48 protein-coding genes and 7 pseudogenes (1 of these 55 running past the window's edge) are annotated in these 57,671 nt (G+C 45.7%); 12 read left to right on the plus strand and 43 right to left on the minus strand.

The features are described 5' to 3' along the window. Nucleotides 1-2,536: InlB B-repeat-containing protein (locus AB4Z29_RS05075; protein ID WP_441942020.1), on the minus strand; the 2,536-nt coding region annotated here is incomplete at its 3' end. A gap of 228 nt (nt 2,537-2,764) precedes the next feature. On the opposite strand from AB4Z29_RS05075, the pseudogene AB4Z29_RS05080 reads away from it, so the two are divergent. The 4 genes and pseudogenes from AB4Z29_RS05080 to AB4Z29_RS05095 form a co-directional block, all read left to right on the plus strand. After that, nucleotides 2,765-2,989: pseudogene (locus AB4Z29_RS05080) on the plus strand (response regulator); the annotation flags it as partial. Next, nucleotides 2,969-3,071 (plus strand): annotated as a pseudogene (locus AB4Z29_RS05085) (DNA-binding response regulator); the annotation flags it as partial. The pseudogenes AB4Z29_RS05080 and AB4Z29_RS05085, both read left to right, overlap by 21 nt. Before the next feature lie 68 nt (nt 3,072-3,139). Next, nucleotides 3,140-3,403: a helix-turn-helix domain-containing protein gene (locus AB4Z29_RS05090; RefSeq protein WP_376769720.1), complete on the plus strand. Its 264-nt coding sequence runs from the start codon at nt 3,140-3,142 to the stop codon at nt 3,401-3,403. After that, nucleotides 3,400-4,806, plus strand: a complete 1,407-nt coding sequence (locus AB4Z29_RS05095) for a HAMP domain-containing sensor histidine kinase (RefSeq protein ID WP_441942021.1) — start codon at nt 3,400-3,402, stop codon at nt 4,804-4,806. Before AB4Z29_RS05090 ends, AB4Z29_RS05095 begins: the two co-directional genes overlap by 4 nt. Nucleotides 4,807-5,504: 698 nt before the next feature. Here AB4Z29_RS05095 and AB4Z29_RS05100 read toward each other — a convergent pair. The 8 genes from AB4Z29_RS05100 to AB4Z29_RS05135 form a co-directional block, all read right to left on the minus strand. Further along, entirely contained in the window at nt 5,505-5,780 is a 276-nt protein-coding gene (locus AB4Z29_RS05100; protein ID WP_441942022.1) for an RHS repeat-associated core domain-containing protein, read from the minus strand. Between the two features lie 432 nt (nt 5,781-6,212). After that, on the minus strand, nt 6,213-7,145 hold the full coding sequence (locus AB4Z29_RS05105) for a hypothetical protein (RefSeq protein WP_441942023.1): 933 nt from the start codon (nt 7,143-7,145) through the stop codon (nt 6,213-6,215). A 299-nt stretch (nt 7,146-7,444) separates the two neighbouring features. Then, nucleotides 7,445-11,740 carry a family 43 glycosylhydrolase gene (locus AB4Z29_RS05110; RefSeq protein WP_441942024.1) on the minus strand — a complete coding sequence of 1,432 codons (4,296 nt, stop codon included), beginning with the start codon at nt 11,738-11,740 and terminating at the stop codon, nt 7,445-7,447. Between the two features lie 16 nt (nt 11,741-11,756). Then, nucleotides 11,757-12,623, minus strand: a complete 867-nt coding sequence (locus AB4Z29_RS05115; RefSeq protein ID WP_441942025.1) for a carbohydrate ABC transporter permease — start codon at nt 12,621-12,623, stop codon at nt 11,757-11,759. Nucleotides 12,624-12,639: 16 nt separating this feature from the next. Further along, nucleotides 12,640-13,539, minus strand: coding sequence for an ABC transporter permease (locus AB4Z29_RS05120; protein WP_441942026.1), 900 nt, complete (start codon nt 13,537-13,539; stop codon nt 12,640-12,642). A gap of 108 nt (nt 13,540-13,647) precedes the next feature. Continuing rightward, entirely contained in the window at nt 13,648-15,255 is a 1,608-nt protein-coding gene (locus tag AB4Z29_RS05125; RefSeq protein WP_441942027.1) for a hypothetical protein, read from the minus strand. Nucleotides 15,256-15,409: 154 nt separating this feature from the next. Next, the gene (locus tag AB4Z29_RS05130; RefSeq protein WP_441942028.1) at nt 15,410-16,603 is read right to left on the minus strand and encodes a DegT/DnrJ/EryC1/StrS family aminotransferase; all 1,194 of its coding nucleotides are present in this window, start codon (nt 16,601-16,603) and stop codon (nt 15,410-15,412) included. A 13-nt stretch (nt 16,604-16,616) separates the two neighbouring features. Continuing rightward, a complete protein-coding gene (locus tag AB4Z29_RS05135) occupies nt 16,617-17,909 on the minus strand; it encodes a neutral/alkaline non-lysosomal ceramidase N-terminal domain-containing protein (RefSeq protein ID WP_441942029.1) in 1,293 nt (430 codons plus the stop codon). Nucleotides 17,910-18,025: 116 nt separating this feature from the next. Here AB4Z29_RS05135 and AB4Z29_RS05140 point away from each other — a divergent pair, with 116 nt between their 5' ends. Then, nucleotides 18,026-18,940: an AraC family transcriptional regulator gene (locus AB4Z29_RS05140; protein WP_441942030.1), complete on the plus strand. Its 915-nt coding sequence runs from the start codon at nt 18,026-18,028 to the stop codon at nt 18,938-18,940. On the opposite strand, the gene AB4Z29_RS05145 is transcribed toward AB4Z29_RS05140, so the two are convergent. Then, on the minus strand, nt 18,937-19,893 hold the full coding sequence (locus AB4Z29_RS05145) for a Gfo/Idh/MocA family protein (RefSeq protein WP_441942031.1): 957 nt from the start codon (nt 19,891-19,893) through the stop codon (nt 18,937-18,939). The genes AB4Z29_RS05140 and AB4Z29_RS05145 overlap by 4 nt on opposite strands. Nucleotides 19,894-19,962: 69 nt before the next feature. Here AB4Z29_RS05145 and AB4Z29_RS05150 point away from each other — a divergent pair, with 69 nt between their 5' ends. Further along, nucleotides 19,963-20,178 carry a hypothetical protein gene (locus AB4Z29_RS05150; protein WP_441942032.1) on the plus strand — a complete coding sequence of 72 codons (216 nt, stop codon included), beginning with the start codon at nt 19,963-19,965 and terminating at the stop codon, nt 20,176-20,178. A 17-nt stretch (nt 20,179-20,195) separates the two neighbouring features. On the opposite strand, the gene AB4Z29_RS05155 is transcribed toward AB4Z29_RS05150, so the two are convergent. From AB4Z29_RS05155 to AB4Z29_RS05200, 10 genes and pseudogenes are all read right to left on the minus strand, one after another. After that, nucleotides 20,196-20,570 (minus strand): transposase, encoded by a 375-nt coding sequence (locus tag AB4Z29_RS05155; protein WP_441942033.1) that lies wholly within the window; start codon nt 20,568-20,570, stop codon nt 20,196-20,198. Between the two features lie 645 nt (nt 20,571-21,215). After that, nucleotides 21,216-21,521 (minus strand): annotated as a pseudogene (locus AB4Z29_RS05160) (DNA alkylation repair protein); the annotation flags it as partial. A gap of 113 nt (nt 21,522-21,634) precedes the next feature. After that, nucleotides 21,635-22,321: a DUF4386 domain-containing protein gene (locus AB4Z29_RS05165; RefSeq protein ID WP_441942034.1), complete on the minus strand. Its 687-nt coding sequence runs from the start codon at nt 22,319-22,321 to the stop codon at nt 21,635-21,637. A gap of 6 nt (nt 22,322-22,327) precedes the next feature. Next, the gene (locus AB4Z29_RS05170; protein ID WP_441942035.1) at nt 22,328-22,552 is read right to left on the minus strand and encodes a helix-turn-helix transcriptional regulator; all 225 of its coding nucleotides are present in this window, start codon (nt 22,550-22,552) and stop codon (nt 22,328-22,330) included. A 1-nt stretch (nt 22,553) separates the two neighbouring features. Then, complete coding sequence (locus AB4Z29_RS05175; RefSeq protein WP_441942036.1) at nt 22,554-23,000, minus strand: hypothetical protein; 447 nt, start codon at nt 22,998-23,000, stop codon at nt 22,554-22,556. A 434-nt stretch (nt 23,001-23,434) separates the two neighbouring features. After that, entirely contained in the window at nt 23,435-23,839 is a 405-nt protein-coding gene (locus tag AB4Z29_RS05180; protein WP_441942037.1) for a hypothetical protein, read from the minus strand. A gap of 46 nt (nt 23,840-23,885) precedes the next feature. Then, nucleotides 23,886-24,524: a polymorphic toxin-type HINT domain-containing protein gene (locus AB4Z29_RS05185; protein ID WP_441942038.1), complete on the minus strand. Its 639-nt coding sequence runs from the start codon at nt 24,522-24,524 to the stop codon at nt 23,886-23,888. A gap of 416 nt (nt 24,525-24,940) precedes the next feature. Then, complete coding sequence (locus AB4Z29_RS05190; protein ID WP_441942039.1) at nt 24,941-25,525, minus strand: hypothetical protein; 585 nt, start codon at nt 25,523-25,525, stop codon at nt 24,941-24,943. 14 nt (nt 25,526-25,539) lie between these two features. Then, nucleotides 25,540-25,938 (minus strand): hypothetical protein, encoded by a 399-nt coding sequence (locus AB4Z29_RS05195; RefSeq protein ID WP_441942040.1) that lies wholly within the window; start codon nt 25,936-25,938, stop codon nt 25,540-25,542. A 79-nt stretch (nt 25,939-26,017) separates the two neighbouring features. Beyond that, nucleotides 26,018-26,137 (minus strand): annotated as a pseudogene (locus tag AB4Z29_RS05200) (RHS repeat-associated core domain-containing protein); the annotation flags it as partial. A gap of 22 nt (nt 26,138-26,159) precedes the next feature. On the opposite strand from AB4Z29_RS05200, the gene AB4Z29_RS05205 reads away from it, so the two are divergent. The 3 genes and pseudogenes from AB4Z29_RS05205 to AB4Z29_RS05215 all read left to right on the plus strand — a co-directional run. Continuing rightward, the gene (locus AB4Z29_RS05205) at nt 26,160-26,399 is read left to right on the plus strand and encodes a hypothetical protein (protein ID WP_441942425.1); all 240 of its coding nucleotides are present in this window, start codon (nt 26,160-26,162) and stop codon (nt 26,397-26,399) included. A gap of 104 nt (nt 26,400-26,503) precedes the next feature. Beyond that, nucleotides 26,504-26,713 carry an IS3 family transposase gene (locus AB4Z29_RS05210; protein WP_441942041.1) on the plus strand — a complete coding sequence of 70 codons (210 nt, stop codon included), beginning with the start codon at nt 26,504-26,506 and terminating at the stop codon, nt 26,711-26,713. Nucleotides 26,714-26,771: 58 nt separating this feature from the next. After that, nucleotides 26,772-27,272 (plus strand): annotated as a pseudogene (locus tag AB4Z29_RS05215) (IS3 family transposase); the annotation flags it as partial. A 285-nt stretch (nt 27,273-27,557) separates the two neighbouring features. On the opposite strand, the gene AB4Z29_RS05220 reads toward AB4Z29_RS05215, so the two are convergent. Together AB4Z29_RS05220 and AB4Z29_RS05225 are read right to left on the minus strand one after the other, a co-directional pair. After that, nucleotides 27,558-27,860, minus strand: a complete 303-nt coding sequence (locus tag AB4Z29_RS05220) for a hypothetical protein (protein WP_441942042.1) — start codon at nt 27,858-27,860, stop codon at nt 27,558-27,560. A gap of 36 nt (nt 27,861-27,896) precedes the next feature. Beyond that, complete coding sequence (locus tag AB4Z29_RS05225; protein ID WP_441942043.1) at nt 27,897-28,175, minus strand: hypothetical protein; 279 nt, start codon at nt 28,173-28,175, stop codon at nt 27,897-27,899. A gap of 20 nt (nt 28,176-28,195) precedes the next feature. Here AB4Z29_RS05225 and AB4Z29_RS05230 point away from each other — a divergent pair, with 20 nt between their 5' ends. Then, nucleotides 28,196-28,780 carry a hypothetical protein gene (locus tag AB4Z29_RS05230; protein WP_441942044.1) on the plus strand — a complete coding sequence of 195 codons (585 nt, stop codon included), beginning with the start codon at nt 28,196-28,198 and terminating at the stop codon, nt 28,778-28,780. A 276-nt stretch (nt 28,781-29,056) separates the two neighbouring features. Here the strand turns inward: AB4Z29_RS05230 and AB4Z29_RS05235 are convergent, their stop codons facing one another. From AB4Z29_RS05235 to AB4Z29_RS05280, 10 genes are all read right to left on the minus strand, one after another. Continuing rightward, nucleotides 29,057-29,962 carry a glycoside hydrolase family 43 protein gene (locus AB4Z29_RS05235; RefSeq protein ID WP_441942045.1) on the minus strand — a complete coding sequence of 302 codons (906 nt, stop codon included), beginning with the start codon at nt 29,960-29,962 and terminating at the stop codon, nt 29,057-29,059. 17 nt (nt 29,963-29,979) lie between these two features. Then, nucleotides 29,980-31,155, minus strand: coding sequence for a Gfo/Idh/MocA family protein (locus AB4Z29_RS05240; protein ID WP_441942046.1), 1,176 nt, complete (start codon nt 31,153-31,155; stop codon nt 29,980-29,982). Between the two features lie 207 nt (nt 31,156-31,362). After that, nucleotides 31,363-32,349 carry a zinc-dependent alcohol dehydrogenase gene (locus AB4Z29_RS05245; RefSeq protein WP_441942047.1) on the minus strand — a complete coding sequence of 329 codons (987 nt, stop codon included), beginning with the start codon at nt 32,347-32,349 and terminating at the stop codon, nt 31,363-31,365. 73 nt (nt 32,350-32,422) lie between these two features. Then, nucleotides 32,423-33,898 (minus strand): response regulator transcription factor, encoded by a 1,476-nt coding sequence (locus tag AB4Z29_RS05250; RefSeq protein ID WP_441942048.1) that lies wholly within the window; start codon nt 33,896-33,898, stop codon nt 32,423-32,425. Further along, nucleotides 33,876-35,678 (minus strand): sensor histidine kinase, encoded by a 1,803-nt coding sequence (locus tag AB4Z29_RS05255; protein ID WP_441942049.1) that lies wholly within the window; start codon nt 35,676-35,678, stop codon nt 33,876-33,878. The genes AB4Z29_RS05250 and AB4Z29_RS05255 overlap by 23 nt, the downstream gene beginning before the upstream one ends. A gap of 289 nt (nt 35,679-35,967) precedes the next feature. After that, nucleotides 35,968-41,565: a sugar-binding protein gene (locus tag AB4Z29_RS05260; RefSeq protein WP_441942050.1), complete on the minus strand. Its 5,598-nt coding sequence runs from the start codon at nt 41,563-41,565 to the stop codon at nt 35,968-35,970. Nucleotides 41,566-41,637: 72 nt separating this feature from the next. Further along, nucleotides 41,638-42,657, minus strand: coding sequence for an SGNH/GDSL hydrolase family protein (locus AB4Z29_RS05265; protein ID WP_441942051.1), 1,020 nt, complete (start codon nt 42,655-42,657; stop codon nt 41,638-41,640). Between the two features lie 115 nt (nt 42,658-42,772). After that, nucleotides 42,773-44,326 carry an extracellular solute-binding protein gene (locus AB4Z29_RS05270; RefSeq protein ID WP_441942052.1) on the minus strand — a complete coding sequence of 518 codons (1,554 nt, stop codon included), beginning with the start codon at nt 44,324-44,326 and terminating at the stop codon, nt 42,773-42,775. A gap of 50 nt (nt 44,327-44,376) precedes the next feature. Continuing rightward, nucleotides 44,377-45,237, minus strand: a complete 861-nt coding sequence (locus AB4Z29_RS05275) for a carbohydrate ABC transporter permease (protein ID WP_441942053.1) — start codon at nt 45,235-45,237, stop codon at nt 44,377-44,379. Beyond that, a complete protein-coding gene (locus AB4Z29_RS05280; RefSeq protein WP_441942399.1) occupies nt 45,231-46,091 on the minus strand; it encodes an ABC transporter permease in 861 nt (286 codons plus the stop codon). Before AB4Z29_RS05280 ends, AB4Z29_RS05275 begins: the two co-directional genes overlap by 7 nt. A 350-nt stretch (nt 46,092-46,441) precedes the next feature. Here AB4Z29_RS05280 and AB4Z29_RS05285 point away from each other — a divergent pair, with 350 nt between their 5' ends. Next, nucleotides 46,442-47,467, plus strand: a complete 1,026-nt coding sequence (locus tag AB4Z29_RS05285; protein ID WP_441942054.1) for an SGNH/GDSL hydrolase family protein — start codon at nt 46,442-46,444, stop codon at nt 47,465-47,467. A gap of 82 nt (nt 47,468-47,549) precedes the next feature. On the opposite strand, the gene AB4Z29_RS05290 is transcribed toward AB4Z29_RS05285, so the two are convergent. Both AB4Z29_RS05290 and AB4Z29_RS05295 read right to left on the minus strand, forming a co-directional pair. Beyond that, nucleotides 47,550-49,016 carry a sialate O-acetylesterase gene (locus tag AB4Z29_RS05290; protein WP_441942055.1) on the minus strand — a complete coding sequence of 489 codons (1,467 nt, stop codon included), beginning with the start codon at nt 49,014-49,016 and terminating at the stop codon, nt 47,550-47,552. A gap of 157 nt (nt 49,017-49,173) precedes the next feature. After that, a pseudogene (locus tag AB4Z29_RS05295) lies at nt 49,174-49,729 on the minus strand (FAD-dependent oxidoreductase); the annotation flags it as partial. Nucleotides 49,730-49,961: 232 nt separating this feature from the next. On the opposite strand from AB4Z29_RS05295, the gene AB4Z29_RS05300 reads away from it, so the two are divergent. Next, nucleotides 49,962-50,237, plus strand: a complete 276-nt coding sequence (locus AB4Z29_RS05300) for a hypothetical protein (RefSeq protein ID WP_441942056.1) — start codon at nt 49,962-49,964, stop codon at nt 50,235-50,237. Here the strand turns inward: AB4Z29_RS05300 and AB4Z29_RS05305 are convergent. From AB4Z29_RS05305 to trpA, 9 genes and pseudogenes are all read right to left on the minus strand, one after another. Beyond that, nucleotides 50,232-50,495, minus strand: coding sequence for a hypothetical protein (locus AB4Z29_RS05305; RefSeq protein WP_441942057.1), 264 nt, complete (start codon nt 50,493-50,495; stop codon nt 50,232-50,234). The genes AB4Z29_RS05300 and AB4Z29_RS05305 overlap by 6 nt on opposite strands. 5 nt (nt 50,496-50,500) lie before the next feature. Further along, nucleotides 50,501-51,202 (minus strand): annotated as a pseudogene (locus AB4Z29_RS05310) (DNA-methyltransferase). 363 nt (nt 51,203-51,565) lie between these two features. After that, a complete protein-coding gene (locus AB4Z29_RS05315; protein ID WP_441942058.1) occupies nt 51,566-51,781 on the minus strand; it encodes a hypothetical protein in 216 nt (71 codons plus the stop codon). 135 nt (nt 51,782-51,916) lie between these two features. Continuing rightward, nucleotides 51,917-52,747, minus strand: a complete 831-nt coding sequence (locus AB4Z29_RS05320; protein ID WP_441942059.1) for a hypothetical protein — start codon at nt 52,745-52,747, stop codon at nt 51,917-51,919. After that, nucleotides 52,686-53,228: a hypothetical protein gene (locus AB4Z29_RS05325; protein ID WP_441942060.1), complete on the minus strand. Its 543-nt coding sequence runs from the start codon at nt 53,226-53,228 to the stop codon at nt 52,686-52,688. Before AB4Z29_RS05325 ends, AB4Z29_RS05320 begins: the two co-directional genes overlap by 62 nt. 354 nt (nt 53,229-53,582) lie before the next feature. After that, complete coding sequence (locus AB4Z29_RS05330; protein WP_441942061.1) at nt 53,583-53,879, minus strand: hypothetical protein; 297 nt, start codon at nt 53,877-53,879, stop codon at nt 53,583-53,585. 357 nt (nt 53,880-54,236) lie between these two features. Continuing rightward, nucleotides 54,237-55,328, minus strand: coding sequence for a prephenate dehydrogenase (locus AB4Z29_RS05335; protein WP_441942062.1), 1,092 nt, complete (start codon nt 55,326-55,328; stop codon nt 54,237-54,239). A gap of 4 nt (nt 55,329-55,332) precedes the next feature. Beyond that, entirely contained in the window at nt 55,333-56,430 is a 1,098-nt protein-coding gene (gene hisC, locus AB4Z29_RS05340; RefSeq protein WP_441942063.1) for a histidinol-phosphate transaminase, read from the minus strand. A 491-nt stretch (nt 56,431-56,921) separates the two neighbouring features. Next, a protein-coding gene (gene trpA, locus AB4Z29_RS05345) for a tryptophan synthase subunit alpha (protein ID WP_441942064.1) crosses the window boundary here: on the minus strand, nt 56,922-57,671 show its 3' portion. It continues 60 nt past the right edge of the window; 750 of the gene's 810 nt are visible here — the last part of the coding sequence; its start codon lies beyond the right edge, outside the window; it ends in the stop codon at nt 56,922-56,924.

Consider the following 57,671-nt stretch of genomic DNA (forward strand, 5'->3'; position numbering starts at 1 on the left):
ATTCCGTAGAGCCAGCCGCTTCCTTGTACCAGCCCTCGAAGGTAAAGCCAGCTCTCGTTGGATTCGCTGGAGCCGCGATCTTCGCTCCCGCGCTAATATCGGTCAAGTCCGCAACCACGCTGCCTCCCTGCGAATCGAATGTCACCGTGTACGTCGGATCCGGCGTCCACTTCGCGTACAGCGTCACGTTCGCCGTTACCGTATCCGTGCCGAACTGCCATTCCGTAGAGCCAGCCGCTTCCTTGTACCAGCCCTCGAAGGTGAAGCCGGCTTTCGTTGGATTCGCAGGAGCCGCGATCTTTGCTCCCGCGCTAATATCGGTCAAGCCCGCAACCACGCTGCCTCCCTGCGAATCGAACGCCACCGTGTACGTCGGATTCTGCGTCCACTTCGCGTACAGCGTCACGCTAGCTGTTACCGTATCCGTGCCGAATTGCCATTCCGTAGAGCCAGCCACTTCCTTGTACCAGCCCTCGAAGGTGAAGCCGGCTTTCGTTGGATTCGCAGGTGCCACGATCTTTGCTCCCGCGCTTATTTCGGTCAAGTCCGCAACCACGCTTCCTCCCTGCGAATCGAATGTCACCGTGTACGTCGGATCTGGCGTCCACTTCGCATACAGCGTCACGCTAGCTGTTACCGTATCCGTGCCGAATTGCCATTCCGTAGAGCCAGCCGCTTCCTTGTACCAGCCCTCGAAGGTGAAGCCGGCTTTCGTTGGATTCGCAGGTGCCGCGATCTTCGCTCCCGCGCTAATGTCGGTCAAGTCCGCAACCGTGCTACCTCCTAGCGAATCGAATGTCACCGTGTACAAGTCAGGAATGACCGCTTGCAAGACGAGCCCGCTAAGTCCCACAGCCACGAACGCGCCGCTACCGTAGCTGACGTCCGCCAACTGCTTCGATGTCGTGAGTGTCTGGGTCGTCCAACTCGTGCCATCCGTGGATTTCGCGATTTTATTCGGTGATCCTACGGCCACGAACTCGCCGTTGCCATAGGTAACGGCCATAGGATACCCACGGGCGCCCGTCGATGAGTTCGTCCAATCGATGCCATTCGAAGATGTCACCACGGCTCCGTCGGACACGCCCGCCATGAACTTTCCGTTACCGTATACGACGCTATAGATCCCGTCCGAAGTATTCGAAGTCCGGCTCGTCCAAGTCTCTAAATCGCCGGAAGTCAAGATCGTACCGCCGATGCCGACGGCCACGTACATGCCGTCGCCGTATGCGATGTCCCAAAGATTTTGCGAAGTGCCAGAAGTTCGACTCGCCCAGCTTACGCCGTCGTCGGAGGTCGCCAGCGCACCTGCAGCACCCACCATCACGAACTTGCCATTCACGAACGAAACGCCGTATTGCGAGCTACCGAACGTACGGCTTGTCCAACTCGCGCCGTCGCCTGATGTCAAGATGGATCCGTCGCTACCCACGGCCACGAACGTACCATTGCCGAAGCTCACGTCGTATAGCGATTGCCAAGTACCTGAAGTTCGGATCATCCAGTTTGCGCCGCCGCTTGAAGTCATAATCGTCCCGACATCGCCCACCGCCACATACGTACCCTTGCCATAAGTAATGGCATTAAGATCATGACTGGTTCCCACTGTTCGGACAACCCAACTCGTCCCATCGTTGGAAGTCAAGATCGTTCCCCCGTAGCCTACCGACAAGTATGTGCCATTTCCGAATACGATCCCATTCAAGATCGAAAGCGTGACCGCATCGCGTTTCTCCCACGCCACTCCGTCGACGGAGGCGTAGACGAGTCCGTTATGGCCCACTGCCACAAAATCACCGTTGCCGTAAGTGACGTCTTCCAGCGTTAGTCTATTATCCAAATGTTGCTTCGTCCAACTCGCGCCGTCGCCTGAAGTCACCATCGCGCCAGCAAACCCCACCGCAACATACGTGCCGTTACCGAAGGCAATGCCATAGAGATCCGGAATATTGCTGGGCGAGGCGTCACTCCAGGCTACTCCGTCAGAGGAAGTCAATATCGTCCCCGATTCCCCTACCGCCACAAATTTGGCCGAACCATACACGACGTCCGTCAGGTTCTCATCGGTACTCGAAGTACGATTCGACCAATTCTCTCCGTCAGCCGAAGTCAAGATCGTCCCAGCGTCTCCTACCGCCACGTACAAGCCGTTGCCGAAGCCGACACCCTCTAGAAATTCCGAGGTTCCCGACGAACGGGAAGTCCAGTTCAATCCATCGCCCGAAGAGACGATTACGCCTCTATCGCCAATCGCCACGTACTTTCCATTCCCATATACGACGCCATTGAAATAAGGAATTCCCGGGCCTGACCAACGATTCGTCCAGTTCGTTCCGTCGGCGGAGGTCAGCAGAGTACCGTTCCCCCCCACTGCCACGTATGTACCGTCGTTGTAAGCAACGCCTTGCAGATCCTCGGACGTCGGATAGGGACTCCGAATCGTCCAATCGTACGCGGCTGCCTGGTCCGCATAAGTCGGAATCATTCCTGTTAACAAGAGCAATGCCATGAATATCGTCACGTAGCGCTTGATCATCACTTCGAAAACACTCCTCTACCATTAATGTCGTCGTTAACTATAACAGGAAAATAGCGCAGTATTCTTAATGAAATCTTAATAGCGCCATCATTCGACCTTTTCCTAGCGCTCTTTTCCCGTTATGATGAGGAGAGTATTAGGGAAGCAATAGAATCGGAGTGTGGTCGTGACATGCATCAAATTCTCGTTGTCGATGATGAGCCGGACATTCGCACGCTAATCCGCATGCACTTGGAGAGAGCGGGCATGCGCGTGATCGAGGCTGCCTCGGGGCGACAAGCTATCGAAACGTTGCGGGAGCAGCCCATCGAATTAATGATATTAGACTTAATGATGGATGATGTGAACGGCTTTGAAGTTCTTCAATATGTGAGAGCTCGCGGAACCGACGTGATCATCATCGCATTAAGCGCTAGAAGAGAGGTACAGGACAAGATCGATACGTTAGGGTTGGGAGCGGACGACTACGTCACCAAGCCGTTCAGTCCGATGGAATTGCTTGCCCGCGCACAGGCGCAACTCCGAAGGCATCGTCCCGGCAGCACGTCGCACCCCTACGGGGTCATTCGGATGAATAAGCTGGCGCTCGACATCGATAATATGGTGCTGGCCAACGGATCGCAACGTCACGAATTGACGCAATACGAATGCGAGCTGCTGCAATTGTTCATGAAGAATCCGGATCGCGTGCTGACCAAGCGAGACATTTACCTGCATGTCTGGAAGCACGATCACGTGAATGACAACAACTTGAGCGTATTCATGAACCGGTTGCGCGCCTTGCTCGACGACGACTCCGATACCGCACCGCAGATTCATACGGTAAGAGGCATCGGTTATCGATTCTCAGGAGACGGCATATGAAAAGTCGCACGAAGCTCTGGCTTGTCATGCTGATCAGCGCTGCAAGCAGCCTGATTTTATTCTTGTTGTTGTCCTTCATTGTCACGAAGATATGGAATGATGGGTATAATCTGAATCAATTGGAGTCGATCGCGCACGAGACGCTGCTGACCGTCGAAAGGCATAGTCTTGACGGCGTTCGACCGATTCTGGATGCGGTTCATGACCGGCATCCGGCGATACGCTTGGAATGGGTCGCGTCGGACGGCTCGAGGATCTACGATACTACCGGCGGAACGGCCCGATACGACTTCGGACAGTTGGCCGGACGCTTCGTGAATATGCCGGACAACCTCTGGGCCGAGCATGAAACGGCCACTCTCGTATATTCCCTGGCCCGGAACGGACAATCCGAATATCTGTTGTTAAGCTTGCCTAGCGATGAGATGAAAACGGGGCAAGTCTACTTCTTTTCACGATCATTCAAGCTGTTGTACGCTCTCATCCTGCCAGTCCTGCTATCCGCCCTGGTCCCCTATTTCCTGTCGATCTGGTTCTTCTCCTCCATTAATCGTCGCATCGGCAAGCTGAACAAGGCCTTGGGCCAAGTCGGCTTAAGAAGCGACGTCCTGGTGCTAGAGGACAAGTCGAAGGACGAAGTCGGCCAGCTCACCCGTCATTACAACGAGATGGCTCGCCGGATTCAGCAACAGGCCGTTCAAATCGAGCAGTTCGATAAACGACGCCGACTGCTGCTGTCCAATTTGTCCCACGATTTGCGAACGCCGCTAACCATGATCCTGGGCTATGCCGAGACGATTCGCACGAATTCGTTCCATGACGACGGAGAGCTTCGCAAAAGCGCGAAAATCATATTGCAACGTTCCCGCTACATGGACAAACTGTTGGATCAGCTGCTGGACATCTCTCGGCAAGACTCAGGTGTGTTCGAGATTCATCCCACCCCGACCAACTTGTCCGAATTGATGCGAAAAATCGTGTCCGACTATCTGTTGCTGTTGGACGGGCAAAACTATGCGGTCGACATTGAGATCCCGGAGAAGGACGTCGAGTCGGATCTCGACGCTTCCCTCATGGAGCGCGCCGTTCGCAACTTGCTGGACAACGCTTTACGTTATGGCAGCGACGGGGAGTATCTAGGGATCGGACTCGTCCAAGAAGACGATTGCGTGCTTATCATCGTGAAGGATCGGGGGAGAGGCATCGACCACGCCGACCGCGACCGCGTCTTCGAACGATTCTTTCGCGCGAACGAAGGAAGGCAAGGCGAAGGTCTCGGCATCGGACTTTCCATCGTGAAAGAAGTCGTCGACCTGCATCAAGGCCACATCCGCTTGACCAGTACCCCGTATGGGGAAACCTCGTTCACGCTCCTACTGCCGCAGCGTCGATTGCAGGAATAATCGTCGAACGGCCAGACTCCTCCCAAAATAAGACAAGCCTCCGACCCAACTGGTTTTACCCCCGTAAAATAGACAGTGAGAAAGAGTATTCATTTATGCGGCGATCGCGATTCGGTATTCAACCGGAGTACGGTCGCCGAGTTTTTCTGGAAACGTTAGTGTTTTTAAAAGTCTATATATTCCGTATTTACAATTAGCCGACGGATGAAGCTTTAACAACCCGAAGCTAGGAAGCAACGAGCCAACGTAGTTTATAGATGTTTGTGCCTACGTATTCAGCTCTTTTCTTTAAGATAAGCTCAAAAAAAAGACCGAGAATAAAACGGAATTCAGGAATGGCACGGGAAGAAGTCCTGGTCATTAACTCTTGTTCCAACACGTTTTGTAACCACCGTAAAAGACAGTAGCGAAACCCCTGGATCTCTTTAGCATTCGCGAAGCATCACTCTATCGTTTCATTTCGTTTGCGATAAAGCCATCCTCCCGACTTACTTAGACAATTCAGTCGAACCATCATCTTGCTATTTTCCCAGATATGCCGAATCACTAATTAGTTTACTAAAGAAAAAAAGCTACCTAGAAAGGTAGCTTAGACTCAAAAAGAGTGCAAAAGTATAGCTAGGAGTGGAGAGTCCTGTCCTGAACCTGTAGGTTTTAAAAGTATATTTTCATACTAGCCCTCTAATTATCTATTCAATTTACACATACGTATCCTCATTAATAAACCGAGCCGTTGAAGGATCATACCACCGTGCTCTTAAATATTGAAGATTAACGCTATCATCCCAATATTCTCCTGAGTAACGGAAAGGATTATCCACAGATCCCGTTTCTTGTAATGGTTTACCCCAAATGTCGTAAACATATTGATTCTGCACGTTACCTTCCATATCACTCATTTCCACGACATCGCCGTGGCCATTCAGGAGATAAGAAGAACGGCTGCCATCGATACCAATAATCCGCTCGAGCAAACCAACACCATAGACGTAAGAGGCTTTTTCGAATGTATGGTGATGGGTCCGATTAGTGTTTAATTAGAACCAATAGGCAAGATTCACTTGATGTTACAGCCTGGCATGTTGCTCACCCTGTCTCAGACAGAACTTTTGTCGAAACGCTTCTGCACAAAGCTTTAGCCGTACGTAGGCATCCTAGCTACATGGGGGCTTGGACACTCCCATGGTCGGACTTTCACCAGCTAGAAGATGCGTGCCTCTGGGCACGCGCTAAAAAAAAGCAGGCCACTTTGCCTGCTCATCTATTACGTATTATTTCATTCCCTGTTCATGGAGTGAAGTTATCTAACAGGCATCCTATAAATGGTAAATAAGCTTTATTACTATTAAAAGACCCGGCATCTCCAGTCATCCTGGACAAGCCGGTTTCCTTTATTTACTATACTATTATGTCAGCGTTAGCTTAGTTACACGTCCATCGAAAATCCATTCAGCAACATAAACCGATCCCTTGGAATCTACACAAATACCATGTGGTGAACTGAATTTATTATCTGTGTAGTATGATTTAGGCAAATTCGGCCAGCCTTCTTGTTTGTAAGCCTGCTGATCTTCGCCTAAATGACAGATCAACCGATCATTTTTGTCGAAGATCGTAATTCGACTGTTTAAGTCTGGGAAGAAGAGATCGTCCCCATGATAATAGAAGCTGCAGGGCTGATCCATATCATTATCGATGACTCTTTTGAAATCGCCCTGTAAGGTAAAGACTTGAATACGATGATTGCCACGATCAGCTACATAAACCTCTTCTACACCACTGCGTATATCAATGGAAATACCATGTGGACAGTTCAATTGTCCCAATTCCGTACCTTTTCCACCCCAGGAACGGATATATTCCCCTGATGCCGTATATTGATGAATCCAGCTTTGACCATAGCCATCAGATACATAAATATCACCATTTGCCGAAACGGCTACATCTGTAGGGATATATTTAAGCTCCTCGTTATATAAATCAGGACGATCAGGTGTTCCCAATGTCAGCAAGTGCTTTCCGCTTAAATCCATTTTTACTACATTACCTCGAGAGGTGTCAGTAATAAAGAGGAATTCATTGTTTTGCTCCTTATGGAGATAAAATCCGTGTGCGCCACCCTCGAACTCTTCGCCCCAGGCCGCTAGAAATTCCCCTGTCTGATTAAATTTGAAAATGGAGGGTTTACCTGTATGAAAGACATAGACGTTATCCTGATGGTCTACGACAATCCCATGTGTATAGCCAAACTCTAAGTGACCAGGAAGCTTTATCCAGCCTGGAACAAGATCATAGCTTCGTGCCGTATTTCCTAATTGCGGAATTTTGTTTGCTATCATAATTAATTCCTCTTTTCTTTAGTAAAGTGATTGGTTATTGTTCTTTGTTTTCAAAGAATCGAGTAATTTTATACTTTCTACTCTAAAAGTCTATTCGTGATGGCATATTCTTTTATGATAAACTCCCAAGCTATATTAATCTTTGAATTAACCGGACATAATTTTGCACTATGCGGACATAATCCGCTTGTTCATACGTACTCCAGTTCGGAATTATGGCATCCTCTGCTGCAACACTAGAAGGCCAATCGGCCGACGATCAACCCGTCGGACAATTGGCCCTCATCAAAAAGCTCTTTTCACGGTTTAAGCATAACATCCAGATAGTCAATCTCCGCGTAATTAGCGCCTTTGGTAAACCTGATTTTATTATGTCCGGCCGTTAAAGTTTTCTCAATTGCAGTTGTCCCCCAGTTTCCCCAGCCGGAATACGAAATGTCAACTGATTGACTCGTTCCTCCATTGACAGTCACACTGTAGGTCGAGGTCGGATTGCCGGTCATTCCGTTAGCCGTTCTTGCCAACAGGATATAGGAACCTGCAGAAGCGACGGTAACATCAAATTCGATATAACTGTTCGCATTATCGATGTATCCAACCTTTTTGCGGCCTGAGGCCGTCTCGTCCTGAACTCTCTTTGCCCCGTTCGCAAGCTTCGCTTCCTCGGCTTCATACCGCTTCCTCTCGGGCTCTCCGGACGGTTTCCGGATCGGAAAGTTCGGCGAGACCGGAGCGCCGAGGTTAGGCGTGTTGTCGGCATTCCACGTAAAAGGCTGCGCCCTTACATGCCGTGTCCAACCTGCGCCTGAATATCTAGCAGTATGATAGATTAACCAATCCTCAGTGCCGTCAGGCGATTTGGTGAAGCTATTGTGCCCCGGTCCATAGATGCCGCTTCCACTGCTGAAAATCGACGTGTTCTTCTTCGTCCAGGAAGCTGCAGACAATAAGTTGGACGTGGTGCTTGCCGTCAACAGTCCCAAGTTGTAACTATCGCTCCAGCTGCCATTAGCCGAGTATACCAAATTCACCTTATTGCCTTTAACGATAGGCTGCGGAGCTTCATTTATATCAGGTATATCAGGACCACCCTGACTCATCTCCCAGCCATAAGTAGGCGATGCTATTAACGTCTTTGCGCTGGACAGCGTATACGGATTGCTCATCGATGCCACATAGAGGTTCTGACGTACCTGATACGGAGAATCCCATCCGGACCAGAACCAATACAATTGTCCTGCAAGATTCAACAYGGTGCCGTCGATGGCCCACAAATCCGTCGCGTCGGTTATTTTCCCTTTATCGGTAAAGGTTCCTTGGAACGGATCGGCGTTTGTATTTTCCAGTACAAACATGCGATGGTTGTAACCATCCGTATCACCGCATGTCGTGGCCGAATAATAAGCATACCAGGCATTGTTCAGAAAATGAATTTCCGGCGCCCAGATAGCCTGACAGTTAGCCGCATTGGGGTTGTCGGTCGGCGGGGCCCAGATGACCTTCTTCTCGCCGGACTCCATACCGGACATGGTCTTGGATCTCCAGATCGTCACATTGTTTCCCGTGGTCCGGGTGTAATAATAGTAACCGTCGGTATGTTTGTACATCCATGCGTCAGCGCCATCCTGAGAGATGACGTTATGGAAATCGGATCGGGCAAGCTGCGGCGAACGCACCTCGACCTCGGATAGTTCCACAAGGCCGCTCTGACCGCCTCCTGGAAATTTCAAACGCAAATACCTTCCCGAAGCGTTCAAGGTGTACGAGTACTTCGATGAATCGTAGCTCAGACCCTCGATAGGCACATTAGTCGCACTCAGTGCGCTAGTCCAAGCAACCTTGTCATTACTAACCTCAAAGGTGATGTTAGCCGGCACGGTATATGCGGTGCCATAAGGAAATTCCCGGAAGTATAAAGCCACATCCTGTATGGACGTTATTTTTCCCAAATCTACCTCCCACCAAGAGTTTACCGCTCCCGCGGCGGTTGAAGCCCATGCATTCTCCGCCGTTCTGCGGGAGTGCGTACCGTCGTTTGCCTTAGAGGCCGGATACATCGTCGAATACACCGATGAAGCCGTCGCTTTTCTCTTGAAGGCGGCATTTTGCGCCTGCCGCTGATGCTGAGGAAGACTGCGGTTGAAGATCCCAACCTCCGACAATTGCACCAGCGTATCCTGGCCGCCGTCCTCAAACAGCAATCGGACATATCTTCCTTTGCCGTTTACGGAATAGGAATACGTAGCGGACCCATAAGACTGACCCGTCGCAGGAACGTTAGCCGATCTTGCGATCAGTGTCGTCCAATTCGTATTATCGTCGCTTGTTTGAATAGTAATCGTCTTAGGCACCATATAGGCCGTATCTGAGATAAATTCCCTGAATTTTACCTCGATGGTTTTAAACTTTTCCTGCTGTCCCAAATCAACCTTCCACCAACTGTTCAGGTTCGTACCCGAGGTGCTTGACCACGCATTGTTCGGATTGGCGGTCCCATGACTATTCAAACCGTCGTTTGCCTTGCCTGCAGCGTAGGTACTATCAATTACAGAGGATGCGGAAGCCGTCTTTCCGATCGCTAGATTAACGGATGCTGCTGCCGATTTTTCTTGAGCGATTTCAACCTCCGAAAGCTCGATGATCGAGTTTTGCCCGCCTGTAGGAAACTTCAATTGTACGTATCTAGCCTCCCCCTGGAAAGGATAGAAGTACACTTCGGATGCATAGGTTGAACCTTCCAGCGGAACGTTCGTCGATTGACTTACGACCGTTGTCCAGTTGACGTTGTCGTTGCTTATTTGTACGGTTACCGAGTTCGGAACCATGTATGCTTTTTCTTCAAACTCACGATACTTGACTCGCACGCCTTCCATTTTCTGCTTTTTGCCTAGGTCCAGCTTCCACCAGGAATTAAGCGTAGCGCCGCTAGCGGTAGCCCAAGCATTCTCCACGGTGTCATTGCTGTTAATACCGTCCACGGCTTTAATGGCGGCATAGTCAGCGCTGTACTCCGATGACGAAGTAGCGGTTTTCTTAAATCCCGGATTGGATACGATCGTGTCCCAATATTTTTTGGCACGCGCAAACTCTGTCGCATCGTTCTTGTAGGCATCAGGATTCCACATCCAGTTTGCCATCGAAATGGCATAGATTTTGTGCGGAGTTGTCGGCCGGAAAATATTTTCCAAGACGCCTTCGGAAGTATTTCGCGGCATATCGTTCCATACGTAACTGCCCGGCAATGTTAAAGATTGAGCAGGCGGAACTAGTGTTTTCGTTTTAAACGGAACTCTTGAATCTGTAAAGTAATAGTTGTCTATCTCCCATTTCGGTACGTCCTTATCGTTAAAATTCAATCTAGTATCCGCCAGTTCGTAGTCATTGTGCCAATAGAATGGCAGTTTATAAGGATTGCTCGTAGAATTTCTCCAAGTGGATACGTGGGCAGGCGTTACCTCCGTCGAGAAGACATCATACCCTGTCCAAGTCGCTCCGATCTCCGGGTTCAGTCCGTCCGTAAAGGTATTCAAGTAAGTGCTGATATCCGATTCGCCAAGAAAATATTTCTCGGGTGTCGCCAGCAAATAGAACCCTTCCTGGCCTGACAAACTTTTTTGTACTTTATTGGCCAAATCCCGATGTTTCGCCGGATCCGGATAGGCCTGATCGTCAAAGGCCAGCATAATTTTGGAAGCGCCTTCATCTAGTGATAATTTAAATAAATCGAGCAGCTTACTATACTCCGCATCAGTCGGCAGCCCTCCCGAATAACCGGGATTGACCCCCTGCATAAATTGAATGATCCCTTTGTCCCTTTCATAATTGCTAAATTCCTTTACCGCATTCACGTAATCCGAAGAAGGATTTCTCCATCCAGTCTCTAACAGATGAGAGTAACATAAGTTGAACACGTTAATCTTCAGCAAAGGAAGCATATGCATCCAGTCTCTAGCGTCGGAATACGAAAATTCTCCTTCATTATTAGCATGAAATTTTGTGTAGATGTCCTTGATGATCCGCATATCCATATCCGGATAGTCGCGAACCGATACGACCCGCAGCCGGGTTAGGGAGCCGCTCGAATCAACCATTTGGGAAAGGCTCGTCGCACCGTAATAGGCTCCGATAGCCTCGTAACCGGTTACTAACACAATATGCCGATTGCCGACCAACGCCCGCTCGATTGCATACCCCTCCTTATGATCGGGAACATCAATGGAGTGGCTGCCGTTAATGGTATTGGTATTCGCCGTTCCGATGGCAATGACCACCGAATAGCCGGAATTGGATTGATCGTCGTAGAGTATCGGAATTTGCTGCCCGTTCTTGCGGGCAATGACTCTTTGCAGCAAATCTGCGCCCTCCTCCTCCGCCGGTGAAGCATCTCTTCCGATTACGATAGCCGCTTTATAGGAAGTACCGTCATGCAGCGTCAAAAACTCGTCCGTATAGCTAACCTGCTGAGGGGTTGGTACGATCTTGTCGATATCCGCAATCGCCGCACTGGCGCGCTCGAACGGGCCGATGAGAAATCCGGTTGTAGCAAGAGCTAGAACCATCACTATTTTTGTCAGATACACTAGATAACGTTTCATTTAATAACCTCCTCTATTATTCTTTAAGCGATCCCAGCATTGCGCCTTTGACAAAATATCTTTGCAGGAACGGGTAGACGACCAGAATTGGCACCGTGGCAAAAATAATAATGCCTGCGCTCATCATTTCCGGCGTAACAGGCATATTTAGTTCGAACTGTACCTCCCCCATGAAGTTGTTCAAACCTTTCTTAGCGACTAGGTTCTGCAATAGCACCTGCAAAGGATAGAGTGTCTTGTCCCTGATGAAAACAAGTGCGGAAAAGTAAGTGTTCCATTGATAAACGGCATGGAAGAGACCGATGGTGGCAATAACAGCCGTCGATAAGGGCAGCACGATACGGAAATAGATGCCCGCCTCGCTGCAGCCGTCCATCTTCGCCGCATCGAACAGCTCTCCGGAAACATTCCGGAAAAAGGTTCGCATGATGATCACATAAAAGGCGCTTGTTGCTCCAGGTATCATCAATGACCAAAGCGTATCGAGCATATGGAGAGATTTGACAAGCAGAAAGCCCGGTATAAGCGGTGCGGGTAAAATAAAAGTAAGTACAATGAGCCGCATGATCCACGTTCGACCTGGCATGGTCGTTCTAGAGAGCGCGAAAGCAATCATAGACGTGAGCGCCAGTGTAATTAGCGTGCCGACAATGGTAATGTAGACACTTACGCCCATCGCCCTCCACATTTCATCCATCGAAAATATTTTTTTGTAAACGGCAAACTGCAATCCTTTGGGCCTGAAATAGACAAGCTTAGCCTGCGCATAAAGCGGTGAACTTAGGGAAACCGACAGGATGTGAATTAACGGAGCCAACATGATTAAGCTTAGAGCTGTCAAAATAGTGACCAAAAAGGCTTGGAAAGCTATAGGTTTACGCACGATTCCACCTCCTAAGTTAGTAAAGGCTCTCTCCGGTTGTTTTACGACTGAGCGCATTCAGCCCGAATACAAGTACAATGCCTACCACGGCTTTAAATAAGGCAATTGCCGTCGTATAGCTGTACTGGCCGCCTACCAAACCGAAAGTATATACATACGTATCGAACACCTCTCCCACATCCCTAACTAGCGGATTCAGGAAGATCAGCACCTGCTCTACATTCGCATCCAAAATATGCCCAATCGAGAGAAGCAGCACGACAACCATCGTCGGCATCAATAAGGGCAGTGTAATGCTCCACATTTGTCTCCATCTGCCAGCTCCGTCAACCATGGCAGCTTCGTAGAAATTCGGATTAATTCCGGATAGTGCCGCCAGATAGAGTATGGTGCCCCATCCAACTTCTTTCCAAATCCCAGTGGATATCAGTACGGCTATGAATGTGTTTCCTTGCGTTATATAATCAACCTTTGCTAAACCTATTTGACTAGCTATCGTATTAATAATGCCTTCGTAAGAGAGTAGATTAATGAAGATCGATCCGACGATAACCCATGACAAGAAGTGAGGCATGTAGACAACGGTTTGTACGACTCTCTTGAACGCCATCGATTTCAGTTCATTCAGCAGCAACGCTAAAATGATCGGTGCAGGGAAGCCGAACAACAACGAATAGAAGCCGAGCTTCACTGAGTTTCGAAACACTTCATAAAAATCTTCAAACCCGAACATCCGCTCGAATTGAGCAAAACCCACCCACGGGCTGTGTAAAATTCCTTTGAAGATGTTATAGTCCTGAAAGGCAATAACATTGCCAAGTAGTGGAACGTATTTGAATAGTAAAAAATAGAGCAATCCGGGCAAAGCGAACAAGATGAGAACCCACTTGTCGCGTACAACCAATCGCCTATTCATAACATCACCTGCCGATCTTGTGGATGGCCAACCTATTTTTCCAGCTTTACTGATCTTTCGCGAACCGCGCTGCATGCATGAGGCATACAGCGCAATCCACAATTAACGTTATTTATGGAACGCATTATACCATTGCGTTGCTTCATCAATTGCTTTATCTCCGCCGCGTTTATTCCAGTCCGCAACAAATTTGTCAAAGGCATCGATCGGTTGACTTCCCGTCATAATCTTGGAGAACATCTCGACAAACATCGTTCCCCACGTCGATATTTCCGGGTTGTTCTGGAAGGTGACAAGCGGCGGCATATACAGGCTATCATGCGGCATTGCAATATCCGCCGAGAGTTTATAGCCAGCAATTATCTTTTCCGATTCCGGCAGCGTTTTTAATACCAGATCGTTGTTGAACCCGATCTCGCGGGGATTGATAGACAATTGGAACATTTGGAACGCATTTTTGTCTGCATTCACAGGAGCCGAAACATCATATTTGAGTTCTCCGCTTTCTTCGGTATAGTTGGAGCCTTCAATCCCATAAGCGAAGAACTTATCTGCTTCCGGGGCACTCCATGCCCAATCGAGATATTTGATGATTTCTTCGGGATTTTTTACCGTTTCTGGAATCACCCACACGAAATAAATGCCGTCGGACACGGGTCCTAAACCTCTTTCGCCTTTAGGTCCCGCCGGTGGAGCGACCATCGAGATCTTGACCTTGTCCGGCTCGTTGACGAATTTCTTAGGCGCATTGGCTGCACTGAAGTCAGGTGTGTATTGATAGACAGCGGCAGCAAAGCTTCCCGACTTGCCGTTATAGATATCCGCGCGGAAATCGGCCTCCTTCTTCGTGAACAAATCACGATTGACATATCCTTTCTCATATAGCATCCGATAAAATGCGATTGCTTCCTTCATCTTCGGGCTGATCATATCAGGAATCAGCTTGCCATCCTGCATGTGCCAAGTTCCGGGATCAACGCCGAACGAACCGAAGAACATCGAGCTCCAACCTACTCCTTCAAACATCGTATAGCCGTATTCGTCGTCTGGATCACCATTTCCGTTCACATCCTGAACCTTAACCTGCTCGAAATAGTTAAGCCACTCGTCAATCGTTTCCGGTTGCTTCAGGTTAAGTTTATCGAGCCAATCCTGGCGGATAAAACCGATTCTGTCGTTTGCCGTTCCGACAAGAACTGGAATGCCGTAAATTTTCCCGTCCTTTTGAACACGTGGACTGTTCCATGCGGTTTCGGGAATCCGTTTTTTGAGGTTTGGACCGTACTGATCAATTAAGGAACCTAATTCTTTGAAGATACCCTGTTCAACCGCATCCTTGTGAATGGTGGAATCGATACTAGGCGTCCGGACCAAATCAGCCAATTCCCCAGAAACAAAACGCAGAGAGAGCTGTTGATCGTAGTCGGAATGTCCAAGAAAATCAAAACTGAGATTATAACCCGATAACTTGTTTAACTCTTTGATATAAAGATCGTCTACTTTTACAGTTTTGGCATACTCTGCTTCTGCATGGGAAAGCAGTACCTTGATGGATTTATTGCCCGAATCGGGATTTTTGGTATCGCTTTCATTATTTCCTTCAGTGCTTTCTTTCCCTTCACTATTCGGACTGAGCTCGTTTCCTTTGTTCCCCTTACTAGTACACGCGGAAAGAATGAGTGCAAGTGCAATGACGATAACCCAAATTTTTTTCATTTAGTGATACCCCTCTCGTCTAGTAGTATTCATGATTTATGTTTGCAAGGCGGTCAACTGCCTGAGGTCGCGATCCTGCAAGGCATTTGGCCAATCCTCTGAAACTAGACCGTATACTGCGAAGCCAGCACTCATTAATAAATCTACTGCTCTATCAATAGGATTGGATTACTTTGTTGATACCATTCGCAATATCTTCCATGTCACTCTCGGATCCAAGAAGAACGTTCTGGTGTAGCCAGAGCAATTCAAGTTCGGATGCTCTTTCTGCCACCGGACAGCTATTAGTCCTAACTTCTCCAACCAGCTTGTGGATACGATCGATAATGGCGGAATTCTTGTTAAGTGGGACATAACCTGCCGTAACCGGTATCCCCTCTGCATTCAACTTGCGGATAAAATCTTCTTTAACAATTTTGTCTGTAATTACTCTATCCAGCTTGAACATATAAAGGTGGTTCGCATGTTTCGTAATCCTGCTATCATACTTCACGGGCTGGATTCCTTCTATTTGTTGCAAGAGTCCGTCCAGATTATTTGCGCTGCGCTGGCGAATTTCCATCTGTTCTTCCACTCTGCTCAACTGGGCAAGCGCTAGCGCAGCCTGCACCTCACTGAACCTGAAGTTCCAGCCAATGCGCTCGTGCTGATACCATTTACCGTTGCGAACACGACCACAGTTATGAATAGACCAGACATGATCGGCTAATTCCTCATCGTTGCTCACAATGACTCCGCCCTCACCGCTATTGAGATTTTTACTAGATTGGAGACTGAAAGTACCCAGATCACCTAGAGCGCCTACCCCCTGGTCTTCCCATTTGGCAGCTACCGCCTGCGCGGCATCTTCAATTAAAGCTAGTTTATATGTCTTCGCGATTTGCCGCAATCGTGTCATATTGGCCGGTGCACCGGCAATATGCACTGCGATAATCGCCTTGGTAGCTGGCGTGATCGCTTCTTCAACTTTGTCCGGATCGATCAGCATGGACTCATCTACATCCGCAAATACTGGAATAGCCCCAATCAATAATGCTGCCGTAGCGGTAGCAATGAACGTATAGGGGGGCATGATGATCTCATCGCCGGCATCTACACCTGCAGCCAGTAAAGCAATGCTTATGGCAATTGTGCCATTGTTGACTGTTACAGCGTATTTCGCATCCTGCAGACAGGCAAATTTTTCCTCGAATAATTTGATTTTATCTGGATCCACACCTCCCCAGTTCCCCGATCTAACAGCCTCCAACATAAGCTTTTCTTCCAGGTCTCCGAATATCGGCCACTTGGGAAATGGGTGCGTTCTTATCGGACTTCCACCATCTACTGCTAATCTTAACTTCTGCATGCTGGTACTCCTCCTAGTTTATTGGTTCGTCGATAATAGCCATAAGTTGTCTTTTTACTTCCGCTTCAACAGCCTGGTCGAAGGGACAAGGAAGGCCGAAATAAGTGACGGATTCAATCGGCTCATATCCGCCTTCCTGCAGTTGATTAGCGGTTGTAATATATCCAATCATTCCATTGCTGTAAGCCAGAGGGACTAAGCCCGGGGAAAAGCTTTTCATGAACAAACCGTATTCCACAACCATTTCGCCATTCATAGCTATAAATGTTAACCCTTCGGCTATTGTTAGCTTAGTAATTTCAAATCGGGCTTGCTTCCTGAGCTTGTCAGGTTGCTCCAAGAAGCTTTGAGCCCAATTGCGGACGTCGGCTGAAGTCGATTCATCCACGACTCGCTGCAGCTTTTCCTTCGAAGGTATTTCTGCATAAGGAAGCACTGTAATCGATCGCCTACTAGTCAACACACTGGGTTCAAGCCCTTTAAGCTCTCCAGCTAAGATCGCATCTACGTCGTCTACAAGCCTTTGTCCTACGATGGAAATGACATCCTGATTGCTTTCGGAAACTTTCGGCATAACGGGGTTAATGTCGCCGCTGCAGCCTTGAAGATAAGCGCATACCGTCAAGGATCCGTTACGCTGCTCCAGCCTTTCCATCGCGTAACCACAAAATTCAGAGGATACCGAATTGCGGTCCGTTAGTGTTGGATGACAGGCATAGTGGGTTAGCACACCCTTCTTCTTCCCTGCGAAAGTAGTAAAGACGTATACCCTTAGCTCAGGATCGGTCAATCCTTCGGGGTTCGGAGACAACACAATTTGGTCCCCTTCCTTCTTCCTGCGATTCACGCCGATTCTTGATGTGCCTTTTCCCATCTGTATCCTCACAGGCTCGGCATCGGCTACTGCTTCTTCCACACCCTGCATTACCGCTTGTTCCAAAAAAGCGAGGTAATTCGGATCAGGCACTCCTAGCCCAATTGTTCGCATAGAAACGGCCGGACCGGAGTGTGTATGGGTGGCATGTAGAATAATGGCGTCCACCGCGATTCCCCACTGACGCTCTATTCGCATGCGCAGTTGATCAGCCAGTTCTTCGGACCAGAACAGAATATCGGTAGACAAGAGCAGCGACTGCATCATTGAACCATCCGTAGAATGCTGTTGAAAATAAAACGTTCGCAAGTACAAGCGGCTATCGATAGTCTCGAAGTTTCGATTGCTCCGGCTGGCAAAACCAGCTAGCGGCAAAGCGAATGGCGGAGTGATATCGACTTTGGCTGTACCGACACTTAATTGAAGCTCCATAGAATCACTCCTTTTGATTTCTATGTTATAATACATTTCATTAAGAATTCGGTCATTTTTTTTATTTACTTGGTCAATAAAAGTAAAATAGCGAAAAAATCGGGGGGTATATCGTCATGGTTGTTTTTCCTGAATATGAAGATGTTCTGTCTTTATCTGGAGCCGTGAGCCGCAAGTTTTCGTGCGTAGTTACAACGCATACGCTCCATAAGCATTATGCATTGCACCACCATGATGTGCTCGAACTATCCCTCGTCGTTAGCGGAACCGGAACCGAATTCATAAACGGGAGTCCGCATAAACTTCAACCAGGAACAGTCACTTTTTTACGCCCCCATGATATGCATGAAATATTTTGTGATGATACTGGCGTAGAAGTGATTTGTTGCATGTTCGATATAAGCCTGCTGTTTGGATCCACAATGGAGGCGGAATTCGGCACGATCATTTTAGGAACGAATGACGGAGCCACATCCTATGTAGACCTCGATCCTCACTCTTACGCCGAAATGAGCGCTTGCCTTGAAAAAATGCGGTTAGAATACCAAGAAGACAAGCTGGCTAAAAATTCGTATATTCGCAGCAAACTAATCGAAGCCCTGATAATCTATTTCCGCGCTCATCAGAGAAGAAACAATCTCACACCGCCAAGCTCCAATTACCGCAATAAAAAGTTGATATGGAATGTCATTCAATACGTGAATACTCACTATATTAACGACTTATCCCTTGAAATACTCTCCAGCCAATTCGATACCAGCGTTTCCGCCATTAGTCTTGCGTTCAAGGAAGTAATGGGAACAACTTTCCTTCAATATTTGCACAGCCTTCGGATAAGGAGAGCTACCGGCCTGCTGCTGAACACAAGCATGTCTATTCTGGATGCCTCCTTGGAAGCAGGCTTTCAATCCTTTCGCACCTTCTCCAGGGTTTTCATGAAAATCGAAGGAGTATCTCCCCGCGAATACCGGCTAAAGTACTCAAGGGAGCCAGTAACCTCCTCCCCTCAGTTCGATGCTTCAAAGGGTTAGGATTCCATGCACACCACAATTCGATTTGCAATTCTAACGGCGGAACAAGCTTCTTCCGCCGTTATAGGAAGCGGACCGTTCATCTCAATTGCCTGAATAAAGCTTAACAACTGAGAATAATAGGGGTCTTCAAGTTCTGACTCTTCAGGTATAATCACACCTCGATTCCGTGAATTTTTATGAACCACCTTATTATCGCTCACAATATCCTCATTGAAGCCGTTTGAACGAAGAACTTTCTGTTCTCCCGTAATATCAAATCCGGCATGAAAGTCAGTCGCCCCCCAAACAGCCTCTAAGCTAACCTTAGTACCGTCAGCATAATAGAGCCATGCCAACGCTTGCTCCCCACTTTCGAGAGCTACAATTTCTGCTCTTATTTGAGTAATTTGATCTCCAAGAAGCCAAAGCACGTAATCGATATCATGAATCATAAGGTCAAACACAACGCCGCCGCTTTTTCGCTTATCCAGAAACCAGCTGTTCTCCGCCGGCATTAGGCTTGCTCTTGTTGTACGAACAGACTTGACCGCTCCAACTTCCCCTGAGTGCAGCCGCAGTCGAGCATCCTTATATTCCGGAAAAAATCTAACGACATGGGCGACACACAATTTAACACCTTTAGCTCGGCTTGTCTCTATTAATTCCCAGCAATCCTCCTCGGTTAATGTGAGCGGTTTCTCGCAGATCACATGTTTTCCAGCCTCTAGAGCCATCCGCACATATTCCTTATGCAAGTAAGTCGGCAAAGTCACGCAGATGATATCGATATCCGGCCTTGCGATCATTTCGCTGAAAGATTCATAGATTTTTGCCTGCGGTAATTCTGCTAATGCGGCTGCTTTCGCCCACTCGGGATGGCATACAGCCGCAACCCGAACCCCCTTTATCCTCATCAGACGATCGACGTATACTTTTCCCATCGCGCCGCACCCAATTAATCCAATGTTCATGCCTACCACCCTCCTCTTCTTTCTACTTCATTTTAATGAAATCTACAAAAAAGGATGGTCAATATTATTATGCAAGCAGACAATTCTAATAATTCAATGTTGCTTTTTAAAAAGACAGAAAAAAGAGAGCCCCATGGCCAATGTCATCAAGATAAGCTCAAAGACAAGGTCGAGAATAAAACGGTATTTGAAACGGCATGGAGAGAAGCACCATACCGTTTGTTTTTTTGGTGCAAACAAGGAAAAAAGCTTACAGCAAACAAAACGGATGGGATATCCGCTTAAAAAATGTGTGAACCGAATTATGTTACTCTGTAAACGAAGCTCACAGTTGATTTCGAACGGATATTTCGCGTATGCTTCTGGCTTGGGCGAATGGGTCGAACCGGTAAATTGTTTTTGCGAATCAGCGCTTCAACATCGGATGGGGGTTCATCACCTTGTAAGCGCAGGAAATGTATACATACGTTAACGGCAACCGTGAAGTTGACTTCGTAGAGGTGGCGTTTATTCATTTGGGAAATGATGATATGCGAGGTCATCATTTCAGCGAAATTGTACAGGATCATTCTTGCGAAAATCTCCTGAGTGATGGACTCTCGTCTCTTTTCCTGAAAATTCGTTAGACCGACGCTATATTTTAATGCCTGGAAAGAGGTTTCAATGCCCCATCGCATGTTATAAATAAATTTGATCCCGGTGGGAAATCAGACGCAATAAGATTCGTTATGACGGGTTTGTTTTTTGGTAAGTGTCAGATGAACGTCTTGATCAAACTCTCCGCCAGGGCAGACACAGTCCCGAAAGAATACCACTGGAATCCAAATCCTTTACCCGTATGACATAGTTTCACCCATTGCGCTTGATATTCGCGAAACTGTTGTAGCTTTCATACCCTCGATCGTCAATAACAATGGTTTTTCCTTGATCGTTGAACGGTCAACCTTCGTGGTTGAACAAGGGCGTCCACGTAAAGTCTATTACAGAGGTCATACGCTGCGGTCAAATGCAGAAGGTTAAAGCCTTTTGTGTTCGGTTGATCAGACGGCGGGATTTTATTTCTCTGCTGGACAAAAGCAGAAGTGTTGCGGTGTTTACGTCATAGCCCTGCGATTCCAAGAGTTCCTTATATAAACTGTTGCCCCCATGGCGATCAGGAGTTGCATAACCGTTTCAAAGGGCAGCATTTTCTTTCGAATAAAATCTTTTGCAGGGTTTTTACATAAGGTGCTGGAGTGGCTGCCATTTCTCGTATGAGGGATGTCAGCGTTTCTTTTAACGAATTTGATGCTCATTCATTGGCGTAAACCTATTATTACTTCATAATAGGAATGCTGCCCGTTAGCGCGTGCAGGGTTATTTTCCCAAGACTTTATCAATGCCATTGTTTTCTTGTCTTTGGTGAGCTGATTAGCCATTAACCAATCCAATAAGTTATTTCGCTCATCAAAAGTGTGAGTCTGCATATCCTTATCAAGTTTATTTAGCACTTCTTGTGAAAGAAGATTTTTATCCATAATTAAGATTGCTAATAGTCTCGGCAAAAACGCTTCGGCTGACCAAAGTTCCATAGCTAGTTCGTGATCTTTTTTAATGTCCTTCGCGATTTTCCTTAAGTCGCCTAGCATAGTTTTACTGTGTATCTATGATAGAATGTTTTCTGCTTTTGAAGAACGTTTTATTTCTGTATTTTATTCATATTGATTTGACACAACTCCTTTCTTAAAGCACTGTTTCATAGTTACCTGATTGCAGATACATTGAACCCTCTCGTAATGAGCCAAAACGCTAGGACCATTTCATAGGCGAAGACCGGAAGCGCCAAGATTCCCCCCCATACGGAAAGTTGATCAACGACTCCGAACATTTCTAACAAGGCTACTAGAAAAATCAGTACTGACCCTATCATACCCAACAAGGAGATAGACCTGGGTACAAGTTTGGACTTATAAAAGATATAGCTATACATCATCGTATTGATTCCTAGAAAGAAATTGGGTCCTAGCATAAATGTCCATTCATGCACTGCTAATAGCAAAGTACCCGAAACTTGATAAGAGCCAATATCCGGTGCTCCCGCGGCTATGTAGTCCTGGCTTAGGGATAACAACGACAATACGCTGATAATCCCGACCGTAATAACAACGGCCTCCATAAACCGGAAGCAAACGTGCCAAATAGCAATCGTTTTATTATAATTTATCAAAAATGGGAACATCACGGTTGCAGTGCCGACTGCTGAAACGACAAGAATTAACTCCATTAGCGCTCCCAGGACCACCTGGTTAGCGTGTGCAGAACCTTGAGTCAGGTATTCCGAATCGTTCAGAATCGGATTATATAATAAAGCACCTAATATAGCTGCAACGGTAGCAATAATAAACAGAACACCTGCGATTCTTGAAGCTGCCTTCGTTGAAAAATCCATTCCTCATCACCCCTCCGGATTTTCTCCATAAAAAAATATCTCTTCCAACGTTAAGTTAAACGCGTGAGCAATACGAAATGCCAGCTCCAGAGACGGGGAGTAGTTTCCCTTTTCAAGAGCTACGATCGTTTGTCTCGTTACACCCACCTTGTCGGCCAGCTGCTGCTGGGTCATTTCATTATGGTTGAATCGTAATTTTCTGATATGATTGCCAACAAGTGCTTTACCCATCTTAGACCCCTCTCCTGTAGTGATACAGTCTCGATAAAGAACCCGTCACGTCTGAAAGAAATCCAGAGACGATTAAGACGATAAACATCATCTTCAAGGGCTGGTGTATAACCAAGGAGCCCATAGCCAGAAGAAAACCAACGATAAATACAGCAAATGAATTCCGGAAGGCCAACAAATCAATGCGCTTATCCAGTTCATCCGCGAATGCAGGTTCCTTTTCACCTGTCGTAATTCGGAAGACGATGTTAAAAATAATGCTGATCACGATATGCGCTGCTATGGAAATCAACGTCAAGCCGAGGACGAAGGACCCCCAGTAATAAAGCATTTCCTTTGAATCCAGTACCCCTTCAGGATGCTGCGGGTACCTGTACAAGCAATAAGCTGCAAAAATGAGTAGGGAGCTGATTAACGATATAATGCTCTTCTTTTCTTGATATGTCATATTCGATACCACCTCGTAAAGTAAATTATTATATACACAATGTATAATAAACCATACAATAAGTCAATGTTATTATACAAAAAAATGCCGACCACCACCTTAATAGGACGTGTATAGGCTATATTAAGAGATGGGAGTGAAACCCTCCAAAGGCGGCGTGGAGAATGCGTGCAGTAATGGAATTATATGGAGCGACAATAATCCCCCCTTTATTCCCGTGCGCCTTCATATTGCCGAATTCTAACATGGCGTTCCCCTTCCATCTATTCGGGGCAAGGCCACTTATTACGTGCGTACAACCAAATTAGCAGAATTCATACGGGATTGATAAGGATTTAGTTAGTTTCAGTTTAGCCGCCCAATTCATTCGTCACTGGGTGAGTCATATGGTCAAAAAAAACACCTTGAAGGAGTTATCCCTCAAGGTATTTCCATTAACTATCGATTTGTTCTAGAATAACCTCGTCACAGAGAACAGACAACCATGCTGTAGAGTAATCAAGTGTAAATAATTCAATGTGCTTTAGCCTATCAATTCCGTACTGCTCTATTAATTGGCTCGTTCTATTGGCCTTAAATAGAACAATAGTGTAGCAACTTTCCGGATTTACTAACTCATTTGGTAATGGTAGCAAGTCCCTTTTAAATTGAAAATCAGCTTTTGCGCAATTTTTAAAAGTTAACTTTAGCAGTCTTGTCTCGGAACGTCCTTCTTGTAAATCCCAATAGTAGTCCACAACTAAAGCCAAATCGAGTAGCTGATTTTCCCATTTAATCTCTGTTACGATACTATCAGTAAAATCAAAATTCTCTAACACATCGTTGATATTTGTTGCCAACAGCATATTCTCACCTAATTTCCAAAATAAAAGTGGGTTGTGTCTCTTAATTCTTGTTTACTTGCATTACTAGGGAAAATACCACCGTCATTAAGATAGCCCCCACCTTTGTTTTGAACCCTAAAGTACGGTGTGCCTTCTCCCGGTTTAGCAGTATGCGAACCTTAGTACCAGTTTTCGAGTCGACAAATATTGTTGCATCCCTACTCTTTTTACCGCCTGCTTCTATTGTTTTAGTCCATCCTGCATCTTCAAGATTCTTAATCAGGTCATTTGCAGAATTATTTTTGGCTAGTTGATTAAATCCCTTACCTGTCCAAGTTAAACAGTTATAAACCCATATGCCAAGGTTAGAAACAAAGTATGAATGAAAGTCCTTAACTTGGAAGTTATAAACCTTTGCTTCACGCTGCTCTTTCACAATCCTATCTATTTCCAGTTTAGTACTGTCACTCGAAACAAGCAAGTCGCCAACTTTCAGGGCTTTAACTTCGGTCCATCCCTTGCCATCAAGCCAAAATGGATGCTCTGCCGTTGCTTCGATGACTTCTTCACCAATATAATTCGATTCAAATGAACATTTTTTTAAGCGGATCGTCCATCCGTTTGTTTGCTTTACCCATTTTTCAGTCTGCAACAAAAAACAAACGGCACAGGGCTTTTTCCCATGCCGTTTCAGATTCATTTTCTATTCACGATCTTGTCTCTAAGATTAACTTAATGACATTGCCCTAAGGGTGGCCTGCACTAAATAAGAGTGCAAAAGTATAGATAGGAGTGGAGAATCCTGTCCTGAACCTGTAGGTTTTGAAAGCATATTTTCATATTCGCCCTCTATTTATCTGTTCAACTTACTGTAGCCAATCCAGTTCCGCTCCTTCATGATGATAGGTTTATTCTACAAACCCTTATTTTTTCTGTCCAACTAAGTGTAGACGATCCATATACGTTAATATTATCAAAAATTATTTTAACCTATTTTTGATTTTTATAAAAAAAATGCACATAGATATTTCATCATACTTCAATAGCGATTGAATGAAAATTTTTAATTAAAAAGAAACCACATGGAGTTTTCAATCTCGCATGTGGTTAATGGTCTTATTCTACATATTTTCTCCAGATATTAAATAAATCAAAAAGATTATTTTTTGATGTTCCGTTAACTTCTGCAGAAGCATAATTATTAATAATTCTTATTGGATTGAGGGTCATATTTTTATTAAATCCAACTATTACCGGTCTATTTACATCTACAAAGCTCCGGGGTTTATAAACTATCCCCCATTGGAGTTGAACAAACATTTGGAGAAAAACTTTACTGAAGTAAAGCCCTATGTCCATGATTGTTGTTTCTGTTTCCTTACAGAATTTATACTCATTTACATTTATATCTATTTTGAGCCAATGAGGTAAATGTTCTTGTTCTTCTGCTAGCTCCTCAATTGTCTTTTTCACTTGTTTTATACGCGGTATAAACCAATTCCATAACTCATTTAAACTTTCTGGTGTAAAATCCAATTTTTTAATTGTTCTTCCATCTCTTCCTTCTTCAAATTGGTCAATTAAAATTTGTATTCTATTCTGTTGAATTCCTAAGAACCACTGAAAAAAGTTATCCGCTTCTCTTTTACTCATAGTCTCAAAAGGAATATGCTCGAATGGAGCTTCATAATTAAAGTACACTCATTAGCCCTCCATTATTTAAACATAATATTTATGCCATAACTTGTTAAGGCATCCAACACTCTTTGATCTGCACCTATAAGACCTGTACTAGGGCTTCTAAAAAACACCCAAGTAGCTCCATTTATATCTAGACTTTCCATTAACTCAGCGTCTTTTTTAATCTGTGTCATGACTCTACTTGAATATTTAACGTAACCCATTTTTGATTCATAAGCAATACCGTTAGATAGCTGATCTACATATCTTGCGCCTAGACTGGTATTAAAGTATTGATTTGGTTTTCCTCCCACCATATCTGCGAGCTTAAGCTCACCAAGGACACCTACTTGTGCATTTCTTGCAACCTTTGTTACGTTTGTAGCAGTCGATAAACTTCTTGGAGCTCTGATATTAAGGTGTAATGAAACCATGAGTCCAGAAATATGCTGCGTTTGTGCCGTCTTGTCTTGCTAAATTTACAAGTGTACCAACAACATGACCTTCACTCGCGTGACCAGAAGGATCGATATAAATCAAAGGATTATTCCCGACGTAAGTATACAGATTCATACTCAACGGATTAGAGGTTTCCCCTTCATACGTATCCTCATTTATAAACCGCCCCATTGAAGCAAATGGAATACGGTCTAAAGTGGTCAAGAAATACAAAGCAACAACGAATGTCAAATACAATCTGCTTGTTTCCGATAATCTTTTAAATCAAAACTTTGTAACCCTGAAACCATGTGAGAAATGGTTGACTGATATTACGTATATTCCAACCGATGAAGGCTGTCTCTACCTCGCGGGAGTTATGGATCTGCATGGCAGCATCATCGTAGGATGGGCAATGGACAGGCGCATGAAAACGAAGCTCATTTCTTCTGCATGAAAACAAGCCATAGGCCGCGTAGGTGCAGTAAAAGGATTAATCGTACATTCTGATCGTGGTGTTCAATATGCCAGAAGTACCAACGTCTCCTGGAAAAACACAGCATGAGTCGCAAAGGTAATTGTTACGATAGCGCCCCAATGGAATCCTTTTGGGGGAAGCTTAAAATGGAATGGCTTAATGATTATAAATTTAAGACTAGAGCTGGAGCTATAAAGGCTGTATTCGAGTATATTGAGCTGTTTTACAACCGACGGAGAACACATTCCTCCAACGGGTACATCCCGCCATTACAGCGTTTTGAGGCGGTTTAATATCTAGACTAAAAGTTATAATGAGGTTTTCTTACTGTCTATATAATTAAGGCAAGGTCAAAATTTTGAAACAACGAAACCACGTGAGAAATGGCTGACAGATATTACGTATATTCCAACTGACGAAGGTTGGCTCTATCTCGCGGGAGTTATGGATCTCCATGGCCGCGCCATCGTAGGGTGGGCAATGGACAGCCGGATGAAGACTGAACTCGTATCTTCTGCATTAAAACAAGCCATAGGCCGTGTAGGTGCAGTAAAAGGATTGATCGTCCATTCTGATCGTGGTGTTCAATATGCGAGTAAGAAATACCAACGTCTCCTGAAGAAACACGATTTTGTCTGCAGCATGAGTCGAAAAGGTAATTGCTACGACAATGCACCAATGGAATCTTTCTGGGGGAAGCTTAAAATGGAATGGCTAAATGATCGAAAATTTAAGACTAGGGCTGAGGCCAAGAAGGCTGTATTTGAATATATTGAGCTGTTTTACAACCGACGGAGAACGCATTCCTCCAACGGTTACGTCACGCCATTACAGCTTTTTGAGGCGGTTTAATAATTAGACTAACCGTTTGTAATGAGGCTTTCTTGCTGTCTACTTAATTAAGGCAAGGTCAGGTTTTGGAGTTTACACAAACTTTTTTACGGACTCGACCTTATCAATAATGTGCAAAAAAATAGCCACCTAGAAAGGTGGCTTGCACTCAAAAAGAGTCCAAAAGTATAGATAGGAGTGGAGAGTCTTGTCCTGAACCTGAGTTTTTAAAAGTATATTTTCATAACTAGCCCCAATTTATCTGTTCAACTTACTATAGCCGATCCAATTCAAAGTATTTTGTAATCATTCTTTCATTTGTTTTAATAACTTTTTCAGCTTTACAGTCACACTCTCGATATGCACATTATCAAACCATTCGGCATGAGACCAAAACTTGTTATATTGAATAAGCTGCGAATATGCCTTCAAATATTCTTCTGTTTTATCATTTGTCATTGGTTCAACTCTAAAAATCTGTGAAAGAATATCGAAACATACCACTTTGTTACCATCAACCTCCATCCCTTCGCATAAATCTTTTGCAATTTCGATTTCTTCAATTTCTTCTTTAGTAAATTCAATGTTTTTAATCCAAATATATTTCACTCCTCTACCTTGTTAAATCAAATGTCCGATTAATTGTCATTCCTGGATTAATAGATGTAGAATTTTGCACTCGCATACCTTGAATAGTAAGTGATTCATAACCTTGTTTTTTAATTGTTCTATTATCGCATTTCGCCATTGAACAATATCTTTTGCTCCAACAAGATTTTTAGAATCATTAGCTCCATCAGCATAGATTGCAATATCTTTAAGTGTAATGTGTTTTCCTTTTACAGTGACCTTTGCTATCCCTCCAACTTTTATACCAGAACTAGCCATAAATGATGATTCAAATAATCCTGCTCCTTTCACCATACTGAGAGTAACAGCTGCATTTGGTCGAATTTAAGCAACGATTCACCTTGGGCGCGGTCGATAAAATACTTCTCGATGCCGCCCATGATGCTGAAGCCATCTACAGGCTGCTTCATCACCAGCACATCGAACCCTTTATTGATCTAAATAAGCGCTCCCAGAAAAATATGGAGACCAGCGGCGACATTGTCATTTCGCCAGAAGGCATTCCCATTTGCCCGAATGGGAATAAGATGAAACCCAACGGATTTGAGAAATCCAAAGGCCGTAGGAAGTGGAGATGTTCCCCGTCCTGCGGTTGTTCCAACGCCAAATACGGGAGAACGTACCACACCCATGCTCATGGCAATCTCCGTCTTTTCACAAACACGGTGTGCGGTTCGGATACATGGAAGAACATTTACAAGAGTCGCACTTCCATTGAACGTTCCAACAAGCGCGAGAAGATTGATTACAAGCTCGAATCCGGCAGACATCGCTCGACCATGATGTGGTACATGCGCCTTTATGGCATCATGACCTGTCAGCATCTCGATGCTTGGTATCTGGACCAGAAAGAACACTGGGATCTTGATAAGAACTTATTTTATCCAGCTGTCAGCTAATACTTTTTAAAAATACAAGAATGAAAATTGGTGGAGTCTGCTCATTAATGAAAATGGTTTTCATTATCCAGTTTTTCCAGCTCAGTACCTCAAGTTCTCCACTTGACCCCCCTTTTCCGGATTTCTAATTCCGAGAGGCTATTAAAATAATAAATATTCACTGTATACATCCGCAAGGTTTGTATTAACATTATATCTCAACACAATCCCTTAAAAGCAAAAAAAGCTGGCCTCATGTTACCCAAAGATCAGCTTGTTTTAAAAATATGAGACTTGTTATACCCCCAAGAACTCGTCTTTCCAAGGGATTTCAACCTCGTTACCGATAAATCGGATCGGAAGGAAGCTGTACCCCGACATTCTCAAATCGTCCTTGTCCCAATGATCCAGCATAATATACCATTGCTCGTTTAACTTGAAGGCGTTCGACGTCTGACCATGGAAGGTCTTGCGATAATCCGGCCCCTTGCATGGGTTGTCTATGAGCAGCCACGATCCCATCACTTCCTTGGCGGAGCCATATAACATCGCATTCGGATTCCACCCTGTGYAGCCGGAACCAAACATGTAATAAACTCCGTTTTCCTTGATTACAACCGGCGCTTCACGGAACTGCTCAATAAACGCGAGTTTGGATTCGCCAGTCAACCCTGTATAGTCATCGTTCAATTGGCAAATCAGCGTGGTAGCATTCCAATCCGTGCTGCAGATTAGATAGACGTTATTGTCTTCATCTTGATACAAGGTCATATCCCTGCTATCCTTGTGTTTGCTGCTCGGCTGTAAACTGCCTTGATATTCGAACGGCCCTGCCGGAGCGTCCGCGACCGCTACTCCGATTCGAGCATAATGGTATGATGCGTCATCCAAATGAAACCACATGACGAATTTTTTAGTTTTTTGGTTATAAACCACTTTGGGCCGTTCCCCTACCTTATTCGTGCTCAGCTCATGCTCGTGGTCATCTTCCACAGCTCGCAATACGACGCCTTGATTATGCCAGCTTCGCATATCTTTGGAGGAGTAACAGGAAAAGCCTAGGAAGGGAACACGATTGCCCTGCGTTTCTGCATCTTTGTTTTCTCCATACCAATAATAAGTATCTTCAACCTGAATGATAACCCCGCCATGCGCCTGAATGAAATTCCCTTCCTCATCTACCCAGCATGTTCCATTTTTCATCTTTTTCACATTCCTTTCTAGAGTGTTAATAACAGCTCGTCAATCGATACCCAACGACGCTCTGCAATCGACAGATCTACCGCCTCGAGCACCTCTTGGCATTTCACGCCGTCATGGAAATTTGGAACTGGCTGACGGTCCTCAGCGATTGCCTGCATGAATTCAAGCAACTCATGTGTGAACGTATGCTCGAAGCCGATCGAATGTCCTGCCGGCCACCAAGCATCCATATAGGCATGCGCTGGATCGGTTGCCAGTACGCGGCGGAAGCCCTGAACATCCTCTGCATCCTCCGTGAAATACACCTGCAGCTCGTTCATACGTTCGAAATCGAACTTGATGCTGCCCTTGCTTCCATTAATTTCGAAGCCATTCGTACAGCGATGACCAGCAGCGAGGCGCGATGCTTCAAAACTTCCGAGCGCACCATTCATGAAACGGGATATGAACAGCGTCGTGTCATCAACCGTGACTTCACCGCGCGTTTCTTCCACACCGCCTTTGGCGCTGAGGCCCGTCCCTGCCGATGCCAGCGGACGTTCCTTGATGAACGTCTCGCTCATGCCGATCACTTCTTTGAACTCACCGACGAGAAACCGAGCCATGTCGATTAAGTGTGCTCCCAGATCGCCATGCGCGCCTGAACCCGCAATATCCTTCTGTAGTCGCCATACCAGCGGAAAGCTCGGATCGATAATCCAGTCCTGCAGGAAATTGGCGCGGAAGTGATAGATTTGACCAATTCTGCCTTCTTCAATAAGCTTCTTTGTAAGCTGAACCGCTGGTGAGAATCGATAATTGAAGCCGACCATATGCTTAACGCCCGCCTTCTCCGCAGCTTCGAGCATCTCGCGCGCGTCCTCCAGCGTTATGGCCAGCGGCTTCTCGCAGAACAAGTGCTTTCCTGCCGCTGCAGCCGCAAGCGCAATCTCCTTATGTGCATCGCTTGGCGCGTTAATATCGATGAGATCGATATCATCACGCTGAACGAGCTGTCTCCAATCCGTCTCGGAGCTCTCCCATCCAAACTGCTCACGAGCTTGCTCGACTCCTCTCGGATCGCGTCCACAGATCACCTTCAATACCGGTTTCACCGCCGACTTCGGAAAGAACATCGGGAGTGCTCGATATGCGTTGCTGTGTGCTTTACCCATAAACTTGTACCCAACCATACCTATGTTAATTTTGTCCATTAACATTGCCGCCTCTCTTGCATTATGTTGTTTTCCAATGCGCTTACAGCTATCGTTTAAAGCCTCGTATATTTCTTTAGAATGATCATTAATCTAATCGTTTCTGGTTTATAAAAGCCCATCATAATAGCATGGGCCCTAGTTAGAACCATTTTACAAAATGCATCTAGTTACCCTCAAGCATTACGAAGACTCCATTATTTGCTCCTAACCGTGAAATCCAGAATATGATCTCCCGTATTTATTCGGAACAACAATTCCTTTTAAATATCCAGGTGGTCGTTTTTCAAGACTTTCGAAGGCTTTTTGAATGTCAGCCAGCTCGAACACATGGCTTATAATTTGATCCATTTGAAATACACCATTATTAAGCAATGAGACAGCACGTCGTTGATCGTCCACCTCATTCAAAGAATATCCAGGGTGGGTAGCTCGAATCTCAATGGATTTATTAATAACTGTCTCCATATCAATACTCCCAGCAGACTTATAAGCACTCATTAATACCAAGCGTCCTCGCCCATACTTTAACAACTGGATGCAATCGTTAATAACGGATACGCTGCCAGTTCCTTCAATGACAAAGTCCGCTAAATGACCATTTGTAATTTCATTAATCCGTTCCGGCACTTGCTCACGCTTCGCATTAATGGTATGTGTAGCCCCGTAACGTTTGGCAAGCGCGAGCTTCTCGTCATCAATATCTACGGCTATTAAACCAGCTAGTAATTTACCAGACAAAGCTTGAATAGCCCATAAGCCCATCGGTCCCGCACCCATTATAATTCCAAAATCACCCGCTTCCGGTGCAGCACCACGTAAGACAGTAATCACACATTTCAATGGTTCTCCGAGCGCATGGACAGGGTTTATATGTGGTCCTACTTTAAAGGAGGCAGCTCCTTTAACGGCAATATAGTCCGAAAAACCAGTTAATTGATTCGGGAGTCCTGTGACGACATCACCAATCATAAAGCCACTCGTATTTGTTCCCATTTCCACAACGGTCCCAACCCATTCATGCCCCAGGCTCATTGGTGTCTTGCCAATCCTGCCATGAAAGTGATTTAATTCCCATGTGCATAATCCACAAGCCTCCACCTTTACGAGCAGTTCATCATCACCATAAACAGTCTCTGTCTCTCTAATCTCAAATTGATTGGGCTCTACTAAATAAGCAATTCTTGATTTCATCCAATAACCTCCTAGTAAACAAGCATATATTTAAACCGTGTATTCCGTATTAGGAGCATGACCAATGCTATAACTATCGGAAAACTTTTGATTTACGATATTCATTTGGTGTCATAAGCAACAGCTTTTTGAACACTTTGATAAAATAATGATCATTCCCAAAACCTACCAACTGACTAATCTCATTAACAGTTAGATTAGTCGATTCCAAGTAGCGAATCGCTTGCTTGATCCGAACATGCTGAAGGTATTGAATAAGTGTTTCTCCCGTTTTCTTTCGAAATAAACCGCATAAATAGTTTTCATCCATATTCACATAATCTGCCATAACTTTCAGGCCGTTCTGGTTTTCAGCGTAATGTTCATGTATATAGGACAAGATCTTATTAATTTCCGGATGGTCCGTTACAGGAATAGACTTGTAGCTCCTACCTTTCATATCCTGCACAATCTCGTTTAACAAATCGGATAATAGCTGTTCATGCGAGATGGCTGATTCAATATGCGATTCTATCATCGGATTCGGATTTAAGGTCGTAGTCGTTACACGGCAATATTGACTTACAATATGAGCAGCCATTCGCTTAACTCTATGCACGGGAAGCCGGCGCCGCTTCATCTCATCCCATACCATTCGAATTTCTTTATTCGTTTCTTCAGGAACATCCTGTTCCATAGCTGTGATCAGCCGCCGTTCTGTTTCCCATAGAATCTCCCCATTCTCATTCCTTTCTTCGCCGCTATGAGCCAAAGCCTGATCGCCATACCAATAGTCGCTAAGCTCCGTAAGGAGGGATGACCATAACGCTGGAATTTGCTTCAGACTGCTGGCATTCCTATAGGCATAACGATTAGAAAAATCCTGTTCCAACAGATCGATTGGCATCGAATTTCGCGACCAAGTAATGATCGTTGAAATACCGATATCCGTATAGATTTGAGCCTCTCCTGAGCTCTCTATCCAATTTATAAATACAGAAGGCAGGTGGTCTGACCCATGCAGCACGGAGCATATCGCGCTTATTTGAATTCCTTTGTTACTCAGATCTGCATCAATTACATCTAATTCCATACGGTTCTGAGCTGCTGGTACTGCACTTATCACTCTCCAAATTCGATCAATAATTGCAGGCATGTTCAGAAACAGCTTGTCCCGGGACTGCACTGCTGATTTCTCCAGCTCCTGCTTCACCTTGTTGAGCGATTCTTCAAGGGTACGAATATCCATTGACAGCTTCAAAATATATCCAGACGCACCATATTCCAAAGCTTTCCGCGCATATTCAAAGTCACTCATGCACGTCAGCATAATAAACCTGGTTTCGAGACCCTGTTGACGTACTGTTTGTAGAAGCATCACCCCATCCAACTCAGGCATGATTATATCCGATATGACAAGATCTGGTTTATGCAGCTCTATTAGCTCAAGAGCCTCTAAGCCGTCTCCTGCTTCGCCTACCAGAGTGAAACCTAATGAATGCCAAGAGATCAGCTGTTTGATCGCATCCCTCACAAAAACCTCATCTTCAACCAGAATTACTTTCCACAAGTTGATTCTCCCCTTCCAAGAACGGATTCGAGACAAGTAGCGGAATAGTCGCACGGGCTAACGTTCCCTGGGGCAGCTCTTCAAGGGTGAAGGATGCTTCCCCTTTGTATAAGAGCCGCAGACGTTCACGCAAATTAGTCAATCCGATCCCATTTCGCTTACGATTGCGGAGAATACTCATCTGTTCCGCTTGCTTCAGACCGATGCCATTATCCTCAACTTCTATGACAAGCTTCTGCCCTAATTCCGTCATTCGTATAACAATTCGACCTTTATCCTTCAGCTTTGAGAAGCCATGATGAATGGAATTCTCTACAAGCAGCTGAAGACTCAGCTTGGGGACAAGCACATAATCTAGCGAGGGATCTACGAGATAGATAACTTCAAATGGATATTGCCATCTTTTTTGAGTGATATAGACATAAGCACGAACGAGCTCAAGCTCATCTTTAGCAAATATCAGATCAACATTCGTATTCAGGCTCGTTTCCAGAAGCTTGCCCAGACTCAGACAGATTTCAGCAATATCATCCTGCTTACTTAAGACGGCTTGCCATTTCACCATATTTAGTGTGTTAAGTAAAAAGTGAGGATTCATTTGAGAGAGCAGCATTTGAAAGTGCATCGCTTCTTTTTGCTTCTCTTCCAATTTGAGCTTGGTAAATAGCTCATAAATATCATCCGTCATCCGATTGAAGCTTTGAGCCAAAGCCAGTACCTCCCCGTCCATTCGCTTCACATTTAATCGGTCGCGAAAATTACTGCTCACAATTTTATCCATTTTCCTTTGAAGCAACTGAAGCGGTCGAGTCAAGCTCGATAATATGACAAATGTAATGAGAACAAAAAGCCCGATGAAAATTGTATACGTTTTCAAATACTGCTGTTTCATCCCACTAATATCTCCGATATATGAATCAAACGGGAACTGGCTGACCAATTTCCAGTCCATAACGGATAAATATTGAACGTTCAACAGCATATTGGATTTGCGATCGAAGTACTCCTGCGCGCTATTGGAAGGTTTATGAAACCGTTCAATCCATTCAGCAGCCAAGCTCGCACTGTTGCGCGTACGAGAGAGAATCTGCCCATCTGCGTCTATTAAGAAATAATTTTGGAACACGGGAAAATCCCGAATGATTGATTTCAACCAACTGTCATAATCGAAGCTAACCTGCAGATAACCAAAGGGCTCTTCATTCCCTTGCTGCAATACGGACAATAGCGATAGCTGCCGCTCGTTATGTGAGGAAACACCAATATCCCCCATTTCTTCTTCTAACCAAATAAGCGATTGCCCACTCTCGGCCATCTGGGTTAATCCCTGATTACTTAATACATCATTTGCCCGCAACTGCTTAAGAGGCGTGTACGAAGTAAAGACCTGACCTTGTTTGTCGACTAGCGAATAGTATACAAAAACGCTGTTCGGCGAACTCCGGCTGTTAATATGCGCCAATTCATTTTCTATTTCTATTCTTCTTGTATCCAAATCTGCTAGGCTGCCGTCGCCTTGAGTGAGCCAAGTATAAAATCGCGGATCATTCTCAATCTCTAAAGCATGCGTTAACAGATTCGTATGTAATAAGTTGAATTTCTCCTTCACTTGCTCAATTTGTAGTTCCGTTTGCCAATTCACTTTCTGACGGAGGATTTCTTCAATTTGGCTATAATTGCGAATTTGGAAAATAAATAAGGGAACGAATACGAATAACAAAATAGCGAAAAAAAGCTTATATTTTATTTTGGAGGGCAGCCAACGCCGTATGGAGTTCATCGTGTATCGCCCCTCGATTCTCATAATGGTCACCATTCTCTCCAACCTTTGTTTTGTGATTGGAAAATGCTGTGACAACTACATTTTATATGACCGATCTGGGCAATACAATGGTCATAATTCTGAAGTCGATAACACAAAATTAGTTTTTATTTCAATTCATTCGAAGCTAGTAATCCATTATACAAAACAGAGGCTCTCCTAACTTATCTGTAAGATAAGCTGAGAAAGCCTCTTTATTTAGTCAATCATTATAACAGTTCTCATGTCTATTCTGCTCTTTTCCTTCTCACATCTGGAAGACAACTACGGCATCTGTTCCGATGTTTTGCAGCTTCTGCATGCTCGTTCCTCCATAAGACATGCCGAACGTATACGAGCCAGTCAGCAATTCCTTGCTGATCTCTCCTCCGCTTGTATCTCCGATCGTCCGCCAGCTTCCAGCATAATAGCTCACATTGCCGCTGTCTAACGGGTTCCCTTGGCTATCCTTTAGCTGCATACTGACATTAATTGTCTGGAAGACAACTATAGCATCTGCTCCGGTATTTTGAAGCTTCTGTGTACTTGTTCCTTCATAAGTCATACTGAACGTATACGAGCCCGGCAGTAATTCCTTGCTGATTTCTCCTCCGCTTGTGTTTCCGATCGTCCGCCAGCTTCCAGCATAATAGCTCACATTACCGCTGTCTAACGGATTTCCTTGACTATCCTTTAGCTGCATACTGACATTAACCGTCTGAAAGACAATAACGGCATCTGTTTCGGTGTTTTGCACCTTCTGTATGCTCGTTCCTTCATAACTCATGGAGAAGGTGTAGCTCTTGTTCGCCAAAATTTTTCTTACTGTACCCGTATGATCAGTTATGCCAAAGTCTTTCCATCCTCCGTCATAATATGTGACAATACCGCCGCTCAGCGGGTTTCCGTTGCTGTCTTTGAGCTGAACCTTAGTGGCTGGATCTGTCGTCGTTTCGGAGGATAACTGCAGCTCCCCGAACGCAGACGTGTTACTCCAGTTGTCGACCGTTCCAGAMCATAACAACTGACTGCTCCTGTCAAATCCGTCGACTTCATCGTTATTGGCCACGTCGAATCCGATTGTCATGCCAGCAGATGGCGTAAGACCAAGCGAGCTCCATGGAATCGCCATCTCCACGCTATACCCTCCCGGGATCATAGCCCATGCATGCAGTACGCCATTCTTGAGACCTCTCACTTCGAATAAATCGTTGTCGTTCCAGCCTTTGATATACTGGCGATCATAGCTATCATAGAATGTGCCCTTATTGTTGTTGCCGTCTACATAGATCTCGACGGAATCGTCTAAGAACGTACTTACGGAGTTATTATACAGGTCATCGTCATTTACTTTGACTCCCACATATAAATAATCGTTATCCCACAGCACACCAAACTCGGCAGTATTATTTGGGGTACCGATTACGGTTTTGTTTACCTGCTTCTCCATGACCCATACTGCTTCGTCCAACGATCCGTCAACCGTAACGGTATCTAATGTCTTCTTAACTTGGAGTTGTGTGTAAGATACGTCCATCGTGACGGTAACCGCGTTACTCGCCTCAGAAGTATTGTTTTCCACATCCTTTGCCTTCACCGTAAACGTGTAGGATGTGCTTGGCATCAACCCGGTAACCGTATAGATTGTTGATGTTGCCGTTCCAGCTAACGTGTTACCGTTATAGATCTCGTATTCCTTAACGCCGACATTATCTGTCGATGCCGTCCAAGACAATGTCGCTGTCCGATCGGTATGTGATTGCACTGTCAGATTGGTAGGAATCGTTGGCGCTTGTGTATCCCCTATGGTTACAGATGATAACTCCAAATCCCCGAACATGGAGGTGTCTGTCCCGTTGCTGCCCGTTCCGGCCCACATCAGCTGTCCGTCACGGTCGCCGCCGTTGTCATCATTATTGACCGCCACATCGAAGCCAATGGACATGCCCGCAGTCGGAACAATGCCAAGCGAGCTCCATGGAATCGCTAATTCCACACTGTACCCATCTGGAATTGCATCCCATGCATGATTTACGCCTGTGGACAGACCGTTTTGTTCAAACAGTGTGCTGTCATTCCAGCCCTTAATAAACTGCCGATCATAGCTGTCGTAAGTTGTGCCTTTATTGTGATTAGCGTCGATGTAAATTTCAACTGAATCATCCAAATATACAGCAGCAGAATCATTATGAAGCTGGCTGTCGTTCACCTTCACTCCAACATACAAATATTCGTTATCCCATAACACGCCATAATCCGCAGTATGATTTGGAGAGCCATAAGTGGTCTTGCTCAGCGTCTTCGTCATCGTCCATACAGCTTCATTTAACATGCCGTCAATGGTGACTGTGGCTAGTGTTTTATTCGGTTTAATCAAGTAAGGGTCTGTCGTGACATGAAGTGGATTACTTGCTAGAGATACGTTCCCCGCCGCATCCTTGGCCTTAATGGTGAAGGTATAGGTGGTGCCTCCAGTGAGACCGGTTACGGTATAGGTTGTTGATGCTACTGTTCCAGCCAAAGTCGTGCCGTTGTATACTTCATACTCGGCTACGCCTACATTATCCGATGAGGCGCTCCATGACAAATCGACTGTCCTCTCACTCTTCGCAAGCGCTGTTAGATTACTCGGTATGATCGGAGACGCGAAGTCGCGATCATGAATGACTTTTACTTCGTCGAAATCCCCTCTTACTTTATAAGAAAATAAGCCCATTTTCCCCGCGGTGTGACTCGTGTCCTGAACCGTTAATTCTTTAACCCCATCAACATAAAAATCAAGGGTTTTATGATTTAATAAGGCTGTGAACGTGTAGGAAACATTCATGGACATGGCAAAACTCTTTTCAGCCAAGAGAGAATAGGTACCGTTTACATATTTGACAATCTGTATTTTACCTGCCCTGTAACGGAAAGAGTAGTGATTGCTCGGATCAACGTACCTCGCCACGATGCCAATAGCAGGATCGGAATCAGACGATGTCATTTTGATGCTCGCTTCCACGCTGTAATTGTCAGAGGTGCTGGCATCTACTGTGCTGTAAGCCATAGCCGCCTGCCAGGTCGATTGTTTATAAACCTTGGAGTGGCCCGCTGCTGCAACGGCCCAGGTTCCATTCTGTGTGGTCCATCCGTCAGCGATGCCGTCCTCGAAATTGTCGCTGAAGGCAAGCGTTCCCGGACCCGATAGGGTTGTCGCCACTAACGCGCTGCTGAGCGCAGACGTACTGCCTGCGGTATCCCTCGATTTGACGGTAAACGTATACGATGTACCTGGAAGAAGTCCCGTGACGGTAAATGTCGTTCCCGCTGTTGTCGTTCCCATAAACCTGGATCCGCTGTAAATATTATATCCAGCAACGTTGGTAAGATTGGCAGGCGGGCTCCAGCTCAAGCTAATGCTAGTTCCCGCAGCCGACTGCAATGACAAATTAGTCGGAGGCGAGAGAGGAGCCGCCGTTATAATATTAAGCGTATTGCTGGCCGCAGATTTGTTGTTCGCTCCGTCTTTCGCTTTTACGGTAAACGTATACGCTGTGCTTGGCGATAGACCCGTAGCTGTAAACGTCGTACTTGAAGTGGTGCTGCCAATTAAAGTGCTGCCCCTGTAAACCTCATATCCCGCTACTCCGGTGTTATCCATGGATGCTGTCCATGATAAGAGTAAGGTAGTGGCGGTTTGCGACGGAGATGATAAGTTCGTCGGCGCCGTCGGTGGTTCAGTATCAATCCCTTCACTCATCAAGGTTTCGCCATAGAACACGCCTGAGCCGCCAGTTCCGATGTAAACACGGCCCCATACCTGACGGTCACCTTCCATCGTATTCGCTAAATTGCTTGCAGATGGGTCAGGTACGTCAATCTTTACCCAATTGACACCGAAATCGTCGGAACGGAAGATCCCCGCAGTATTATCCACCGTACCATAGACGAAGACCGTCGGATGACTGTATCCAAGCCGATTTTTCCCGAACGCAAACAGCTTGGCTCGCTGCACGTTGGGCAGCTTCTCCCAACTGTCTCCTGAATCGCTGGAACGCATGAGCCCACCTGAATCAAGATTGACCCACACTTCGCCAGCCATACCTGGAGCCGCCTTCACGCTGTAGTAAGAGATCTCGGTTCCCAAGATGGTGGATGAAATAGCCCACGTGGCACCGCCGTCTGTACTGCGATGAAACTTCCCCGTCAAACGATCTAGGAGGTAAAATGTGTCGTTGTTTACCCTGTCAGATGCCAATGGCTGATACCAGGTCCAGAAGTCGTGGATTAAGTTTGCTGGCGCGCCTGTAGAGGGATTCCAGGTTTGTCCCCGATCAGTTGAATAGAATGGCGCGCCAACCTGCGGCAACCAGACGATTGTCTCACTCGCGGCAGACACTGCAACACGCCCATTCTTACCCGGTGGATTGACGAATGCTGTCCAGTTTACGCCGTTGTTGGTGGAATATCCTCCTCCTCCCGTTCCATACCAGCGAGTTCCGCCTACCCGAGCTATGAAATTCGGGTTACTTTCTTGGAAATCGATCGAGGTCGTATCGCCTAAGTCCGGGTTTGAGAAATTGACACTCGGAAAAGTGGTCAATGACGTATGGCGCATGCCGTCCATATCTGCATGTCCGCTTAACAGAGGAGCGCTGATTGGTGTGCTGCGCAGCGCGAACGTCACTAGCTCCTCATGACCCTGTTCGTATGTGTACCAATGTGATGGACTCGCCGTGATATCATCCGTTTTCCATGTGCCTACGAAATCGGTATACCATACCCGATTGGGGTTAACCGGATCGATCGTCAGGCTTGCTGTAAAGTTGGCAAATGAATTCCACCAAGGAACGTTCGGATGAGCAACAGTCATCACCCTGTCCCAATTTGCCCCCCCGTCCGTAGAACGATAAATCCAACCAGTAGGCGTATTCTGAACAGCGGCCATCACAATATTCGGGTTGGTCGGATGAACAGCAATGCCATTGTATAGGGCCACACTTGGCGGAGTTATATTCACCCATGCTCCACCAGCAAACTTGGAAACGCCCGAAGGAGTGCCTGAAGAAACATTCCCACTGTAGCTCACGTACAATGAACCATCGGAAGCGACAACTGCCCGATTCGGGTTCAGCGGACTTCCGCTCATCAGAGCCCATGTCTGCCCCCCGTTCGTGCTTTGGTACACGCCGCTGCCCCTCACGCCAACATAGATGGACTGTGTGGCATTCCCAGGAGTTCCTGTGTTCTTATCAAACACGACAAAGTTTAATCCATATGGAGCATTGCCGATGGCTGGAAAGGCGTCAACCCGCTCCCATGAATTTGGGCTGGCAGCGGTCGTGCTTTTCCACAGCCCGTCATAGCGTGATCCCATGAAAATAATATTCCCATCGTTTGGATCGACCGCGAGCCGTTCTCCCAAATCCCTGCCCGGCCCATTGGCAAATTGCTTTTTAGAGAATCCGGTTTTTGTCCAGGTAGCTCCCCTATCCGTAGATTTAAGAATATCCCACTTCGGCCATTCGAATGTGCCGGCCGCCACATAGACCACATCCGGGTCCGACGGATCAAGAGCGATGCTGTCAATCCCGTATAAGTTAGCATCTGGCTCTGTCAACCAATCCATGAGCGGGATCCACTTGTGATTGACCGGATCCCAGCGGTGAGCCCCCCCAACGTCGGTTCGGATATATACGAGATCCGGTTCCGTCGGATGGATGGCCATCCCCGTAACGAAACCTCCTCCGCCTATAGCGACGTTGTTCCATTTGTATGGCTCCGTTACTGCAGCGCTGGCGGATGGTGCAGACAAGACAAACAACAGCATCATAAGACCGACACCAATAAAGAGACGACTGGTAAGCGCTTTCAACATACTCATTACAAACCCTCCTGTTATTTAAAAAGTCTCAAGGCATTAACTAAGGCAAATGGGACCAGACTTTACTTGTTACTAGAGAAGCACCTTCATAAACGTTGCCAAATTCTCTCCGATTTCAATCATGCCATGGTCACCGGGGTGGAGTAGATCATGAGAAAGCCCGTAAGTAGACTTAAGCAGCTCTCGTCCATCTATATAATGAACATTCGACAGCACAGAATCTTCCGTAATGGACTGAAGTATAGCCCGATATTCATCCGCAGTCGCTGCCGGATTACGAGCTGGCCAACATAGACCAAGGTCATAGAATATAGGAAAAAGTCCAATGCAAACGATCGGTTTACTTGGATGTCGATCTGTTATCCTACGTACGAAATCACCTGCACGCTCTTCAAAGTGGGCTGCGGATACGCCTTGGTTCAGCATATTAGCCGAGACGCATAGCGAAGCGATATCCCAATCATCACAGTCCGCTATGTAGTCGGCAATCGCCGGCTCACAGTAGGCAGCTCCTGAAGCGCCGAGATTGATCACATCGGCATGCAATCGCCAGCCGACTTGTTTCACATAAGCTAGCGCTGGATGACTAGCAGCAATCCCTTGGGTAATAGAAGTGCCGTAGGCAAGGTAACGCAGTGACGGCAGCTCATCCTTGCGAGGTGGGCGTATACGATCACCTTCCACATGGATAAGGTGTATTTCTCCGCCTTGAAAGAGCAGTCTCCACACCTGCGGTGCAAAAGTACCAGCTGCGCGTCCGACCCGCTCCAATGGTAATAAGGCCGGTGACGGAACAGAGATCTCCAAAGTCGTCGGCTCCTTGCCAATGAGGTAGCTGCCAGCCGCGAAGTCTCCGAAATATAAATATGCACGTGTAGAATCACTGCAGCTAGACAAGGTTACTTTGACCGGTTTCCAGTCGTTGACGAAACGAATTTCACAGCATGCCGATTGCTTATATTCGGCTTGTGCTGCTTCTCTTACCTGTACGAGCACCTCCTTGGGTAAACGCTGCAGCAGCACACCAGCTTTGCCCGGTATGCTTACAACCTCAGCAACGTTATGCAGCTCTACGTTTTGGTAAATCATCATTTCCTCCTTTCCACATACAGCGCGATAAACCTCTCTCGAAGTCATTTGAAGCTGGAAGCAACTACGTTGATAGAGAGGTTTATTCGCCAAGCAGGGTGCAATAATAGATCGTATATTATTGAATGAAGCCGAGCTCCTTCATCTGCTTGCTAGCCTGATCCATAAATACTTGATAATTAAACTTGCTGTTTAAATCACCAGCCAAGCTGTCAAAGCTGTCAATCGGTTTTTTCCCATATACAATCTCCATAGACAAATCGCCAATATAGCGGTATGCGTCAGCGGCATTAAAGTCGCTTGGAAGATCTATGAAGCCGTTATACAGGTTCAGCCTGTTCAGCTTGGAGGCTTGATCAATGATAGGGGCTGCGTAGTCGAATTTTGTTGCAAGATATTCAGATTCGGGACGGCCCGTTATTTGATACAACCAGATATAGCCTGCTTCTGCAGCTCCAAGCTCAGATATCTTCACCTTACTGCCTTCGGTCGTAAAATGCTTATCCTTAATGCCGTACTGCACTAATTGAGAACCTTCTGGCGAAGAAACATAATTAAGAAGGTCGAATATTTTTTGCAGCTTTTCCTCATCCTTCTCGAGCGTCCTCGACAACGCGATCAGCCCGGATGTTGACCCTACATCGTAAGGACCTTCGATTTGACCAGCAGGACCTTTAATCGTCGGAACCATCATCCACTCTGCATTTGGATTGGCTGCTTTAACATTCTCGGCCCCTTCTTTACGGATAAATGCACCCCAATCTATGAAGACAATGCCAACCTGGCCTTTAATCCCTTTGTCTGAAGCAGCCGTACCTTTATTGCTGAATATTTCCGGATCTACAACACCAGCATCAAAAAACTTCTTAACTTCAGCAAGCGCTGCTTTCATATTTGGGTCCTGCGGAGAAGTGATCGATTTCCCATCCTTGATATAAACGCCAGTAGCCATATCCAGAGATGGAACGCCTAATGAACCAAAGACTGGAGCGAATGTTTGCCAACCAAGCCCGGAAATACCGAATGTATCCTTCTTGCCGTTTCCGTCCGGGTCCTCTTCCGTAAACGCTTTAGCCACTTTCAGAAGTTCTTCAGTTGTCGTTGGCACTTCAAGTTTTAGCTTCTCAAGCCAGTCTTTTCGAATATAATAAGAGGTTGTCATCAAGGCCTGTGTTTTAGCGATCGCAAACGTTTTGCCGTCAAAAACGCCTTTCTTAAAACTATCATCCCCGACCATCGTCTTTACTTCCCCTAATCGATCAAGGTAAGGCGTAAGATCAAGCAGCGCTCCTTTTTCCGCCAGCATCTGCAGCGTGGCGCGGCTGTCAAGCTCCATAATGTCTGGGTAATCGCCGGCAGCTATTCTAGTATTCAGCTGGCTTTTGAAATCATCCGGTGACGCTGGTGAAGTGAGTGTAATATCGACATTCAGTTTCTCGTCTAGCGCTTGCTTGATAAAGTCATTGCCTGCATCCGGCAGCTTGGTTCCCCAACCAACTTTCGTTATTTCGAGCTTTGTCGGTGCTTTCGGAGCTTCCGAGGTTTTGGTCGGTTCCTGGGATGCAGTCGGCGTACTATTATTGCCACTTTCGTTTTGTGCACATCCCCCTAACACAAGCGATAAAGATAAGATGCTGACGAAAGCGCTTAAAGTCCATTTTTGCTTTTTCATTTTCCGATTACCTCTTTCATTGTTTAGTATTAAAAATGGCTTCCTATCAATCAACCCTTGATTGCACCGATCAACATCCCTTTTGTAAAATGCTTCTGGACGAACGGGTACACAAGGATAATAGGCAGGCTTGCCGATATAACAGCTGCCATCTGCAGCGTTACAGTCGGTAGAGTCACGTCAGTCTGCTGACTCAAATTCGAGCTCTCGAGCAATAGATTGCGAACAATAACCTGAAGCGGATATAGCTCCTTGTTCGTAATATACAGAACCGCGGAGAAGAAATCATTCCAGTGCCCCACCATATAGAAAAGACTCACCGTCATGATAGAGGGTATCGACAAAGGAAGCACCAGCTTTATTAACGCCGTCGTTTCTCCCGCACCGTCTATCCGCGCGGAATCGTGCAGCTCCTCGGGCAAGCTCTCGAAGAAGCTTTTCATGATCAACAGGTTGAAGGTCCAGATTGCGCTAGGCACGATCATCGACCAAACGGTATTCATCAGTCCAGTATCTCGAACAACTAGATAAGTAGGAATAAGTCCGCCGCTGAACAACATCGTGAATACGACTATCATTAGAAAAAACGTACGGCCGCGGAGCTTTCTGCGGCTTAACGGATAAGCCATCAGGATCGTCAGCACCATGTTAATGAACGAGCCCACTACCGTTACAAACACGGTTACCCAGAATGCCTTAGGAATGACCGAGTCGGCGAACAACTCCTTGTAGGCATCGAAAGTAATAGACTTCGGAAAGAGAATAAATCCACCATTCTTTAATACTTCTGAATACGGCGTAAGCGAGATAGACAGTACATAGAGAAGAGGAAGAATAGCAGATATCGCCACCAATACTAGAACGACATAAATGAATAGATCGAATATTCGATCGGAACGGCCTCTTACCATATCGATCCCCCCCATATTTTAGCTACTCTATTCGCTATCAGGATAAGGATCATGCCAATCAACGATTTGAATAAACCAACGGCGGATGCCAAGCTGAAATTCATCTGTTGGAGCCCTGTTCGATACACCCATGTGTCGATAATATCAGCTACTTTATACACCTGCGTATTATACATGATATAGATTTGATCGAAGCTCCCTTCCATAATGTGACCGATCTTTAAAATGAGCAGGAGCACGATGGTCGTCTGAATACCGGGCAGTGTAATATGCCAGATCATTCGTAAGCGTCCTCCCCCATCCACCCGACAGGCTTCATAGAGCGTGTTGTCTATCGAGGCCATCGCCGCCATGTAGATAATGGCTCCCCATCCAATGTTTTGCCAGATATCACTTCCAACCAACAAGCTGCGAAACCAATCCGTTGAGGTAATGAATGGGATCGCTTTGAAGCCAGAATTGACAAGCAAATGATTCACAATGCCCGATGTCTCAGATAAAAGAGCAATTACGATTCCGTAAATGATGACCCATGACAGGAAGTGAGGCATATAGCTAATCGTTTGCACCCATTTTTTGAGCCATCGACTTCTACACTCGTTGAACAAAATAGCTAGAAAAATGGGAGGTAATGTTCCAAAGATCAACTTATATATACTGATCAAAAGGGTATTCCCCAAGATTTCGGTAAAATAAGGAGAATTGAAAAATTGCAGGAAATATTTGTTCCATGGATTACTCCAGGGACTGTTCCAAAGTCCACCCACAATGTCATAATCCTTGAATGCAATGATTAACCCATACATAGGCACATATTTATAAATCACATACCAGATCAAACCTGGCAACAACATCAAATACAAAGCTCGGCTCCGCCATATGTCCTTCCAAAGACGAAATCTCCGCTCAGCAGCAATGCTGCCTTTCAAGTTCGATACTTGTTCTTGAGTAGATACATTACTCATGTTGATCACCTCCTTCTACTTTATGTTAATAGCATAACGCGTTTACGAATTTCGCATAATCAATAAATCTCTGCATCATGTATCACAAAATTAGTTAAAAATGATCGTTTGAATATAAATGAAGTGTATTTATGCTCCTATTTTCTGTTCCTAAGGTCTTAATTTCACTAGCTTGACAAAGTAAGATTCTCAGCGTTAATGTCTATCCAAAAGGGATGACTCAAGGAGGCGGTAAGCTGATGTTGATGAAGAAGTTCGAGCTGTATAACGTACAAGCATTAGTAGCAACAGAAGGCGACAAGGGAATGAAGCTTAGCAGAGTACCAGAGGTTCTAAGATCAGCCTTAAATGAAAACGCACAACGGACCGCTTTCAATGGTTGCGGTGTGGAAATACGGTTTAATCTGCACAGTGAGAAAGCACGAGTCGTACTGCGGAAACTGCCTAACTCCGCTATCTCGCTGCACGGCGTTGCCGAGGTGTACCATGGCGGTTTTCAAGGATCGTATGATTTGTGTCCGCAGCATATCGGGCTATCAGATTCCGAAATTGTTGTGCATGCTTCTCCACAGCTATCTGAGCTCAGGCAGTTAACGCAGCGCTTCAATATTCCCTACGACCCGAGCTTAATCCGCATCCTACTGCCCTATGACTGCCCAACTCTGTTCATCAGCTTAGATGGAGACACTTCACCACCAAGACCGGACCAAGCTCCTTCTCGGAGAATGTTATCATACGGCTCCTCGATTACGCACGGCGGTGGTTCTGTCGCGCCTTCCGAAACTTACGCAATGAATACCGCCCGATTGCTGAAGATGGATCTCATCAATTTGGGCTTTGCCGGCAGCGCTCATATGGAGCCGGAGATGGCGGATTATATCGCCTCTCGTGATGATTGGGAAATAGCAACACTTGAGATGGGCATTAATGTGATCGGTATATGGTCTCCCGAGACATTCGCCGAACGTATCGATTATTTTATCGAGACAGTGGCGCATGCACATCCGCACCGCTGGATCTTCTGCATCGATATGTTTACCAATTACAATGATCTGGTATCGCCACAGAAAGCGGCAATCTTCCGAAATATCGTTCGCGATAAAGTAGCCTCACTGCATATGCCTCGAGTCATCTATCTCGACGGCACCCATTTGCTGCCCGGCTATCTAGGTCTCTCCGCCGATCTCGTTCATCCTTCTCCGTTCGGCATGCTGGACATCAGCCAAAGGCTGGTTACCGAAATTCAAAAGCATATCACAAAATAAAAAAGAGGCTTCCGAGCTCATTTATACAATGAGTTGAGAAGCCTCTTCCTTGATTTTATTAACTGACAACGATCTTAACTTATCATATTGTCCGAAACGGAGCAGCAGGCAGACCTTCAGCACTCATCAGGTTTGCATAGGTGACATTGGACCAGCCATATCGTACGAACCGAGGTATGCGGACTTTATCACTTCTGACCCTTACCGTATTCCCATGAATTTCCGCCTCTACAGGCAGGAACTCACCACTCTCACCAGCTGCTTCAAAACCGACTAATCGATTCCCTTCACGAATCAACAGTCCTGTTTCTGCATGATCAAAATGCAGAACAGCATGGCCATCCTCTATTCTGATCTCACGATAAACAGGCCCTGAGCTCTTAACCGCTCTGCCATATACTTTATCTAATGCCAGTAAAGCTAAACGCTCACCGACCGGCTTCTTATCCAGAGGATGAATATCTTCCGGCTCTCCACATTCCAAGATCACAGCCATTGCAGTGAATGGAACCCGATTGGCTGTTTGCTGCTGCGCCTCTCTAAGCAGCGGCCATTGTTCCCCCATAGGGTTATTATGATCAAAAATAGGCAGCTGCACGAATAGAAACGGAAGCTCGGGATCATCCCATTGTCTGCGCCAATCTAATATCAAGACCTCTAGCAATTTACTATACAAATCTGATCGATCGACATCAGCTTCGCCTTGATAATAAATCACACCTTTTATCGCAAAAGCGAACACCTTCCGCAGCATCGTTTCATATAACCCACAGGGACGCATAAAAGAATGAGGGCTTAATGGAGGCGGCCAAGGATACTGCCCAAGCTCTTCCCCCTTATATCCCGCTTCGCTCTTTCGATTATAATGGTCAACATCCTCGTCATACTTTCTGCTTACCTGCTCAAATTCCTGCCAATCAAAGCCTTCCATTTGTTCAGTAAACTCCTTGGTATAAATAGAAAGCTCTGCATCTGCCTCCAAAACTTCTTCCGCCACCCAGCAAGAAGCGGAGGTCCCTCCCCAATTGCAACCAATAATCCCGATCGGCACTTGCTCGGAGTCGATCAGTGCTCTCGCATAATAATAGGCGACCGCAGATATGTCCCCTGCCGTTTGTGGCGTGCATGTTTTCCACATGCTTGTCACTTGTATTCCCTCTTGCTCATAAGCTAGCTTCGGCACCGCATAGAAACGCAATAAAGGTACGTCCGCAGCAGCTATAGCTTGTTCAGCTTGATCACTACTACTCAAAGACCACTCCATATTCGATTGTCCGCCTGCCAACCAGACATCTCCAAATACAACATCCACCAGCTTAATGATGCTTTCAGCCGTTTCCACAATCAGCTCACAAGCTTCCCCAACACCCATAGCTGGAAACGCTACACTCCATTGGCCCTCATGTATCACAGCAAAACCGCTTACACCGCGACAAGTCACTGTCACTTTATCGCCATCTGTCCCTGTTCCCCAGACTAAAAATCGTTTATTCCGTTGGATAACCATATGATCATTAAAAATTGGATCGAGACTCAGCGGCTTATTCATAACCTATCACTCTCCCATATCTTTATTTAACCGATTCAACCATAGACTCTGATCTCGAAAACCTCTGCACGAGGACATCCATTCGTTGCCTCTATGCATAATTTTATTTGGTTAGTAGTAATCGCTTCTATGAGGTAATGCACTTTTTTTCGTTTGTGATTGGAATCGTCGTTTGCGTTATATCCTTGTCAAAGCTTGGCGGGATATATTTGACCGGCATGCCTGCATCCTTCGTATAAAACAGCAGCGTGCTGCCAAGCGTAATGTCATCCGCCACCTCCGGCGCCCAATCCTCGTTGTACTCATCCTTGGCTTCGCGGCCGATTCTGTATTTCGCTCCGGCAAGGAAACCAACAAGGCCATCGCCGGTACAATCGATATACATGCTGCTCTCGAAACGAATTTTACGCTCTGAGCCCATCATCCATCCTGTTACGCTTTGAATGACCCGGTCAAGCTCCGGTCCTTCCGCTTTCACCTCATGCACATCCGTGTTAAGGAATAAGCGAATATTTTCTTCTGCGCGAACGGTCTCCAGAACAACAAGATCCCATAAATAAGGATTCCCTTCGGGGTTTCGGTATTGGTTCTCGGTGAACATTTCACCCATGATGCCGGTTTCGCCCAAGACGGGCAGCAGAGACGGCGGCGCAAACATCGGCAAGCCCTCCGCCAATTACGGTAATATCAGATTTTATATGCTCGATTTTCATCTGGCTAAACCTCCACTACATCGATTTGACTTTATCTTAATATGGAGGCTAGTGATTTAACATGCACTACGCTATCATATAACCATATACTTTATTTCATCATGGAGGTGGATAAAAATGACAGTGCTCAGCTCCAGCCTTTATCCAATTCTTTCTCACAATATCTTCTGAGATAGCAAGTCCGAGTTTCAATTAAGTGTAAAATACCTATGATCTATGGGTGATGTTTGCCGTGGAGAGCGGGAGCTTCTCGTATCGAATAGCGGAAATAGAGGGAACAGCTCGAATGGGAGATGTGGTCGTCTGTCCGCCGGGCTTTCCCTTTCATCGCAGCGTGATTCATGCGTTATCGTTTCATTTTATCGGATTTTCACTTGACTCGGTTTCAAACGATGAATTCGGCTTGAATGCACGTGAACATACGGTCCAGCAGCAGCTGTCCGAATCCGTATACAAGATGGTCATTCAGCACCGGAATCGTCTGGCCGACAACTTGAATAGCCTATAGCAGCAATCGGGATATACCGAGGATCAGAATTTGTATTGGCAAAATCATATACTGAACGATATTTGGCAATTTTGCCGCCAGATGGAATCCTCCCCCGTCAATCTGGTGGATGAACTTACTGATCCACTTATTGAACAGGCCAAGGCCTTCATTCATCAGAATCGCTATCAGGATATAAGCATGCATAATCTTGCAGCTGAGCTCGGCATAAGTGCTGTACAGCTTAGCCGCAGGTTCCAGCGGAGCGTAGTCATCCAACTAGTTTATAGGTCCAGATTTATTAACAATTTTGTACTCTCTATTCGATCTATAGAAATCTCAAACCAATGGTGATCAATCTCAAAAGCCAGCCAAGACCGATATGTCATAATGGCAGCCACCTCAGCTACTCCGCTTCCTGCAAAAAAATCAACCATTAATTCATTTGGCTCGCTACTGTTCTCAATCATTTCTCTTAGTAATTTAACCGGTTTCTCCGTAGGATGTATTGTTTTGTTCCCATGGATACGTGGAACTCACCAAATATCAGGTTGTTTTCTAGTTGATATTTTTCTTATACGCTTGTCGCCTTTTACTGCAAAAATAATGAATTCATGTCGATAACGATACTGCCAGCCAAGTCCCATATGTTCTTTATCCCAAACGATACAATTCTTAATAATAAAGCCTGCATTTCGAAGCCACATAACCATATCTGCATACATACGCCAATCAATCCAAACATAAATATGACGTCCAGGCTTCAACACTCGATATGCTTGAAAGATCCATTGCATTGAAAAGCGCTTGTAATCTTCTGGTGATAATTTATCATTTTCTAAAATATCAAATCTTGGCTGTTTTGATTTTGTTTGCGTAGTCCCACCAAATCGCAAATTATAAGGTGGATCAGCAATTAATACATCTACTGAATTATCTGCTAAATGTTCCTTTGCGCCTTCAATACAGCTTTGGTTATATATCATCTTATTCCTCCTGGTGTAATTGCTTCTAATAAATAAATTCTACAACACAGTTCAGAACAAGTGTTCTCTTTTCTCGTAAAAGTTACAGGATTCCTCCTGTAACTCTCATTTTCCATGTATGCTTAAATCATTTATAATTGTTATTTGAAATGACCACCTATTTTCCTACTGCGATCTGAAGATTGGCCAGCTGGACCAGCGGAAGAAGCTCTTACTATTATAGAATCTCCATGTTTTTGTTTTAAGTTATATATCGGTTGTAACTCAGGAAATGATGCCCTTACCTTTGAAAATGAAGAAAATGTTAGTTTGCAAATTAAAAAAGGTGATGTAGCAAACGCTACATCATCTCGTTCTCCATTCCTACCAACCCTTATGAAATTCAAAAAACGACGTCCAGCTATCTTTAATTTGAATGGTGACGTCCGTTTCTTTCACCACACCGTTTGAATAGGTGGCTTTAAACGTAAAGATATAATCTCCATCCTTCAGCGACTCTAGCTTTACCTGCGCTTGCTTCGCACCAATGAATCCATTCCAAGCTTTTTGATCGGTGGATCCTAGGCTTGTGCTACCCATTCGCGCAGCTGTTACGTCGACCTTGGTTGCCTTTGTTGTGCTCGTGCCTGTATCGGTTGTTCTGGCCTTCAGATCGAAACGTTCACCGGCCCAGAATGTGGATGGACTTCGAATTTCTTTTGGTTTTACTTGATTTCATCTCATTCGATTCGCTTCCCAATCCGCCGTATGAAGGACTTGACCCGTTATCCCTAGTGGTAATACCGCTATCGTTTTGGCCACGACAACGGGATCCGCAATGCCATCAGACACGGTCTGCTTCACATGCCAGTTGCCAACCTCCAGGAACTGCAGCACAGGACCCGTTTTAGGGTAAACCATTCCGCTGCGCAAGAGCGTATAGCTAAAGCTACGCTTTACTCCAGTTGGACTTGTGAGCTCGTAAGCTACGGATAGCGGATCTCCATCCTCATCATTGACATTAGATGAGATCGTAACCGTATCACCCTCATAGACCGGCTGTGGTGACCAGTTAAAGTCGGCTGTCGGGGCTCGGTTGGTACTAAAATGAATATAAGCATAATAGCCTTCATTACCGGCTACATCATAGTCCAGCACCGTTAGCCGGTATTCCTGGCCAGCAACGAGGCCAGTCACTCGATACGACTTAGCCTGCAGGGAAATCGGAATACTGTACTCTGCCGTACCATCTTTATTTAAGTCCACATTTGTTACGCTGCCATCTGTATTCACTTTCTGCAAATAAAACGTGCGTGATGCATGGCCAGAGGATGGCGATGGATCGCTGAAGGCATTAAACGTTACGTTAACCGCTGTGGGCTCCACCTCTAGCTGCTCATTCACATCCGCGGGCTTAACCGTATCCACGAAGAAATAACCATTCGACGAATAAGGACCCCACAGAAAGCCATCGTTCGCCTTAGCCCTCCAGTAATATAAACCGTCAGCCAGCACCGGCGGCGTGTAACTTGTTGCCGAACGTTTCGGTATCGAATACCTTAGCACCGTCTGACACGCGATACACTTCGTAATCTATCGCACTTATTGAATGGTTTTCTGGATCTACTGTAAAGACACGCAGCTGTGGCCGGTTAATCATGGTATAGATCGGATTTGCTGCATCGATGCCGTTATACGACAATAAATGTGTCTCTGGAGGCAAATCCAAAACAAAATATCGAATATTACTTAGATTTGACCAAGCCCCTTTTGAGTAGACCTGACCTTGCACCTTAACGACTCTTCCAGGCTGTATGAGCCCCTCGATGAGCTTAAAGCTTTTTTCTGCACCGGCATAATCGATGTACAGGGCAATTTCGTTGTTATCAACGTAGTTCAACGATAACCGATATTGCTCTTGCGGATCGTTCTCCTGGTCCACGTATGTCCAAGTAATCGTAGGATCCTTGTCGAGTACGGTTGGTGCTGAAGCTGATGTTCCCCCTGGATACGTAATGGTCATGACCGGCTTCGTCTGATTAACCACAGGTAACGCCGGTTTATAAATGGACTGTTCCGCCCAATAGGACCATGCTCCATGCAGATCTTTCACTTGTTCTTGTACAATCAGCTCTACACCTGGCCGACTATAAAAATTCCGTTTACCGGTCGTCCAAATGGTTTCGTCAGCCCAGCGCGTCCGGAATACTTTATCCAGCAGCCGCTGCGGAATATCCGGATCATACGAGGTATCAAATGTCTCATAATCAAGTGCTTCCCCCTCTGCGTAGACCAGGCCAGTGAATCGTACATCAGGCAGTGCAATCGGTCTACGATGAACGTAGAGCTGTTTTGTAATGGGCTCTGACCATTTGCTATATGCGGATAAGCCTGGATTATCTTATGCCCGATACGTAATCTCATAAACGCCTGGCTTCCCTAAGGAATGAATCGTAGCACCGTACGTTTTCCCGTTAAACATACTGAGCCCTTCTGGATTCTCGAATATATGGGGATTATGTGCATAACTCCACTCTTCTATCGACTTGGGATCATCCTCGATATCCGAGAAGATTTTGTCGTAGAGTATCGCATCATTGATGAGCACAGCCTCATACTTTTCCTCCGTATACATATCTCCGTAGTTATTTTTCTTTACATTCGAAAAAGATGCAGAAGATTGGCCAAGTGACATCATGCCTGCAGCACCTTTTGTATACGTGCTATCTACGGTATTCATTCGAATTATGACAGAACTAATTATTAAAAAGATCATTCCAAATAAAACGAAAGAAATTTACTTGAGTGAGAGAGAAATAGAAGAAATGAATCATATAAACTCAGGATACAGAAAAAACGTGGTAATATACGCCTAAAAAAAAACCACCCATAAGGGTGGTCCGTACTCATGATGAGCACTATAGGATTTGGATAGGAGTGGAGAGAAACCATACTGTACCTTTATTATATGTATACGCTTCCACTTTGTCAATAAGCGCTTTCATTTTTTATCAATTATTTTGAAAGCGTTTGAATATATAAAAACGCTCACCCTTTACAGGTGAACGTCGTAGCCTTTCGAGGTGAGCAGAATGACGGCCTGGTCCAAATACTCCTGGCTTCGGAAGGATAACCTAAGAATGCCAGGTACATCTTCCCTACTCTCGATAATATGGATATTGCTAAGGTTAATAAGGCTGTTTCCTAGTTCGCTAGTTATTTTTCCAATAATACCAGGGTGATCGGGAATGTCCACGTAACAGTCAAATGCGGAATGAATCATGCCTTTACGGCGTTCGGGCATCTTGCTGCGGAAGTTGCCCGCTGTCTCGAATGCTCCCGCTATGGCATCGCCATCGGCGTTCTCGAGCATTTGTACGAATTTATTCGTCTCATTGCTCCAATCATGAAGCAGCTTTAGGACGACATGACGATTATTAATAAGAATATCGCGCCATAGCGTCGGGTCTCCGGATGCAATTCTCGTTATGTCCCGGAAGCCACCAGCAGCGAGCGATTCATATAGGTCATTTTGCTCGTTGTAGCCGCGAATCTGATTGACAAGCGACACAGCAATAATATGCGGCAAATGGCTAATTGCTCCGGCAATCTCATCATGCTCCTTGGCGTTCACGCGAACAATATTCGCCTTCGTGTACGAAAGCAGATCGACAAGACGCTCCACAACTGCCTCTGGCGTCTCCTCGTCGGGAGTGAGCACATAGAAAGCATTCTCATAAAGATGCGAGGATGCTGCCTCAACCCCTGTTCGCTCAGACCCTGCCATAGGGTGACCGCCTATAAAGTAAGCTTGCCCAAAATCAAGAGATTTCGCACATGCAGCAACGGATGCTTTCGTGCTGCCTGCATCCGTAATGATACAGCCAGGCTTAAGCTGAAAAGCAGCCAGCTTCTCGATATATTCCTCTAAATTTCCAACTGGTACGCATACAAAAATAAAGTCGGCCTGCTCTGCAGCCTCCTGCATTGAGGTCGTCGCATAATCGACGACGCCGCGCTGCAAGTATTTCTCAACCTGAGAAGGCCGGTTCGAATGTCCGATTACGGTAATGCCTGGTTTGCCTTTAAAACAAAGGGCGATCGAACCGCCGATCAGCCCTACACCAAAAATCGCAACTGTTGTCATAACTTTATCCCTGCACCGCCGATTCTTCTAAAACCTGTTCTAGGGCTGCAACGAATTTCTCATTCTGCTCGCGCGTTCCTACTGTAATTCGAATATGGTTCGGATAATAAGCCCATCGCGGTCTCGAAATAATGCCTCTGCGAAGCAAGCCGTCAAATACTTCGGGAGAAGAACGTTTAACATCTACCATTATAAAATTCCCGTATGCTGGGAAGTAAGACAACCCAAGACGGTCGAATTGCTCCGATAAATAGGTAAGTCCCTGCTTGTTCTGATCACGGCAATACGTAATAAAAGCTTTGTCCGCAAGAGCTGCTTTCGCCGCCGCTTGCGCTGCGCGGGAAGTGTTAAACGGCTCGCGTACTTGGTTCGTGAAACGAATCACATCGGGATGTCCCACGCCAAATCCGATACGCAGCGCAGCTAATCCGTAAATTTTGGAGAAAGTACGCAGTACAATCAGATTGCGATGCTCTTTCAACAGTTGAATGCCGTCCGGAAACTCGGGATCATCGATATACTCTCCGTATGCTTCATCTAACATAACTAACACGTTTGCTGGGACCTGCTGCATGAACGCTGTTAGCTCCTGCAGAGTAACGATCGTTCCGGTAGGATTGTTCGGATTACAGATCCAAATGATTTTGGTGCGGTCATTGATTTGGGCTGCCATCGCAGGCAGATCATGCTTGCCCTCTTTAAGCGGAACCTCTACGATGCGAGCATTCTCAATCTCTGCGTTATGTTTGTATTGTGGAAATGTTTCATCCGCCATAATCGTTTCATCTCCGGGAGAGATAAACGCTCTGTTAATCATAAGTATAATTTCACTGGAGCCTGTGCCAAATATAATCTGGTTAGGTTCTACTTGCAGCTCTTTAGCCAGTGCTACCGTTAGCTCCACGCTTGCACCGTCTGGATATATATTGAAATTCGATAATTCTTCAATCACTGCTGCTTTCGCCTGCTCTGAGCAACCAAACGGATTCTCGTTAGACGCAAGCTTTATTACTTCTGTTAACCCTAGCTCCCTCTTGACATCTTCAACCGGCTTTCCTGGTTGATAGACGGGAAGGTGGACGATATTACTTTTGGGCTGCATGAGCCGTTCACCTCTTTATCATTGACTAATAGACATACTCGTTGTCCATTGTCTCATATCTGTGTAACGTTTTAAAGTTTTTTTAACACAAATCTCTGGATTCGTTCTCGACGAATATATATGATTAACATTTAACGTGTTGGATGTGCAATTAAATACGCAAGCAGCGGTATTCTATGTAGAAATTCCGCAAAACGGACTGTTCACTAAAACTTGGTCAGAAACTACATACCTAGCCTTTTTAAACAGTTATTGCTCATTCATAACTTCCTACAACAAAAAGATACTTATCCTATAATTTTCCTCCTTCGAATATTTTTCCTCATGCATAGAAACCTATCCCTCAGACGAGCTTATCTCGCTTAAGGTTGCTCAAGCTCCTCTTTTTTTCTAATAGGCAGCAAAAAGCCCTCTTATCTTTCGACAAGAGAGCTGTTCATGCTGACTAACTCACGGATTGATAAAATACGGAATCCAACAGCAGCCGTTCTTTACCCTTTTAGAGAAGCTACGAAATCACCGATCTGCTTCAAACCTTCCTCGCGTCTGTTTGCGTCGTTCAAAAGCGGAATAGCCTCTTCGATTTGACGAACGATCGCGCTGCCGACAATTACACCGTCGCATTGCTTCTCAAAGCGAGCGACCTGTTCTCGGCTGGAGATACCGAAGCCGACCGCGATCGGCAAATCTGTCGCTTCGCGAACCAAACCAAGGAACTCATCGATCCCAGTGTGGAAATCGGCACGAACGCCTGTAACGCCAAGCGAGGAAACGCAATAGACGAACCCTTTCGCTTTGCGCGAAATACGGGTTACGCGATCCTTCGAGGTAGGAGCTACCAATGGAATGAGATGTACGTTCGCTGCTTCAGCAAGCTGACGAACCTCTTCATCTTCTTCAATAGGCAAATCGGGAATAATTAGACCGCTGATTCCTTTGCTTTTCACAAGCTCGAAGAACGCATCCAGCCCGAATTGGAAGACAGGATTATAATAAGTGAATAGAATAAATGGAATCTGCACGCCTGCTTCCCGGGCTTGCTCAGCAATCTCGATGCAATCCCGAAGGGAAATGTTATTATTGAGAAGCGCGCGCTCAGACGCCCGCTGTATAACGGGACCATCCGCGAGCGGATCGGAGTAAGGAACCCCGAGCTCGATCATGTCTGCGCCCGATTTTTCAAGTGTTTGGATAATCGCAACTGAGGTAGCTAGATCAGGATCGCCCATCGTTAAGAATGG

The sequence above is a fragment of the Paenibacillus sp. 2TAB23 genome, assembly GCF_052115165.1.
Lineage (GTDB): Bacteria > Bacillota > Bacilli > Paenibacillales > Paenibacillaceae > Pristimantibacillus.

Excerpts from the sequence above, each read along its gene's own strand:
- AB4Z29_RS05090 (WP_376769720.1), top strand. The coding sequence starts at position 3,140 with ATGGTGCTGGCCAACGGATCGCAACGTCACGAATTGACGCAATACGAA.
- AB4Z29_RS05095 (WP_441942021.1), top strand. The coding sequence starts at position 3,400 with ATGAAAAGTCGCACGAAGCTCTGGCTTGTCATGCTGATCAGCGCTGCA.
- AB4Z29_RS05105 (WP_441942023.1), bottom strand. The coding sequence starts at position 7,145 with ATGATAGCAAACAAAATTCCGCAATTAGGAAATACGGCACGAAGCTAT.
- AB4Z29_RS05120 (WP_441942026.1), bottom strand. The coding sequence starts at position 13,539 with ATGAATAGGCGATTGGTTGTACGCGACAAGTGGGTTCTCATCTTGTTC.
- AB4Z29_RS05125 (WP_441942027.1), bottom strand. The coding sequence starts at position 15,255 with ATGAAAAAAATTTGGGTTATCGTCATTGCACTTGCACTCATTCTTTCC.
- AB4Z29_RS05130 (WP_441942028.1), bottom strand. The coding sequence starts at position 16,603 with ATGCAGAAGTTAAGATTAGCAGTAGATGGTGGAAGTCCGATAAGAACG.
- AB4Z29_RS05135 (WP_441942029.1), bottom strand. The coding sequence starts at position 17,909 with ATGGAGCTTCAATTAAGTGTCGGTACAGCCAAAGTCGATATCACTCCG.
- AB4Z29_RS05140 (WP_441942030.1), top strand. The coding sequence starts at position 18,026 with ATGGTTGTTTTTCCTGAATATGAAGATGTTCTGTCTTTATCTGGAGCC.
- AB4Z29_RS05145 (WP_441942031.1), bottom strand. The coding sequence starts at position 19,893 with ATGAACATTGGATTAATTGGGTGCGGCGCGATGGGAAAAGTATACGTC.
- AB4Z29_RS05150 (WP_441942032.1), top strand. The coding sequence starts at position 19,963 with ATGCAAGCAGACAATTCTAATAATTCAATGTTGCTTTTTAAAAAGACA.
- AB4Z29_RS05155 (WP_441942033.1), bottom strand. The coding sequence starts at position 20,570 with ATGCGATGGGGCATTGAAACCTCTTTCCAGGCATTAAAATATAGCGTC.
- AB4Z29_RS05165 (WP_441942034.1), bottom strand. The coding sequence starts at position 22,321 with ATGGATTTTTCAACGAAGGCAGCTTCAAGAATCGCAGGTGTTCTGTTT.
- AB4Z29_RS05170 (WP_441942035.1), bottom strand. The coding sequence starts at position 22,552 with ATGGGTAAAGCACTTGTTGGCAATCATATCAGAAAATTACGATTCAAC.
- AB4Z29_RS05175 (WP_441942036.1), bottom strand. The coding sequence starts at position 23,000 with ATGACATATCAAGAAAAGAAGAGCATTATATCGTTAATCAGCTCCCTA.
- AB4Z29_RS05185 (WP_441942038.1), bottom strand. The coding sequence starts at position 24,524 with ATGAATCTGAAACGGCATGGGAAAAAGCCCTGTGCCGTTTGTTTTTTG.
- AB4Z29_RS05195 (WP_441942040.1), bottom strand. The coding sequence starts at position 25,938 with ATGGTTTCATTACACCTTAATATCAGAGCTCCAAGAAGTTTATCGACT.
- AB4Z29_RS05210 (WP_441942041.1), top strand. The coding sequence starts at position 26,504 with ATGAGTCGCAAAGGTAATTGTTACGATAGCGCCCCAATGGAATCCTTT.
- AB4Z29_RS05225 (WP_441942043.1), bottom strand. The coding sequence starts at position 28,175 with ATGGTGAAAGGAGCAGGATTATTTGAATCATCATTTATGGCTAGTTCT.
- AB4Z29_RS05240 (WP_441942046.1), bottom strand. The coding sequence starts at position 31,155 with ATGGACAAAATTAACATAGGTATGGTTGGGTACAAGTTTATGGGTAAA.
- AB4Z29_RS05245 (WP_441942047.1), bottom strand. The coding sequence starts at position 32,349 with ATGAAATCAAGAATTGCTTATTTAGTAGAGCCCAATCAATTTGAGATT.
- AB4Z29_RS05255 (WP_441942049.1), bottom strand. The coding sequence starts at position 35,678 with ATGAACTCCATACGGCGTTGGCTGCCCTCCAAAATAAAATATAAGCTT.
- AB4Z29_RS05265 (WP_441942051.1), bottom strand. The coding sequence starts at position 42,657 with ATGATGATTTACCAAAACGTAGAGCTGCATAACGTTGCTGAGGTTGTA.
- AB4Z29_RS05270 (WP_441942052.1), bottom strand. The coding sequence starts at position 44,326 with ATGAAAAAGCAAAAATGGACTTTAAGCGCTTTCGTCAGCATCTTATCT.
- AB4Z29_RS05275 (WP_441942053.1), bottom strand. The coding sequence starts at position 45,237 with ATGGTAAGAGGCCGTTCCGATCGAATATTCGATCTATTCATTTATGTC.
- AB4Z29_RS05280 (WP_441942399.1), bottom strand. The coding sequence starts at position 46,091 with ATGTTGTTGCCAGGTTTGATCTGGTATGTGATTTATAAATATGTGCCT.
- AB4Z29_RS05285 (WP_441942054.1), top strand. The coding sequence starts at position 46,442 with ATGTTGATGAAGAAGTTCGAGCTGTATAACGTACAAGCATTAGTAGCA.
- AB4Z29_RS05290 (WP_441942055.1), bottom strand. The coding sequence starts at position 49,016 with ATGAATAAGCCGCTGAGTCTCGATCCAATTTTTAATGATCATATGGTT.
- AB4Z29_RS05315 (WP_441942058.1), bottom strand. The coding sequence starts at position 51,781 with ATGGGTAGCACAAGCCTAGGATCCACCGATCAAAAAGCTTGGAATGGA.
- AB4Z29_RS05330 (WP_441942061.1), bottom strand. The coding sequence starts at position 53,879 with ATGATGTCACTTGGCCAATCTTCTGCATCTTTTTCGAATGTAAAGAAA.
- AB4Z29_RS05335 (WP_441942062.1), bottom strand. The coding sequence starts at position 55,328 with ATGACAACAGTTGCGATTTTTGGTGTAGGGCTGATCGGCGGTTCGATC.
- hisC (WP_441942063.1), bottom strand. The coding sequence starts at position 56,430 with ATGCAGCCCAAAAGTAATATCGTCCACCTTCCCGTCTATCAACCAGGA.